Annotated in this window: 28 protein-coding genes; 15 read left to right on the top strand and 13 right to left on the bottom strand. The window is 55.7% G+C overall.

Annotated elements, in window-relative coordinates; genetic code table 11:
- Positions 1-424 precede the first annotated feature (424 nt).
- Positions 425-2854, bottom strand: coding sequence for a TonB-dependent receptor (locus QZ303_RS07050; RefSeq protein ID WP_295731089.1), 2430 nt, complete (start codon positions 2852-2854; stop codon positions 425-427).
- 185 nt (positions 2855-3039) lie between these two features.
- On the opposite strand from QZ303_RS07050, the gene QZ303_RS07045 reads away from it, so the two are divergent.
- Positions 3040-5259 (top strand): choice-of-anchor J domain-containing protein, encoded by a 2220-nt coding sequence (locus QZ303_RS07045; protein WP_295731086.1) that lies wholly within the window; start codon positions 3040-3042, stop codon positions 5257-5259.
- Positions 5260-5434: 175 nt separating this feature from the next.
- Entirely contained in the window at positions 5435-6187 is a 753-nt protein-coding gene (locus tag QZ303_RS07040; RefSeq protein ID WP_295731084.1) for a GDSL-type esterase/lipase family protein, read from the top strand.
- A gap of 38 nt (positions 6188-6225) precedes the next feature.
- On the opposite strand, the gene QZ303_RS07035 is transcribed toward QZ303_RS07040, so the two are convergent.
- Positions 6226-7374, bottom strand: coding sequence for an AI-2E family transporter (locus tag QZ303_RS07035; RefSeq protein WP_295731081.1), 1149 nt, complete (start codon positions 7372-7374; stop codon positions 6226-6228).
- Between the two features lie 39 nt (positions 7375-7413).
- Positions 7414-8445 carry a calcium/sodium antiporter gene (locus tag QZ303_RS07030; RefSeq protein WP_295731078.1) on the bottom strand — a complete coding sequence of 344 codons (1032 nt, stop codon included), beginning with the start codon at positions 8443-8445 and terminating at the stop codon, positions 7414-7416.
- 198 nt (positions 8446-8643) lie between these two features.
- On the opposite strand from QZ303_RS07030, the gene QZ303_RS07025 reads away from it, so the two are divergent.
- The 6 genes from QZ303_RS07025 (at position 8644) to QZ303_RS07000 (ending at position 20229) form a co-directional block, all read left to right on the top strand.
- Positions 8644-10662, top strand: coding sequence for an AAA family ATPase (locus QZ303_RS07025; protein WP_295731075.1), 2019 nt, complete (start codon positions 8644-8646; stop codon positions 10660-10662).
- A 105-nt stretch (positions 10663-10767) separates the two neighbouring features.
- Positions 10768-14502: a glycoside hydrolase N-terminal domain-containing protein gene (locus QZ303_RS07020; RefSeq protein WP_295731073.1), complete on the top strand. Its 3735-nt coding sequence runs from the start codon at positions 10768-10770 to the stop codon at positions 14500-14502.
- A gap of 223 nt (positions 14503-14725) precedes the next feature.
- On the top strand, positions 14726-15862 hold the full coding sequence (gene galK / locus QZ303_RS07015) for a galactokinase (RefSeq protein WP_295731070.1): 1137 nt from the start codon (positions 14726-14728) through the stop codon (positions 15860-15862).
- Between the two features lies 1 nt (position 15863).
- Positions 15864-16907, top strand: coding sequence for an aldose epimerase family protein (locus QZ303_RS07010; RefSeq protein WP_295731068.1), 1044 nt, complete (start codon positions 15864-15866; stop codon positions 16905-16907).
- 34 nt (positions 16908-16941) lie between these two features.
- Entirely contained in the window at positions 16942-17844 is a 903-nt protein-coding gene (locus tag QZ303_RS07005; protein WP_295731065.1) for a nucleotidyltransferase, read from the top strand.
- Positions 17845-18099: 255 nt separating this feature from the next.
- On the top strand, positions 18100-20229 hold the full coding sequence (locus QZ303_RS07000) for a family 43 glycosylhydrolase (RefSeq protein ID WP_295731062.1): 2130 nt from the start codon (positions 18100-18102) through the stop codon (positions 20227-20229).
- A gap of 197 nt (positions 20230-20426) precedes the next feature.
- Here QZ303_RS07000 and QZ303_RS06995 read toward each other — a convergent pair whose 3' ends face one another.
- Together QZ303_RS06995 and QZ303_RS06990 are read right to left on the bottom strand one after the other, a co-directional pair.
- Entirely contained in the window at positions 20427-22235 is a 1809-nt protein-coding gene (locus QZ303_RS06995) for an alpha-L-fucosidase (RefSeq protein ID WP_295731059.1), read from the bottom strand.
- A 132-nt stretch (positions 22236-22367) separates the two neighbouring features.
- Positions 22368-24587 (bottom strand): glycosyl hydrolase 115 family protein, encoded by a 2220-nt coding sequence (locus QZ303_RS06990; protein WP_295731092.1) that lies wholly within the window; start codon positions 24585-24587, stop codon positions 22368-22370.
- Between the two features lie 509 nt (positions 24588-25096).
- On the opposite strand from QZ303_RS06990, the gene QZ303_RS06985 reads away from it, so the two are divergent.
- The 6 genes from QZ303_RS06985 (at position 25097) to QZ303_RS06960 (ending at position 34567) form a co-directional block, all read left to right on the top strand.
- Entirely contained in the window at positions 25097-29179 is a 4083-nt protein-coding gene (locus QZ303_RS06985; protein WP_295731057.1) for a hybrid sensor histidine kinase/response regulator transcription factor, read from the top strand.
- A 173-nt stretch (positions 29180-29352) separates the two neighbouring features.
- The gene (locus tag QZ303_RS06980) at positions 29353-30174 is read left to right on the top strand and encodes a glycogen/starch synthase (RefSeq protein WP_295731054.1); all 822 of its coding nucleotides are present in this window, start codon (positions 29353-29355) and stop codon (positions 30172-30174) included.
- 32 nt (positions 30175-30206) lie between these two features.
- On the top strand, positions 30207-31628 hold the full coding sequence (locus tag QZ303_RS06975) for a DUF4270 family protein (RefSeq protein ID WP_295731051.1): 1422 nt from the start codon (positions 30207-30209) through the stop codon (positions 31626-31628).
- Positions 31629-32053: 425 nt separating this feature from the next.
- Complete coding sequence (locus tag QZ303_RS06970) at positions 32054-32455, top strand: thioesterase family protein (protein WP_295731048.1); 402 nt, start codon at positions 32054-32056, stop codon at positions 32453-32455.
- Positions 32456-32502: 47 nt separating this feature from the next.
- Positions 32503-33621, top strand: coding sequence for a DNA-processing protein DprA (gene dprA / locus QZ303_RS06965; protein WP_295731045.1), 1119 nt, complete (start codon positions 32503-32505; stop codon positions 33619-33621).
- A gap of 67 nt (positions 33622-33688) precedes the next feature.
- The gene (locus QZ303_RS06960; protein WP_295731043.1) at positions 33689-34567 is read left to right on the top strand and encodes a nucleoside phosphorylase; all 879 of its coding nucleotides are present in this window, start codon (positions 33689-33691) and stop codon (positions 34565-34567) included.
- 35 nt (positions 34568-34602) lie between these two features.
- Here QZ303_RS06960 and QZ303_RS06955 read toward each other — a convergent pair whose 3' ends face one another.
- From QZ303_RS06955 to polA, 3 genes are all read right to left on the bottom strand, one after another.
- The gene (locus tag QZ303_RS06955) at positions 34603-35685 is read right to left on the bottom strand and encodes an LptF/LptG family permease (RefSeq protein WP_295731040.1); all 1083 of its coding nucleotides are present in this window, start codon (positions 35683-35685) and stop codon (positions 34603-34605) included.
- A 28-nt stretch (positions 35686-35713) separates the two neighbouring features.
- Positions 35714-36844 carry a tRNA guanosine(34) transglycosylase Tgt gene (gene tgt, locus QZ303_RS06950; protein ID WP_295731036.1) on the bottom strand — a complete coding sequence of 377 codons (1131 nt, stop codon included), beginning with the start codon at positions 36842-36844 and terminating at the stop codon, positions 35714-35716.
- A gap of 130 nt (positions 36845-36974) precedes the next feature.
- Complete coding sequence (polA, locus tag QZ303_RS06945; protein ID WP_295731033.1) at positions 36975-39755, bottom strand: DNA polymerase I; 2781 nt, start codon at positions 39753-39755, stop codon at positions 36975-36977.
- Positions 39756-39849: 94 nt separating this feature from the next.
- Between polA and QZ303_RS06940 the strand changes: the two genes are divergently transcribed.
- The gene (locus QZ303_RS06940) at positions 39850-40827 is read left to right on the top strand and encodes a polyprenyl synthetase family protein (RefSeq protein WP_295731031.1); all 978 of its coding nucleotides are present in this window, start codon (positions 39850-39852) and stop codon (positions 40825-40827) included.
- Positions 40828-41025: 198 nt separating this feature from the next.
- Here QZ303_RS06940 and QZ303_RS06935 read toward each other — a convergent pair whose 3' ends face one another.
- From QZ303_RS06935 to QZ303_RS06915, 5 genes are read right to left on the bottom strand one after another with little or no spacing between them, the layout of a single operon-like run.
- Entirely contained in the window at positions 41026-41568 is a 543-nt protein-coding gene (locus QZ303_RS06935; protein WP_295731028.1) for a LuxR C-terminal-related transcriptional regulator, read from the bottom strand.
- Positions 41565-42266, bottom strand: coding sequence for a hypothetical protein (locus QZ303_RS06930; protein WP_295731025.1), 702 nt, complete (start codon positions 42264-42266; stop codon positions 41565-41567). The genes QZ303_RS06935 and QZ303_RS06930 overlap by 4 nt, the downstream gene beginning before the upstream one ends.
- Before the next feature lie 26 nt (positions 42267-42292).
- The gene (locus tag QZ303_RS06925; protein WP_295731022.1) at positions 42293-42844 is read right to left on the bottom strand and encodes a 5-formyltetrahydrofolate cyclo-ligase; all 552 of its coding nucleotides are present in this window, start codon (positions 42842-42844) and stop codon (positions 42293-42295) included.
- Positions 42845-42857: 13 nt separating this feature from the next.
- A complete protein-coding gene (locus tag QZ303_RS06920; RefSeq protein WP_295731019.1) occupies positions 42858-44522 on the bottom strand; it encodes a S41 family peptidase in 1665 nt (554 codons plus the stop codon).
- 52 nt (positions 44523-44574) lie between these two features.
- A complete protein-coding gene (locus tag QZ303_RS06915) occupies positions 44575-45012 on the bottom strand; it encodes a dCMP deaminase family protein (RefSeq protein ID WP_295731017.1) in 438 nt (145 codons plus the stop codon).
- Positions 45013-45530: the final 518 nt, after the last annotated feature.

The following is a 45530-nucleotide window of genomic DNA, read 5'->3' as shown; positions in this document are numbered from 1 at the left end:
GGGTACAACGGTTTTCGAGACCGTCCCGATCGACCGCTCCGGCATCTTTCCTTGGTCGAGAAACATGTTGCCTATCGACACCGCAATGATAATCACCGCCATCTGTCGAAAGCATACTTATCATGCGTGACATGCCGCTCCCAGCACATGTGTCTGTCAAAAGCGCAACAAAATTACAAAATTTTTCAGACCTATCCAAATGTTTCGTGCCTTTATTTCTCGCGACGCATTTATTTCAATGGTTGGCAAAGAGTTACGCTATTACAGCCACGAGATTCAATTACGTGACACCCGGAGATTTACAGGGTCGGCTAAAAACAAACTCCTGAATCATAAATGCCGTTTCGTGCAACCCTCAGACATCCCCATACATATGCAACACTTCTATAACTTTTAAGAGGTTGTTTAAAAACAACCTCTTAGGTTAGAAGTCAACGGTGAGACGCAGGTTGAGCTGACGGCGCGTGAGATAGTTGGGGACAGCATAATGAAGGTCGTTCACGTCCGTCACCCAATAATACGAGCTTACGTTTGATATGTCGAACAGGTTGAAACAGTCAAGACCGAGCCACACCGCCTTAAGATGGCGCCACATGCCGCCACGTGTCTCCCCCTCCTTCAGCGGCGGAAGCAACGCATACGACACACCGAGATCCACGCGCTTATAAGCGGGCGTACGAAAAGATCCCTTGTCGCGCGTAGAGCGCGGGGCAGTGGTTGGCAGACCGTCCATGAATATGCCCCTCAGGCTCAGTTTCAGTTTTGGTATTCTCGGAAAATAATCCGTGAAATAGAGCGCCACGCTGTAGCGCCGGTCGTTGGGACGCAGCACATCCACGCCGCGCAGTTTCTCCTGCGTTTTCATCAGCGAGAAGCTAAGCCAGGAGTCAGAGCCGGGCACGAACTGCCCGAAAAGCTTGAAATCCAATCCCATGGCATAACCGCTTGTTGAATTCACTCCGTCATATACCAGCTTGAGATTGTCTATCTCATACGGCACGAGGTTGCCCAATGCCTTATAGTAAGCTTCCGCCGACAGCTTGAAAGGGCGATTCATGGCCCGGAACGTATAGTCGCTCCCGAGGATGAAGTGCCACGACCGCTGCGACTTTATGTCGCGGTTGAGATTCACCACACTGTTACCGTTATCGTCAGTGACAACCATCCGATACTCTTTGTAGAACGGCGACTGGTAATAGAGTCCCGTAGCGAAACGGAGCGCCCACCTGTCGTTGGCCGACGGGACAAAACCCACATTGACACGCGGGCTGACCAGCAGCTCCTTGTTGAAATCCCAGTAGGACAGACGTAGTCCGCCGGTGACCGAGAGGAAGCCGGCGTCAAGCTGCATACGGTAGGTGTCCTGCACGTGCATGCCTATACGGTTGGACGAAAAATCCTGACGCGATGTCAGATTGTAGACCACGCGCAACAGTCCCGGATCGGTCGGCAACGAAAATCCGGCAGAGTCGCGGCGCTCCCATTCGCTCGCGCGTTCATATATATTCTCATGATTATACTGCACGCCGTAGCTGAGCTGATGGTTGCCGAATCCGGTCAGGCCACGCAGAGCCACGGTCATTACCGATGCCTTCAGACGGTCGCGGGCATGCTCGTGATACCGGCCCACACCAAGCTCGCCGCCTATGCCTTCCGAACCGGAAGTACCGGCCTGGTCGAGCCAGTACTCCCCGCTTATATCGTAGGCTACAAGCTCGTTGGTCAGAAACCCGGAGGCAAACAGCGTGTAGCTCGACCGCTTCGACGCAGCATACTGCAATGACAGCGCCCCGAAGTATGTCTCGAAACGGTCCTTCTCCTGACCGTCGAAGTACACTTTAAACTTCTTGGCGTCCATGGCTGTGCCAAACGACGTCTCCCGGTTGACAGGCGTGAACTTATAATTGTTTATCGCCACGTTGCCCAGAAAAGCCACACGCCACTTGCCTGAGAGGCGGAAATTGAGATTGGTCTGATAGTCAAAGAAGTTTGGGTCATACTCTCCCTTTGTCTCCATGCTCGACAGCACGGAATTGTTGCGCTTGTAGCGCACACCGTGGAGCTGCGAGAATCGTTTAGTGCTCGACCCTATCGACAGGTTGGCACCCATCAGGCTCACTCCCGCAGAACCCTCGAATGCCTCGGGCTGGCGGTAAGTGATGTCGAGCACCGACGACATCCTGTCGCCGTACTCCGCGCCGAATCCCCCAGTCGAAAAGTTGACCTTTCCAACCATGTCGGGGTTGATGATACTCAACCCTTCCTGCTGTCCCGACGTGACAAGCTGCGGGCGATACACCTCCACACCGTTGATATACACGAGATTCTCGTCATACGAACCGCCCCGCACAGAATATTGCGACGACATCTCGTTGGACCCGGTCACACCGGCCATAGTGCTTATCAGCGACTCCACAGAGCCGCCGCTCACGTCGGGCGACAGACGATAGCCCGACGCGTCGATCGACTGCATCGAGCCGATCTGCTTCTTCACCTCGTTGACCTCCACCTCGCGCAGTTCGCGCGCTGTGCGGAACATGCGCATGTTAAGCGTCACGTCGCCTTTCGCATCCACCAATTTGCGTTGCTGCTCCTTGTAGCCAATGCACGTGAATACCACGGTGATAGTGTCGGCCTCGGCTGCCGACAGGCTGTAGTCGCCGTCGAGTCCCGACATCGTGCCGACAGCCGTCCCGGCCACCCTCACCGTAACAAACTCCATCGCGCGGTTGTCGCCATCTGTAATACGGCCATGAATCCTCACCGACTCCGCCCGCGCCTCGATGCCTGCGGCGTTAAGAATGCACAGTAGCGGAAGTATTATATATCGTAGTAGCTCTACTTTCGTTTTCATTGCAAATAATTAACGCGTCGCGGGTGCAGAAAATTATAAATCACATCGTTTTGTTTAAAAACATCATCCATATGCATACAACCAAGAAACTAAAATCATATCTTTGCAAACAAAGACCGTTGGATATCAAAACAGTTTTTCACATAAACAATTTATAATCATTATCACCCATACATCTTTTGCGTATGAAAAGTATCTTTACCAAACCATTGGCCGCGGCTTGCCTTGTCGCAGCCACGACCGTCACCGTCCAGGCCGGGGAGACCGCCTACGGCTATCTCTTCGGGTCAAAATCTGGCAAGTACGGCTTCGTTTCATTTGACATCGACAAGCCGCAGACCCTCAACAACAAGAATACCAACTACGGCTATGTACACCCCTCGGCCGGGGAATATGTCGACGGCAAGGTCTACACCTACCAGGTAGAACTTGGTGACATAAGCGAAATCTATCCCGACAGCTGGGCCGTGTACGACGGGGAAACGTTCAAGCAGCTCCAGAAGAAGTCGAAAACAACGATGAACCGCGTGGTCGACATGACCTACGACTACACCACCAACACGATGTATGCTCTCATAGAGGACAAATACACTACCGGAGAGTTATCACCCACGAGCCTCTGCGCCGTCGATATGGCTACGGGCGACTACACACTGCTCGGATCGCCTGGAGAACTGACAGCCATCGACGGATATGGCCGCGAGGACACCGACGCACTGATCACCCTCGCATGCGATGCCGCCGGACAGCTCTACGCAATGTCGAGCTACCGCTACCTCTACAAGATCGACAAATTCACGGCCAAGGTCGAGCAGGCCGCTCCGCGACACAATCTCGGCACAGCATCCCAGTTCCAGTCGATGACATTCGCCGCCGACGGCAAGCTCTGGTGGGCGCAGCAGCATCCCAGCTACGGGCATTTCTGCGAAATCGACCTAACGACCGGAATACCCGGCGGATTTGTCGATTTCAAGACCGACTACGAGAAGCTTAACAAACTCGGCGACGACTCGCAGGTGACCGCACTCTTCCTCAAAGACAAGACCATCCGCAGCCAATCGTTAAAGACCGTCACCGACCTTAAAGCGGAGGTCAGCGATGTCGACGTAAACACCGTAAGGCTCACCTGGACGCTCCCCACGCAGGACTACTCCGGCGCGCAGGTCGTACCGACAGGAGTCACTATCTACCGCATCGGCACGTCTGAACCCATAGCCACTCTCGACGGCAACGCCGTGACATTCACCGACACATCAGCCCCCAACGGCGATGTCGTCTACGAAGTGCTCCCTTCCAATGAAGCCGGCTACGGATTCCCGGCATTCACCTCCGTATTCTCCGGCTACGACCGCCTCACAGCAGTAACCGACATTGCCGTGGAGGTAACCGACCGCACAGTCACCGCTACATGGAAAGCTCCCACGACAACCGTCAACGGCGGATATGCCGACTACAACGCCATCACCTACAACGTCTACCGTGGCATAGCGGACGCATTGACCGAAGTGGCAAAAGGCCTGACCACACCCGAGTTCTCAGAGACTATCACCGAAAACGGCGGTTTCTACTATGTGATAGAAGCAGTCAGCGGCGGAGTGGCCGGAGTGCGCGCCACGTCCGAGACATTCGTCCTCTCCTCCACCGCTACCATCCCCTACTTCACTGGCTTCGAGGATGACGGCGACGGCTCGCAATGGACTTTCATCAATAATCCCGCAAGTGCAGGATGGTCAATCGGCTACAGAAGCTATCTTTACGACGGTAAAAAGACCGCCATAGGCAGCACCAACGGAAAGCCTGCCGATGACTGGCTAATTTCCCCGGCAATAGAGTTTGAGGCAGGTAACCACGTGCTCGGTTATTACGCCAACGGAGCCTCATATGACACCCATTCATACGAGATATGCCTCGGCACTGACCCCAAGTCGGTCGAAAGCTTTACAAACAAGATATACTCCATAGCCAATGAAAAAGTCTATGATCCAAACGGAGCAAATCTCTCAGGAACGGAATCCAAAGGATGGGCGCATATCGAAATAAGTTTCAACGTGCCCGAAGCGGGAGTATACCATCTCGGCATACACAATGTCAACACCTGCACCTACGCCAACCTGCGCATTGACAACCTGTCAATCAACAAGGCCGGCTCCTCATCCATCGAGTCAGCAACCAACGACGGAAACGACATTTCACTGACAGTCCTTGACGGCACCGCTATCGTTAGCGCTACCACCGGCCTCTCGTCGGTAAGCATCGTCAATCTCCAGGGACAATCGGCGGCAAACATCGATGCACGTGACGCCACCACTGTCGAAATCAACACGGCGTCGCTCGCACGAGGTCTCTACATCATCTCGGCAACTACCTCCGAAGGCCGCACCGTCAGCTTCAAGACCCGGCTATAATAAATAATGGATTATAACCAATGGCAGGATGCACCTTAATGGCCCATCCGTACACAAAACAGCGATGTGCAATTTTTGTACACCGCTGTTTTTTAATGAATCCCTCTTGATTCCATAAATTTGAGTACATTTGCAAAAAACCGACCTACTCATACATAAACCAATCAAAGCAGCAATGAACAGAACCACATCAGTCCTCGCAAGTGCCCTACTTGGTGTCATGTCGCTCTTCGCCAAGGATGTAAACATAGTTTACGTAGGCAACAGCATAACCTACGGGGCATATATCGACGACAAAGCCAACGATGCCCCTCCCGCCCGCGCCTCACGCCATATAACGGAGAAACGACCGGACATAAACCTTAATTTCCGCAACTGCGGAGTCAGCGGAATGACTACCGTGAACTATCTTCCGGCCACTGATACCCAATTTCCAAAAATAGTAGAGGCCGCCCGCGAACTAAGCAACAATAACAATGGCGAACTTATATTCTCCATCTCGCTCGGCACCAACGACAGCGCAGAGTCGCGCCCGATGGGGGCACCCGTGCTTCCACAGCAATATTACACCAACATGCAGGCCATAATCAACGAACTGTTGCGTCTGTTCCCTCACTGCCGGGTGGTGGTGCAAGGGCCTATATGGTACAGCCCTAACACATACAACAAGGCCATGTACCTGAAGTCGGGACTTGAACGCCTGAACAGCTACAAGCCCATGCTCCCGAAGCTTGTAAAATACTACGACGAAGTAAAGCCATCCCACGTGGTTCTCGGCGACACGGCGGCCTATGAAGCATTCCGCGAACAGCCGAAATACTTTACCCCGGAAAACGGAAATGCAGGCGTATTCTATCTCCATCCCAACGCGGAGGGAGCCGACCTACTCGGACGCTACTGGGCGGAGGCCATACTTAAAATATTGTAACTTACGGAAACACGTTCATATCCCACCGTACAACCCTGTCATGACTTGAGCGGAGGCTTAGGGGCCTCCGTCACCTGACGGAAAGCATCCTGCGCCTGCTGCTTGTCGGAAGGCGATGAGTCGCCCCCGTCGATTATGTACTCCTTATAGTATGCAAGCAGTATCGTTGTCATAGGCAACGCTATTATCATGCCTATAAGCCCGAGCAGCGATCCCCACACCGAAAGGGCCAGCAATATGATCGCCGGGTTCAGCCCCATGGTCTTGCCCATGATCTTGGGAGTGAGGATATAGTCGCATATGCACTGGCTCACCACATAGACAAGCAGACACTGCCCCAGCTCCGACCAGAAATGCACGCTCCCGCTCATAGAATCGATAAGACAGACGAGTGTCACCGGAATGAGCGTCACATACTGGAAGTAAGGGATTATGTACAATATCCCCACCAACAGCCCGAGGACGATGGCCAAAGGAATGCCGACAATGGAAAATCCAATGCAATAAAACACGGCGGCACAGGCGGCTATAAGTATCTGCCCACGGAAATACAGGTTCATGCTGTTCTTCATGTCGTCCTCCACACGGTATACCACCCTGCGGTACTTTTTCGGCACCAGCATACGGAAGTTGGTCATGAGCGACGGATAGTCGATAAGGATGAAGATGACGTAGACAAACGTCAGCAGCCATTCAAGCGTATGGAGCAGGAATTCGACAGTCGCCGCCACGAAGCTCGTCCCCTGGTTCAGCAGCGACTGGAAATGGCTGTTGTCGAGCAGGTCGCCGAGGTCAATCGACGACGCCCATTTCCTGACAGGCTCTATTATGTTGTCGGGCACGAAAGGCACTGCCACGTCGCTGTCTGATGTGGTGTGCAGAATCTCCTCGATCTGATGGATCTCCTTGACCACCGACGGCACGAATATATGTCCGAGAAGCACCACTATGGCCGTGACACCGATCAGCGTAAGCAGAGTGGCGATGACACGCCCTTTAAGGTGGAGCAGCTTCTGCAGCAGTTCAACGACAGGCTCAAGCAGATAGGCGATGAGACACGCCACACAGAACGGCAACAGCACATTGCGGAGAGAATTGACCAGCCATATCGCACCGGCAAGAAGCGCCACGCCTGCAAGTATGCGCACCACACGGTCGAATGTATATGGTCGTGATGAGATAGCCATGTCACATCAATATTTTGGGAAGTGAACGATCAACCGGATTTATCTGGCGCTGAATATCAGATAAACCATATAGGCCACGTAGATTGCCACAAGAATCGCGCCCTGTCCCCGGGTGATGGTGCGCTTCACTATCACGTCGCCGAAGAGCAGCACCATAAGCGATCCCACCACAAGGATGCCGAAATCCACGGATGTCAGGTTGCCGGCACGCAGAGGGCTGATTGTGGAGCACAGGCCGATGATGAAAAACACGTTGAATATGCACGCGCCAACCACGTTGCCTATCGCTATCCCGGGCTGCTTCTTGAGAGCCGCGATGACAGAGGTGGAAAGGTCGGGGATCGAGCTGCCGATACCTACTATGGTAAGGCCTATCAACGCCTCCGACATGCCCAGACGTCTGGCCAGACCCGACGCTCCGTCCACGAGCCATTGGCCGCCGAACACCAGCGCGGCAAGGCCTCCGAGTATACACGCCGCGGCAAGCCATGGTTTCATCACGCGCGTGTTGTCGGCATCGGCGGCCTCAGCCTTTTCCACGCTCCTCTCCTTCGCCCTCGGCGCCGGGCGCGGAGCGGTCGAAAGAGGTTTGACCGCAGGCCTCTTGACCATAGCCATCGTGTAGCACATGAATATCACGAACAGCGACAGTAGCATAAGGCCGTCCGTGCGGTTCACTATGTTCAGCGGCGTGCCGTCCACTATCCTGTCGTCGGCACAGATAAACAGCGCCAACGATGACAAAGCCAGCATGGGGAGATCCTTGAATGCCATCTCCGAGCTTATCGTCACCGGGGCGATTAGGGCCACCACGCCAATCACGAGGGTTATGTCGAAGATGTTGGCCCCGAGTATGTCGCCCAGCGCCAGTTCCGACTTGCCGCTCAGGGTCGAGATGAAGCAGACCACGAAATCGGGAGTCGACGAGCCGAACGCCACTATCGTAAGACCGATCACAAGGCTCGATATGCCGAACCGCTTGGCCACAGACACGGCCCCGTCGGTAAGGTAATTTCCTCCGGCTATTATGAGCACCATGCCGAGAATCAGAAAAAGAATGTCGTGAAACATATCGTGTGAGATTATTTTCGTGCGAGACTTTATTAAAATAACATCACGACATACCCAAAAGATTAGTGGCGAGCTTGTGATTAAGAGGTTGTTTAAAAACAACCTCTTAATATCTGACAGTCTAATACGTTTTAACGCAATATCTACCATTGTCATTCAGGATTTGGCGGCACGGAAAATGATTGCTAACTTTGGGGTATGGAGCAGAAGATCGATCTTGACAATCCGGAGTTTCAGGATGTGTGGAAACTGCTGTGCTACACGAGGCAGTCAGTGTTCATGACCGGGAAGGCCGGCACCGGCAAATCCACATTCCTAAAATACGTGTGCGCGCACACGCGTAAGAAGCATGTCGTGCTTGCCCCCACCGGCATCGCCGCCGTGAATGTCGGAGGGCAGACCCTGCATTCATTCTTCAAGCTCCCGTTCAAGCCCGTCGTGCCCGACGACCCGGAGTTCATGCCACGACACCTCAAGGAGCGCATGAAGTATCCACGCGACAAGGTGAAACTGCTCCGCGAACTCGAACTGATCATAATCGACGAGATATCGATGGTGAGGGCCGACATGATCGACCTCATCGACAGGATTCTGCGCGTCTACACCGGCAACACCCGCGAACCGTTCGGCGGAAAGCAGCTCCTGCTCGTGGGCGACGTATTCCAGCTCGAACCGGTGGTCACCGCCGACATGCGCGACATCCTTGGGCGCTTCTACCGCCGGAACTATTTCTTCTGTGCCAACGCGTTCCGCGAGCTGAGCGTCGTGCCCGTGGAACTGAGGAAAGTCTACCGCCAGAACGACGAAGCATTCATATCCCTGCTCGACAGGGTGAGGACAGGACGTCCGGACAGGAACGACATCATGCGCCTGAACGAACGCGTCGCCCACGAAAGCAGCCCCACCCTCTCCACCGATGCCGGAGGGCGCCTCGTAATGACCCTCGCCACGCGCCGCGACATGGTCGAGTCGATCAACAGCCGCCACCTCGCGGCTATCGACGTGCCCGAGGTGACCTACACGGGAACCGTCTCGGGCGATTTCCCCGAAAGCTCGCTCCCGACGCCGCGCACGTTGACGCTGAAGGTCGGCGCACAAGTGGTGTTCATCAAGAACGATGCCGAGCGCCGTTGGGTCAACGGCACTCTCGGACGCGTCGACATGGCTTCGGACGACCGGCTCATAGTCATCACCGAGGATGGCGAGAAGCATCATGTCGAGCAGGCCGTATGGGAGAATGTCCGCTACTACTACGACGAAAAGGAGAAGAAAGTGAAAGAGGACGTGCTCGGCACGTTCACCCAATATCCGGTGCAGCTGGCATGGGCGCTCACCATCCACAAGAGCCAGGGCCTCACCTTCGCCAACGTGCGCATCGACCTCGGCGAAGGCGCATTCAGCAGCGGGCAGGCCTACGTGGCCCTGAGCCGTTGCCGTTCGTTGGAGGGGATGACGCTTGCCGGCACCATCAACGAACGCGACATATTCGTCAATCCCGCCATCGTGCGTTTCAGCCACACGTTCAATGACAACGCCCTCATCGCCTCGGCACTCGAACGCGCGAAGGCCGACGACGAGTACGCCCGGGCTCTCGCCTCCCTCCGCGAAGGCGATCTCGCCAGTGCGTTCGACCACTTCACCGAAGGACTAAGATGCCGCAGCGAGCTTGACAACCCTCTGCTGATGCGCTTCGCACGGATGCAGCTCAACCGCATCGCCGACCGGCGCGACGAGATCGCACTCCTTCGCAGCACCATCGAGGATGACCGCTCGCGCTTCATACGTCTCGCCGACGAATATGTTGCCATGGCCGATGAATGCCGCCTCGAAGGCATGGATCCCACCCCGGTCATAGCCAACTACGACAAAGCGCTCGACCTCGTGCCCGGGCACACACGTGCCTTGACCGGGAAAGGGCTTGCCTACTTCGACGCAGGCGCATACGACGAGGCTGCGGCATGCTTCGAGCAGGTGGCAGAAAAGTCGCCCGACAATTTCGAGGCGCTCTACATGGCCGGCGAGTCCTACCGGCGTCTCGACGCGTTTGCCGACGCCCTCGACCGCTACCTCAAGGCCGAGGCCATCGATGCCGACAGCGCCCCGCTACATGAAAGCATGTCGGCGCTCTACACCTCCGTGGGCGACGATGAAAGCAGCGCGCGCCATGCCACCATCGCCCGCAAGCTCCGCACTTCATCGCGCCGCAAGAAAAAATAAGAGGTTGTTTTTAAACAACCTCTAAGATGTGCTGCCACGGTTTGTAAAAACCGTCGGAAACACTTATCTTTGCGTGAACGATTATTTTACCATAAAAACATAGTTATGAAACGATTATTGAGGTTATGTGCCGCTACGGCCGCCATGGCTGCGACATGTCCGGCATACCATACCACAGCACAGACATTGCAGCCTCGCCTGACAGCCGTCTACGACAAGCCGGCCACAAACTGGGAAGAAGAGGCCCTGCCGCTCGGCAACGGCTACATGGGCGCCATGGTGTTTGGCGACGTGTTCAACGAAACAATCCAGACAAACGAAAAGACCTTATGGTCAGGCGGCCCAGGAGAGGACGCCGACTATGACGGAGGACACATGCACACGAAAGAATCGGCGCACAAGGCACTCAAGGATTTCCGCACCATGCTACAGGAGAGCATGACACAGTTTACCGCCGGACTCGTGCCGGGCGGACTGAAGGACTATCCCGGAAATGCCAATTATTACGACGAAAAAGGGAGTCACGGAGATTACGACGGCACCGGCAAGATGCTCAACGGACTCCTCGGCACAAAAGACCACTTCGGCTCATTCCAGACACTCGGCGACATCCACATCGACGATACCGGATTCCCGGCCATCATCACTGAATCGATTTGGACGAACTATGACAACAACCCAGGCTCCAATGAAGTGATCAAGAGCGCCTTTGACGGCAATGCATCCACCAAATGGTTCGCCGAGAACCATGACGGGCGCACATTCCCCGTCGACATAAAATGGGAATACACGAAAGCCCCAGACATCAAAGGTTACACGATAGGCTCAGGCAACGACATGCCGGCGCGCGACCCAAAGTCATGGACACTCTACGCATCACGCGACGGGGTCACATACGATGAGATTGACTCACAGGATGGGAAGTTCTGGAGCGACGACGAGCGCAAGACAAAGAAATACTTCAAATTTCCCGAAACACTTTCCGGCTACCGCTTTTTCCGTCTGTCCATCACGTCGCTACAGGGCGCAGGCCAGAAACCGCAGTTGAGCGTAATCGAGCTTGACGTCGCCACCCGCGACTACCGGGACTACCGACGCTCGCTCGACATAGACAATGCCGTACAATACGTGACCTACACCTCGGGAGAGTGCACATATACCCGTGAATATTTCATGAGCTACCCCGACAACATCCTTGTGATGCACCTGGCAGCCGACAAACCATTCTCACGACGCATAAGCGTCACCTCGCCCCACAGCGACCACGACATATCGGTCAACTCCGACGGACAGATCGTGCTCACCGGATGGCCCACACCCGTAAGCAACGTGCGCCGTCGCGAGAACGACAACTGGAAAGATTTCCTCCGTTTCGCCCAGGTGATCGGAGTACATTCGCACAATGGCGGCACGGTCAAGATTGCCGACGACGGCAGATCGCTTCTCGCTGATGACGTCACCGACCTTGTGCTCGTCATGTCGGCAGCCACCAACTACAAGCCATGCTATGACGCTACATTCGACTATATCGACCGTAGCGCAGATCCCATGGCCATAGCCAAGGAGCGTGTCGATGCCGCAGCCGGGAAAAGTCTCGGGTCGCTGCGTTCGGTGCATCTCGACGACTACCACACTCTCTACAATGCCAACAAGATACAGCTCGGCAAAAACATCACTGAGCCTGCCGCATGCACCGACCGCCTTCTCGAAGCGCTGCGTGACGGCAACCCTTCCGACAACGACCGCCACTACCTCGAGACACTATACTACCAGTACGGACGCTACCTGCTGATCGCCTCATCCCGTCCCGGATCGCTCCCCGCCAACCTCCAGGGTGTATGGTGTGAAAAGACCGCCGGAGCATGGAACTCCGACTACCACACCAACATCAACGTGCAGATGAACTACTGGCCTGCCGAACAGACCAACCTCTCGGAATGCCATCTCCCCATGATCGACTTCGTAAACCAGCTCGCGCCGCACGGAGTGGCCACCGCGCGCCACTACCATAGCCGCCCCGACGGAGGCGATGTGCGCGGCTGGACCACCTACCACGAGGTGAACGCCTGGGGCAATACCGCACCTGCCGCCGACGGCACACATTCCTATTTCCCGGAAGGGGGACTGTGGGCATGCCAGGACATCTGGGAACACTATCTGTTCACACAGGACATCGAATTCCTGCGCGGAAACTATCAGACGCTCCTCGACGCATGCCTCTTCTGGGTAGACAATCTATGGGAGGACGAACGCGACGGCACTCTCGTTGCCAACCCATCGCTCTCTCCCGAGCATGGCGAGTTCTCCCTTGGCTGCACCGCCACCCAGGGCATAATCTACGAGATGTTCACCGCAGCCCTTGAAGGCGCCGACATCCTCGGACGCTCCGGCGAAAAGGAAGTCGGAGAAATCGCGGCAGCACGCTCTCGCCTCTCGATGCCGCGCATCGGGCTCGGCGGACAGTTCATGGAATGGAAGGACGAGGTGCGCCGCGACCTTACCGGCGACGGCTCCTGGAACCGCGACGAGCAACGCTACACCGGCACACACCGCCACACCAACCACCTATTCTGGCTGCATCCCGGATCGCAGATAGTGCCTGGACGCTCACCCGAAGAGAGCGCATATGCCGACGCCATGAAAATCACGCTCGACACCAGAGGAGATGAAGGTACGGGATGGAGCCGCGCATGGAAACTCAACTTCTGGGCACGACTGCGCGACGGAAACCGCGCCCACTCCCTGCTCAAAGGATGCATGAACCTTACACAGAACGGCTCCAACATGCCCGGAGGCGTATTCAAAAACCTGTTTGACGCCCACCCGCCATTCCAGATTGACGGAAACTTCGGCGTTACCGCCGGAATGGCCGAGATGCTCCTGCAAAGCCAGGGCGACGCCATCGAGATTCTCCCCGCGCTCCCCGACGACTGGGCCGACGGAGCTTTCAGCGGCATGCGCGCCAGAGGCGGTTACATCGTGGACGCACAATGGGAAGGTGGATGCCTCACTACAGCCACCATCCTTAAAGACAAGGGCGAGTCGGGCGAATGTACCGTCAAATTCCCCGGTGCGGCCACTGCCGACGTGTCAGGTGCAACGGTCAAGGAACGCATCGGCGACAACGAGCTTGTGCTCGGTGTCACCGCAGGCACTCCCGTGACAATCACGCCCGCCACCTGTCCCGCTCCCGGACAGACCGACCCCGGAAAACCGGCTGTCACCTTCAACCATACCATTCCCGGCACTATCATCGCCGGACTGTTTGACACCGCCGAAGGGAGCTACCGCCACAAGCAGGCCACCACAGGCACCGTGTTCAGCACCTATCCGTTCAACCTCACCGCCACCGCAAGCATCAACAGCGAAGGCAAAATCGAGCACACGAGCGACGGCGACTACTTCGAATACACGTTCACATGTCCGGAAGATGGTGAATACCATATAATCTCAAAAGTAGGTGCCGACACTCCGGGACGCCGTCTACGCATCAGCATCGACGGCAAGACTGTACACACCTACGGTTTCGACGGACGGGGCTGGGATGACTCCAAGCACTTCGACGTGTCGACCGACACCCCGATATCAATTTCCGGAGGGAAGCATTTGATGCGCGCTTCGCTCGACACCGGAGGCACCAACCTCAAGAGCTTCACATTCGCTCAGGTATCATCGTCCGGCATCGACGATACCATAGCTGATGACGCCCACACCCGTGTCGACGTATATTCCGTCGACGGATGCCTGCTGCGCCGGGATGCCGAAAGCCACTCAGCCCTCGACGGACTCAACCCCGGACTCTACATCGTAGGTTCCCGGAAAGTAGCCAAAATACAATAAGGTGGGTATTCTCTAAGTCTGCTATATTCCTGCGGATGGAGCAGTGTCGCATACGGCGCTACTCCATCCTTTTTCTGCATCAATACCCTACGGAAAAATGATTATTGACCGTTTTGTCACGTAAATTGACCGAATAAATGACCCGGGTTACAAAAGGAATGATTAAATTTGCAATATTAACCAATCGATTTATTCTTAACCCAACAACACTAACATCATGGACATGAAAGAGAACATCCGCAAGCAGTTCATCGACCGCTTCGGCACTTCAGGCACCCTATACGCTTCGGCAGGACGCATCAACCTCATCGGCGAACACACCGACTACAACGGCGGATTCGTATTCCCCGGCGCCATCGACAAGGTAATCATGGCCGAACTCAAGGCAAACGGCACGGACAAGGTGCGCGTCTACTCGATCGACATCGACGAATACGCCGAATTCGGGCTGAACGAAGAGGACGCACCCAAACAGCAGTGGGCGCGCTACATATTCGGCGTATGCCGCGAGATAATCAAGCGCGGAGGCACCGTCAAGGGTTTTGACGCCGTATTCGCCGGCAACGTACCCCTAGGGGCAGGCCTGTCATCGTCCGCAGCACTCGAAAGCTGCTTCGCTTTCGCCCTCAACAACATGTTCAACGACGACAAGATCGACAAGTTCGAGCTGGCAAAGATCGGACAGTCGACCGAGCACAACTATTGCGGCGTGAACTGCGGCATCATGGACCAGTTCGCATCGGTATTCGGAAAGAAAGACCATCTCATCCGTCTCGACTGCCGTTCGCTCGAATATGAATACTTCCCCTTCAAGCTCGACGGCTACAGGCTCGTGCTCGTCGACTCCAAGGTGAAACACGAACTCGTAGACTCCCCCTACAACAAGCGCCGCGCATCATGTGAGAACGTGGCCCGCACCCTCGGCGTAGAGACATTGCGCGATGCCGAGATGGCGGATCTCGAGAAAATCAAGGATAAAATCTCCGAAGAAGATTACAAACGCGCCGTCTATGTCATCGGCGAGAAACAGCGTGTGCTCGACGTGTGCGATGCCCTCCAGAAAGGCGATTACGCCACCGTGGGCGACCGCATGTACAAGACCCACGAAGGCATGTCGAAACTCTATGAGGTAAGCTGCGAGGAACTTGACTACCTCAACGACATAGCCAAGGAGTGCGGCGTGGCAGGATCGCGCATCATGGGCGGCGGATTCGGCGGCTGCACCATCAACCTCGTCAAGGACGACCTCTACGACAACTTCATCAAGACCGCAAAGGAAAAGTTCAACGCCAAGTACGGCCACGAACCCGTTATCTACGATGTAATCGTCAGCGACGGCGCACGCAAAGTAGAAGATTGATATGAAAATCGACAAGAAATTCGAGCAGACACCCCGAGGGGAAGTCACTCTCATCACAATCACCAACGACAACGGTGCATCAGTCACCTTGTCTACCCTCGGAGCCGGCATAGTCAGCGTCGTCGTGCCCGACCGCGACGGCAAGCTTGCCGACGTAGCCCTGGGATATGCCAAGGCCGCCGACTACATCGCCGACGGCCCATGCATGGGCAAGACTCCCGGACGCTACGCCAACCGCATAGCCAAAGGGCGCTTCACCCTCGCCGGGAAGGAGTATGAACTTGCTGTCAACAACGGACCCAACGCGCTGCACGGCGGTCCCGAAGGATTCATGAACAAGATCTGGAAGGAAGAGTCGCGCGGATGCCAGGTGAAGATGGATTACACCTCGACCGACGGAGAAGAAGGCTACCCCGGCACTCTCACAGCCACCGTGCTCTACACCTGGACCAACGACAACGAGCTGATCATCGACTATCTTGCCGAATGCGACAAAAAAACGGTGGTCAACCTCACCAACCATGCCTACTTCAACCTCGACGGAGAGGACGCCGGTTCAGTGCTCGGCCACAAGCTCACCCTCGCGGCCTCACGCTACCTGCCCACCGACGATACACTTATCCCCACGGGTGAGTTCGCCCCGGTCGAGGGCACACCGATGGACTTCACCAAAGGGAAGGTAATCGGCGACGACATAAAGGCCGACTTCCCCGCACTCAACTACGGCAAGGGGTATGACAACTGCTGGGTGATTGACAACTGGCACAAGCACACTATGGCACCCGTGGCGCGCCTCGAAGCCGAGCGCAGCGGACGAGTACTCGAAGTGTCCACTTCCCAGCCCGCCGCGCAGGTGTACACCGGCAACTGGCTCTCCGGATGCCCGGCGAGCAAGAGCGGAAAGGAGTATGCCGACTACGACGGCGTGGCCATCGAGTGCCAGGGAATGCCCGACTCTCCCAACCACCGCAACTTCCCCTCGCAGATACTCGGCCCGGGCGAGGTATACGAGCAGCGCATAATCTACAAATTCGGAATCGCGTGACATTCAAGTCATTTTTGAACACACTTATACAACAATGAAACCAACATTATTTGTACTTGCAGCCGGAATGGGAAGCCGTTACGGCGGCCTCAAGCAGCTCGACGGTCTCGGACCTAACGGCGAGACCATCATGGACTATTCGATCTACGATGCCATCCATTCAGGATTCGGCAAAGTGGTATTCGTGATCCGCAAGGACTTCGAGCAGGATTTCCGCGACAAGATTCTTTCGAAATACGAGGGACATATCCCCGTGGAGGTAGTGTTCCAGTCGACCGACGCGCTCCCCGAGGGCTTTACCTGCCCCGCCGACCGCACGAAGCCCTGGGGCACAAACCACGCCGTGCTCATGGGCAAGGATGTGATCAAGGAGCCGTTTGCCGTGATCAACGCCGACGACTTCTATGGCCGCGACGCGTTCCGCGTGATTGCCGAGGAACTTCAGCGTCCGCGCGACAAGAAAGGCGACTACTGCATGGTAGGATTCCGCGTAGGCAACACCATGACCGAGAACGGCTCTGTGGCACGTGGCGTCTGTGAGAACAAGGACGGACTGCTCACCTCAGTTGTAGAGCGTACGGCCATCTCCTACGACAAGGACCACAACATCGTGTTCACCGACGAGAACGGCCAGGTGCAGACACTTCAGCCCAACACTCCCGTATCGATGAACCTCTGGGGCTTCACTCCCGACTACTTCGACTTCAGCGAACGCGAGTTCAAGAAATTCCTTGAGAAGGACATCGACACGCCCAAGGCTGAATTCTTCATCCCCCTCTGCATCGACACCCTCATCAACTCGGGCGAAGCTACCGTGAAGGTACTCGACACCGATTCCAAGTGGTTCGGCGTGACCTACGCTGCCGACCGTCCCGGAGTGGTGGCCAAGTTCGCCGAACTCCACCGCGACGGCACATATCCAGAGAAACTCTTCTGACAAACGGATACAAGCCGTTCCTTCAGTAGACATTCTACAAACATCCAGGACTTAAATCCCTATTAAGCGGGATTTAAGTCCTTTTTAATTGGAATATCGCCGGACTGTTAATCACCCCGGACTAATTTTGCGACAGAAATACCACGGGACAATGAGGGTGTGTCATAATGGCTCATCTGGGTCGTCGCTATCGACATTCGGCTTCGGTCACGTTTCGACGCATCGCCATCCCAAAGCAAAACACAGTTAAGCGATATGTTACCGACAATCTACAGGAGCGCGGCCTTCGGAGCTATGGCCGCATTCACACTCGGCGCTTCGGCGCAGGCAGCCGGCTACGCCGGCACGCCCCACAACGGTCCACATGAATTGACCACATCAGGAACCACGGTGGAGGCCGAGGACTTCGATACGGGAGGCTTCGACAAGACCTACCATTTCAAAGCCATAGAAGCACGCAGGAACAACGGGCAGAGCAATGCCTACCGCAAGGACACGCACGACGCCGACGCAAAGGCCGCTCCCGTCAACGATGCCGGCGACGGACGAGTCGTGCTCGGCAATATCGACGGAGAGGACTGGGCATGTTACACAATCGACGTGAAGGATGCCGGACTCTACGACATCATCGTCACAGGCAGCTGCGACGGCAACGCCAAATTCCACATCACCATCGACGGCAAGCCCGTGGGACGCGACAAGACACTCCCGCGCGGCGGATGGAACACCTACAACCGGGCGAAATTTCCATCGGTAGCCCTCTCGCCGGGCCGACACGTGCTGCGCTGGTCGCCGGTCGGCGGCCAGAATGTCGACAAGTTCGAGTTCGCATACGCCGGCGAATATAAGGACACACCTGTCGACGGAATATGGAGCGACACGAAATACACATATCCCCTCACCGACCGCTACGACACTATGCCTCTGTTCGTGAAATTCCCCTCACCGATGTTCGGACAGGAGTTCGAAGGCAACCTATGGACCGCCGATCCGTCGGCACACGTGTGGGAATCAGACCCCGGCACCCTTTATGTCTATGCCTCCCACGACATGGAGCCTAACCGTGGATGCGACCGCATGGACCGTTACCACATATTCTCCACACAGGACATGGTGAACTGGACCGACCATGGCGAATTCCTCAATGCCGACATGGTGAACGCCGACGTCAGCAGAGAGGTAGGCTTCACGGTGCATGGCGACGGCTTCATGTGGGCACCCGATGCCGCCTACAACAAGCGCGACGGGAAGTACTATTTCGTGTTCCCCCACCAGCAGTACACCATCGTGCGCGACCGCAAGAAGTTCCCCCACGACAACAGCGAATACTGGCTGCACGTGCTCTACACCTCCGACACTCCCGTCGGCCCATGGACCTACAAGGGCTTCATCACCGGCAAAGATGGCGAACTGCTCCCAAAGACCATCGACCCCTGTATCTTCGTCGATGACGACGGCGAGGCCTACCTCTACATCTCCGGCGACCGCAAGGGGTGCTGGGCCGGGCGTCTCAACCCCGACGACTGGACGAAACTCGCCGACGAGAACGCAGTGCCGCAGGTAGATCCCGAGGGCACGTTGCTCCCGACGTTCCATGAAGCCCCGTTCGTGTTCAAGCACGACGGCGTCTACTTCCTCACCTACTCCGACGGCAATCCCATGCACCTCGGCGGCAACAAACTCCTGTATGCCACCTCCGATTCGCCTCTCGGGCCATGGACTCCGCAAGGGCCTTACATGAATCCTCACGGCGAGGACACCACCCACGGCTCGATCGTATGGTTCAAGGGGAAGCCCTACCAGTTCTACCACACAGGCAACTATAGCGGCCATGGCGCCCTGCGCTCGGTATGCTTCACCGATGTCAACGTGCACGACGGCAAGATCGACATGATCAAAAACTTCGGGCGTCCCGGCAAGAAAGGCGTTTTCGTGATTTCACCGAAAAAGAGCACCGTGATCCCCGCCGAAGCCGTCAATGTCAACGCCAATGGCAAAACCGAATCGCATCTGAGCTATTTCAAACGCCCGGCAAACGAGGAATTCGTGGCCCTGAAAGACCAGACGCGCCCTCTCGAACTGCTACGCAAAGGCGGCATAGCCAACATGGGCGAGAAAGAATGGACCCGCTACACAATCGACATCCGTGAAGCCGGCAAATACAAGATAGTGCTCAAGGCCATGCGCAAGGCACCCGGCACACGTTTCTCGCTCGCCCTCGACGGCATATGGTTCCTGCATGACGTAGAACTCGACACCCCTCTCGACCAATGGGCGGACAAGACCGTCGAGGCCGACCTCCCGGCAGGCACCTACTGTCTGGAATTCCGCAGCATGAACGGCCTGATGGACCTGAAGAGCCTCACATTCGAGAAAGCCGACTGACACCACCTTTTTAAACACCTTCAACTTTAAACACCTTCAACCTTCCAGTTGTAAGAAAAAAAGCACAGAGCACACGGAGAGCACAGAGATTAGACAGGGTTACCCTTATTTCTCTGTGCTCTCCTCGTGCTCTGTGCGAGATTATTATTTGCTTATGCGAAATTATTGTGTGCTCTGTGCGAGATATCCGTCAACGGTCATTGCGGAGTAAGCACCGTTATGTCGGCCCAGGAGGGAGACGCGGTGGTCGAGCCTTTGGTGTCCTCAAGAAGCTTGAAGCGCAGATAGCGGGCATCGACAGGCTTGCTGAAAACCACCGTGCGCGGAGTGGCGTTGTGCATGATGTTGCCGAACTCGCCGCTAACACCTGCGGGAACAGTCCAGACACCCCAGTCGGGACTCGTCTCGCACTTATAACGGTAAAGCGTGCCGGGACGCGCGTCGGCATGGGGGGTGTAGATGAAGCCGCTAACGCGTGCCACCTCGGGCAAAGTCAGCTGTATCTCACCGTCGCGCACGCTCGCGGTCACACCATTGACGGCCTTATGGCCCGAAGGCACATTGCTCGCATCGGCCACCTCCTCGGCAGGAAGCTCTATGCGGAAAGCCTCGACAGGCTTCATACACGGTTCCCCTCGGCTCGATGTCACATTAAGGCGCACAGCCTCCACTGCCACAGGCTCGAATGTCAGGATGCGGCGGTGGCCTATTGTAGTGCCTTCGGCGAGCGTTGTCCAATTGCCGCCGCTGAGGCCCTCTATCACGAAACTCTCCACGCGCTGCCCCTTGGATATGTCCTCTCCGGCGGCCACGCAGTTGATTTCCGTAGCGGCAGGGAAATCGATGGTAAGACTGCCCTCACTCTTGCCGACAGGATTGGCGAAGCTTGTCTCCACCCATTTGCCGAACTCCATCAGGCGCAACGAGTCGGCCCTGGCTATCAGACCGCGACGGTCGGGAGGTATGTTGAGCAGGAGGGTGGAATTGCGCCCCACCGACTGGAGGTATATCTCTGCAAGCTCACGCAGGCTCTTGGGCTTCTCGTCGGGGTGGTAGAACCAGCCCGGGCGTATCGACACGTCGACCTCCGAAGGCCACCAGTGGAGGCTCTCCGCCTTCGCAAGCAGCTCTCGGCTGCCGAGGTCGGCCGACATCTCGTTGATGCCAAGCCTATCGTTGGCCTCCTTGCTGCCCGGAAATATCGCAGGCGTCAGAGGCGTCACGCTCCACTCTGTGGTACGTCCCAGACCGCCTTCGTTCCCCACCCAGCGCACGTCGTCGCCGGTGATAGCCAGCACGGCCTCGGGCTGCAGCTCCTCCATGACTTTGCGGAAACGCTCCCAATCATATTCCTGGCGCTTCCCGTTCGGTCCTTCGCCGCATGCTCCGTCAAACCACACCTCGTCGACCTTGCCATAATTGCCGAGAAGCTCGCGCAGCTGGGCCACAAACATGTCGTTGTACTTCTCCGAGTCGCCGTAGCATGTAGCGTTGCGGTCCCATGGCGAAAGGTAGAGGCCAAGTTTCATATCATACTTGTCACACGCCTCACGCAAGGCCTTCACCACGTCGCCATTCCCTTCGAGCCATCCGGAAGCGGCCACGGAATGTCCGGTGGTGGCAGTAGGCCACAGGCAGAATCCGTCGTGATGCTTCGCGGTGAGTATCACAAGCTTGAAACCTGCCTTCTTGAGGGTCGCCACCCACTGCTCCGCGTCAAGGGCCGTAGGGGCGAACACCGCCGGATCCTCCGTGCCGTCGCCCCACTCGCGGTCAGTGAACGTGTTGACTCCGAAATGCAGGAAAGCGGTCAGGCCCAGTTCCTGCCATGCAAGCTGCTGGGGAGTAGGCACTACCCTTGAAGCCATGTCCACACGCTCCTGCGGAGTGGCATCAGCGGGGATCTCAACGCTCTTTTCGTAATATTTGTCACTTCGCCCGCAAGCTCCGAGCATAATGGACCCGGCAAGGAGCATTGCCGCACCTGCCGGAAATATCATCTTCATGGTTGGAAAAAACATATATTATTATGGTACTGTGTTTGTTTCCTTCAAAGTTAATGATTTTTCCCCGAAGTAAACCAACACAGTACCATTTTCAAATTCAAATTACTCTAATATATAACGTATATGAACCGTTCAATCGGCATATACGCTCATGCGGTCGAGCACCACACCATCATCGAGGGCTTTGAGATGGAGACGGTGCTTCTTCTTTTTCTTGTCGACGGCCACTTTCGCCTTTCTCACCGCACGGTTATTGAGCACGTTCTCCTTCCACTCCTCGCTGCGGTCGTAGGTCTCATAGGCAAACTCGCCGCACTCCTTCCCGTCGACCGACAGGGCGAAACGGAGCTTTCCACCGTCGTCGACAGGGTGCGTAGGCACCATGCATACTTCAATCCCGACTGAATCCGTATCGACGCGGCCAAAGTCGTAGCCAACGGCCTCACCCTTGGCCAATCCGGCGGCCTTCCCCTCGTAGCCGAGCATCTCCCATGGCGAAACACTCCCTTCGGAGCATTCCACGGCGTTCCATGAAGCAACGGGAGATGGCGACGCCGCAAGCATCGGAGCATCAGCACTACTGCGGTCAACAGGCTCGTAGACCGGAAGCCTGCGCGGCTGGAAGTCCATGATACGATGCCATTTGCCACGGTTATGTATGCCGGTGTTGTATATTCTCGTCAAGGCCACGATGCTGTCGTAGGCGCAGTCGCTCGCATGCCAGTCCATCTTGCCGTGGCGCGCGAACTGGGCATAGATATGCTTCTTGTTCATCTCCGCCGCTCCTTGCACCGGGTATTTCACCAGCTGGAAATACGTGTCCTTGCGGTCATCGGGAATGCGCGCGTCAATCTCCTGCGCCCTGTCGGAAATCTTCTTATAGTCGTCGAGGCGATCGTTGAGATAACTCTCCGTCCAAGGCATATCTTTTACCGTGGAATATTCCTGCTCCCACTCCTCCACACGGGTGTTGCCCATGAACTCCGGACGCCGGATGTGGGCCAGACGGTAATGTTCGTCAAGCACCGGAAATATGTCGCGGCCAATCTCGTCGCCGAACTCACGGGAAAGGAAATTCGCCATGTGGCGCTTCACTCCGTCAGCGGCCACACAGTCCATGTCCCACGCCATGTCCATGAACAGCTCTATCTGATATTCCGAAGGCTTTATGTCCCCCACGTTGAGAACCCACATCTTGCGTATGCCCCTGTCGTAGGCGGTTTTCATCTGCTGGTAGACGAGTCCCGGGCTTATGGTGCCGAGCCACAGGTAGTCATGCGGACGTCCCCAGTACGACACATGATAATATATCCCGTTGCCACCCTTGCGCGCGCGCTCCGTGTCGGTCGGGAAGTGGCGTATGTAGCCGTAATTGTCGTCGGTCCACATAAGGGTTATGTCATCCGGCACCTCAAGACCGGCCTTGTAGACATTGAGCACCTCCTTGTAGGGGATGAACACCTGCGGCACTTTGGTGACATCCTCGTTGACATGCCTGGCGAGCAACCCGCGCTGATCCTTGAACACGCGCGCCAGCACCGCCTTCTGCTCGTCAATGGTCTTGGCGCCGTTCATGGCACCGTCGTGCACCCCGCGCATGCCCACCGTGTAGAGTATCTCCTGGCCGGCAACCTCCTTGAGCCTCTCCTCCCAGAAAGAGTAGACGTTGTCGCTGTTGTTCACGTAGTCATACTCCCCTTTGCCGCGACGCCCCCACTCCACCGCCGTGCTCGAAGCCATAGGCTCGCAGTGGGAACCACCTATATATATGCCGTATTTCTCGGCCATCTCGCGGTTGCCGGGAGTGAAGAAGAAAGGTTGCGTGCACTCATGCATCGCAGGCCAGTAATAATTGGCACGCAGACGCAGCATAAGCTCGAATATACGCGCGTTGGTCTGCGGCCCTATACGCCCGGGCATATACCAAGGCTCATAGTTAAGGCTGCTCCATTGCATCAGTCCCCAGTCCTCGTCGTTGATGAATATGCCTCGGTACTCCACTGAAGGATGATGCTCGCAGACATACCCTGCGGGCAGCTCCACCGTCGAGCGCCTGCGTGGAGAGGCGTCGGCCCACCATTCCCATGGCGACACACCCATTATGCGCGTAAGCTCGATGATACCGTAAGCGGCGCCATGGCTGTCGTGGCCTTTTATCGAAAGTGTGCCGTCGGGCATCACTTCCATCCGGAATCCCTGCGGATATCCGATCGCATCGGGATCGATACGGACACATATGTCGGCTCGGCTTCCCGAGCCGACCACGGCGACGGTGTCGCCGGTGTAGTTGCGTACATCGCGACCGAGAATCTCGATCGCGGTCGACAAAACAGGCCTGTATTCTTCAGGCATCGACACCGCCACATCATCTCCTCCTATTGTAAACGTTGCGCTCCAGGCTGCCGCCGGCAGACAAAGAAGGGCGAGGCTGAACTGTATTTTCTTTATCATAGAATTTAATCGATATTAAGCAGCCAATGAAAATTAATTTATTTCATCTACTCGTTTATGAACGGCATCTTTCACTCTCCTCATAAGTCACGTAGCCACGGCTACACTCCTTCTTCGTCGAGCAAAATCCGCTCGTTCCTAAACTTCGCATATAATATAAACCAATTTCACCAGGTTACTTATTTTTATAAGGTTATACTGTAAAAATATTTTTCTAACTATATTGACTTTCCAAAGTTACTTGTTTACCATCTTTCCAACGGTAGGCAATTCTTCCTAATTTACCCGAAAACCGACGCTATTTTTTCATTTATCGCCGCTATTATGTCTTTGCGAGCCATGAGAGCCCGGCAAACAAAGGTTTTGAGTAAATTTGCATACTTGAAAATCATGACAGAAACGCCAACCTTATGCGCCACCTTCTACTGACATTTTTATTAATCTTATCATGGAATCTGATTGCGGCACCGGCCATCGACGAACAGTATTCCATCACTAACCTCAACCTTAAAAACGGTCTGTCGAACGACTTCGTGACCGATATCGAGATTGACGGAAAAGGCTCGGTATGGATCGCCACCGAGTCGGGACTGAACCGCCTTTCCGCAGCCGGCAACACCATATACAATACCGGCAACTCCGATATCCCTTCCAATAAGATCAACGCGCTGTTCCACCACTCCTCGACCGGTCGCATCTTCATCGCCACCGGTAAAGGACTGGCCGTGTACGACGCCCGAAGCGCACGTTTCCACACACTCACCACTGCCGACGGACTCAGCGAGAATATAATCTCACACGTGACCGGAGCCGCCGACGGAGACATCTGGATCACCTACTTTTCCAAAGGAGTGGCCCATATCGATCCGGAGAGCCTGACCATCAAAAACTATTCACCGGCAAGCCTGCAAAAGGCGAGCCATGGCAGCATGGACGACGGGCTGGGTTCACTCTACATAGGCCACCGCTACGACGGCATGAGCATACTTGACATAAAATCCGGAAAGGTGCGCAACTTCACCCACAACCCCTCCGACCCTGGATCCCTGCCGAGCAACAACGTACGCGTCATTAAGCGCGACAACATGGACGACATCCTGGTAGGCACCAACAACGGCATGGCGATATTCGATCCCGACAACGGCACATTCTCACGCATGGACATCGCCGGCATCCATGGCACGGAAAGAAACATCTACGACATATGCACCGACATCGAAGGCAACATATGGGTCGCAGGCTACATGGATGGCATCATAGTGTTGGAAGCCAGCAAAATAGGGGAGGATAAACCTTCCCACGCCATCATGTCGCAGTTTGACATAAAGGACTCAGACGCCAACGTCGGCACGAAAACAATCACCACCGACGACTTCGGAAACATATGGATAGGCAGCTACGGACGCGGACTCGACATGCTCAGCCCCAGAGATTCGGAATTCACCACACTGCACCCCCGCTCAGATGACGGACATGGAAACCCCGTCTACAGTCTCGCCTACGACAACCAAGGCAACCTATGGGCAGGCGGCGACACGAAAATCTCCCTGATGAAAAACGACAAGCCACTGAAGGAATGGAGTCTTGCCCCGCTTCTCGGTTACTCGTCGGTGCTCGTCTACATTATCTATCCCGCAAGCGACGGCCGGATATGGCTCGGATGCGATGACGAAGGAGTGGTGCGCTTCAATCCCGCCACCGAACAGTTCAGCACAATCAATCTCGGACATAAGAAAATCGACATACATGCATTTCATGAGGATGCCGACAGCACCATACTCATAGGTTCGGAGTTGGGGTTATATTCCTACCGCAACGGGGTAGTACGGCAAGAAGAATCGATCAACCGCCAGCTGCACAGCAGCACCATCTACGGCATAATGCGCGACAGGCAGGGAAAACTGTGGGTGGGCACACACGGCGGAGGCGTAGACATATTCGACCGCAACGGACGAAGGACGGCACATCTCGGTGAATACGACAAGTCGCTACCATCCAACGACGTCAACCAGCTTTTCATGGACACACACGGCTCCATATGGATTCCCACGTCCGACGGTATAGTACGTGTCAAGGACACGAGACAGCCGTCAAAGACAGAGATATTCGGGTATGCCGACGGACTGACCGAATCTCACATACGCGCCGTGCAGGAGGATTTCTCAGGAAAAATCTGGATCAGCACCTATGCCGGCGTGGCGCTCCTCGATCCGGACACCGGCAAGATCCGCAATTTCGACTTCAACGACGGAGTCCCGGCAGGAGCGTTCATGGAAGGATCGGCAACCATAAGCCCCGACGGAAATGTCTATTTCGGCTCTCCCAAAGGTATATGCCGCATCAGCGCAGACAATGCCGATATCGACGAGGCCGAGAGCAAGGTCAATATACTCCAGTGCGACGGCATAGACCCCGACGAAAAAAGCGGCGCACGCACTTTGATATCAGCCGACAAGGACGGACACATCGTGCTACCGTCGTCACAGAACACAATCAAGATATACTACGGCATAGCCGACATGGCCAAGGGAGCAAACGCCCGCTACTCCTACATGCTTGAGGGACTTGATGACAAATGGCACGATGCCGGCAATGAGACCGACGTGACATTCCGCAACCTCGACCCGGGGCGCTACACCTTCAAGGTCAAGGCACGCCTCAAAAACGGAGAATGGAATCACGGCAATATGGCAAGCCTTAAAATCACAGTCGAGCCGCCACTGTATGCCACATGGTACATGAAAATCCTGTACCTCCTCATCGCCGCTGCGATCATCCTGTCGATAATTCGTTTTTACAAGCGCAAGCTGAAGATGGAGAGCACCATCAAGCTCCAGAAGGCCTCGCTCGAACTCGAAAAGGACGCGCGCCAGAAGGAACAGGATATAAACAACGAACGCCTGCAGTTCTACACCAATATCGCCCACGAGCTGCGCACCCCGCTCACCCTGATACTCGGCCCGCTGGAGGACCTCAAGAAGGACAAGCACCTGCCCGCCCCCTACTCACAGAAAATCGGCATCATACACAATTCCTCCATTCGCCTGCTCAACCTGATAAACAGCATAATGGAGTTCAGAAAGACCGAGACGCACAACAAGAAGCTGGCCGTTGCCCGAGGCGACCTCGGCAAGCTCGTGACCGAAATCGGGCTGCGCTACAAGGAACCGAACAGGAACGACAACGTGAAGATAACCGTAGACGTGTGCCCGTGCCGCGACAACGCATGCTTCGACCGCGAGGTGGTATCGACCATCCTCAACAATCTGCTCTCCAACGCCTTCAAATATACCCCTAAAGGCGAAATATCGCTGACCATGCGTCCCGTCTACTTGCCGGAAGGGGAGGCGTATTCAATCAAGGTCACCGACACCGGCTACGGAATCCCGAAGGACGCACTGCCGCGCATATTCGACCGCTACTACCAGGTAAAAGGGAAACACCAGGCATCGGGGACCGGAATAGGACTGGCGCTGGTGAAGTCGCTCGCCGAGCTGCACCACGGGAGCGTCACCGCTGAGAGCACGCCCGGCAAAGGCTCCACGTTCACCTTCACGCTGCCGGTGTCGTGTACCCTCTACGGCAAGCCTGATGACGAAGCCGTACAAGCCGGGGATGCGAAAACGACGGCAACCGTAACGGACGACAACACATTGTCCGAGGACATCAAGCCCATACTCCTCGTGGTCGAGGACAACGACGATATCCGTGACTACATCGCCTCGGAATTCTCGTCCGACTTCACGGTCATGCAGGCCACCAATGGCAAGGAGGGGCTCAAGGTCGCTCGCGACACCACACCCGATATAATCGTCAGCGACATCATGATGCCCGAGATGGATGGTATAGAGTTCTGCTCCATACTGAAGAACAATATCCTCACGAGCCACATCCCCGTCATCCTCCTCACGGCGAAAGATACCCTCGACGATAAGGAGGAGGGATACCGCACGGGGGCCGATTCATATATCACCAAGCCGTTCAGCGCCACGCTGCTGCGTACCCGCATCAACAACCTGCTTGAATCGCGCCGGCGTCTGGCCGCACTTCTCACATCGGGCCTCTCGGGGGCATCCTCCGCCCCGGCAGCAACAGCACCCGCAGCCGACGACGACACCGAAAAGGCTTCGGAGGCCGCACCTCTACAGCTGACCAAGCTCGACGAGCAATTCATCGACAGGCTCAACCGCCTCATAAACGACAATATCGACAAGGAGAAACTCGACAACGACTTCCTGACGTCCAACATGCACATGAGCTATTCGGCACTCTACCGTAAGGTGAAAGCCCTGTATGGCCTGACACCTAACGAATACGTGCGCAAGATCAAACTCAGGTATTGTGCCGGGCTGCTCAGGAAAGGTACACACAACGTGTCGGAGGCTGCGATGATGACGGGATTCAACAACATGGGACACTTCCGCGAGTGTTTCCGCGAGGAGTTCGGGATGTCGCCGTCGCAGTACATGAGGGAAAACAGTTCCGGCAAATAACCGCGTCCTATCAACGGCAGTAATCGCTTTTGCTGCGCCATGCGAAAGCACGCCGGTATGCATGGATAATCGGTTTTTCCGAATATGCAACGAATTGTCAGTACAAACCGGCAGGACATCACGATTATTTCAGAAAAAATCATTACCTTTGCATCCAAATTTACTATTTAAACATGGATTTAAAGAAGGTATTATACATCTCGCAGGAGATTTCACCCTACGTCCCTGCCTCCGACATCGCCGACAAGAGCCGCGACCTCGCCCAGGGCATTCAGGAAAAAGGATTCGAGGTGAGAACATTCATGCCTAAATACGGCCTTATCAAGGAACGCCGCAACCAGCTCCATGAAGTGATCCGCCTGTCCGGCCTGAATATCGAGATTGATAATTCCGACCATCCCCTGATCATAAAGGTGGCGACCCTGCTGCCCACACGCATGCAGGTCTACTTCATCGACAACGAGGACTATTTCCTGCGCACGCAGACCGCCCCCGACCTTGAGATACGCCTTACGCCCGACGACAACGACGAGCGCTCCATCTTCTTCGTGCGCGGAGTGGTGGAGACCGTCAAGAAACTCCGCTGGGACCCGGCCTACATCCACTGCATAGGATGGATCTCGGCTTTCGCCCCTATGTACCTGCGCCGCATCTTCGCCGACGACCCTACATTCGCAGGCTCCAAGATCATCTACTCGCTGTTCAGCGACAAATTCGAAGGCACGCTCGATCCTCGACTCCACGAAAAGCTCCTGCTTGAGGGATTTTCAGAGGAGGACATCAAGTCCATCAAGGACAAGCCGGTCGACTGGATAACCCTCAACAAGCTCGCCATCGACTATTCCGACGCCGTGGCCCAGTCGTCGCCCGACATCGACCCGGAAATCCTCGACTATATCGAGAAGTCCGGCAAGCCGTTCCTCCCGTTCTCCGAGACCGACACGCCCGACCGCACCGACCGTTTCGCCGCATTCTACGCTTCTCTCCAGCAGTAGGACATCTCCCCCTATCTACTTTTGAACCTATTATGAAATACTCCAGGCTTTTGCCAGTAGCCGCAATATTATCGGCACTCGCATTCATCGCATGCGAGGAAGGATCGTCGATCGGATCATCGATCGTGAGCGACCAGGTTGAAATCATCATCGACTCGGCATTCACAGTCACGGGCCGGTCGGTGTCCGTCACCAGCGTGACATCGCGCTCCGAATACCAGCTCCTCGGACGCATCGATGCCAAGGGCTACGGCTACCTCGCCACCGACTTCGCCAGCGGGTTCATGCCTTCCAACAAGCTCACCACGGGTCACGGCATGGGTCCGGAGAATGTCGACTCGATACGCCTCGCCATGGTGATGCGCAAAGGGCAGATGGTCGGCGACTCCGTGATGCCTCTCGGACTTGAGGTGTTCCGCCTAAACAAACCGCTGCCGACATCCGGACTCGCATCCGACAGCCCCGTCGATTCATATTACGACCCCTCTGCCCCGATAGCATCCACCATATACAATGCCACCGTCGTAGGACTCCCCGACAGCATCGCCGCCGACTACACCTACTCAAGCTCGTCGACCGACGAGGCCAGGGTGGTCTACGTGAAGCTCCCGCGCGAGATGGGGCAGGATTTCTACCGTAAATACCTCTCGACAGAAGGCCCGGCCCTGTTCAACGACCCCGAGGCATTCCAGAAATGGTTCCCCGGACTCTATGTCAAGAACTCCTACGGCTCCGGCCGCATAATGCGCTTCGAGAACTCCGCCGTCTACCTCTACCTCTCCTACCAGGACAAGACCTCGGCAGGCAAGGACACCACCATCCGCGTGATCGACACGTTCATGGCCATCACTCCGGAAGTGGTGCTCAACAACCGCATATCGCAGAAACTCAGCCCTGAGATCGAGGCCCTCGCCTCAGAGAAACCCGTAGTGGTAGGCCCTATCGGCTATGACACCGAGATACGGCTTCCTGTCAAGAAAATCGTGGAAAGCTACAAGAGCCAATCCGGCAACAACAACGTGGTCAACAACCTCACGTTCCACATCCCGGCATCGGCCATCGCCAACGACTACGACATCGACCCTCCCGCCAACATACTTCTCGTAAAGAAGGACAACAGGACCAAGTTCTTCGAAAACAACAGTCTCACAGACAACGCTACATCTTTCTACGCCACCTACAACTCGACAACGAAGATGTACAGTTTCACCAACATGCGCCAGTTTGCCATCGACGCCATCGAGAAGGACAAGGAGGGAACACTCACGGATGCCGACGGCGACTACGTGCTCACGCCTGTCAATCTCGTGACCGAGACCGTATCCAACGGCTACTACTCCACGTCGCAGATTGTGATAGCCATCACCCCCTACATCGACACACCCGCCATGGTGCAGTTCGACCTCACAAAGACGCACCTCTACCTCACTTTCTCGAAACAGACGATGCACTGACCCGGGCATACAAACGGATGGAGTGTGTCAAAATCGTCGGACGAGTCGGACCCGTCTGACGAGTCTGAACTGTCCGACCGGTCAGACTGAACCCGCTCTCCGGAAAGAATTATACGTACACAGAGAAAAAAGCCGGCACTCACCCGCTTATCGGGCTTGTGCCGGCTCATTACCATATTTCCAATGGCTCTGTGGCTGAAATTGCAGACCGTGGCGGAAAGGGTCAGAGCCGCCACGCTGTAGGCCGCAGAATCTTGCGCCATCTCCTGCATTCACAGTATCTAACAACTTCTACCAACATTAAAACGCCATGCCGGTGCAGGTGGTTGCCAACGTTCCGTTCAATAAAACTTATATATTGTGAAACAACCTTTTCACAATCTCGCGTATTTTCCTTAAATTTACAGCAACAACCATGTAACGTCATGCAAAAGAATTACATATTCCGGCTTCCGATGAAAGTACGCGACTATGAGGTCGACGCCGAAGGAATAGTCAACAACGCCATCTACCTCCATTATTTCGAGCATACGCGCCACGAATTCTGCGAACATGCGGGCCTGTCGTTCGCGCAGATGCACGCCCGGGGAATCGACCCCGTGCTCAACAGGGTAGAGATAGACTACCGTACACCCCTACGTCTGGGCGAACGGTTCACGAGCTGCCTCAACATAGCGCGCGAGGGCGCACGATTCATATTCCTGCAAGACATCTACAACGAGTCGGGACAGCTCGTGGTGGCAGGCAAAGTGAGCTGCGTGGTGACATGCGGAGGACGCCTCACGCGCGGCGACGAACTTGCCGCCTTCTTCGCGGAATATCTGTAGGCCATTCTTCCAACGCAACAGCGCACATGATAACAAACACCGGACCGATGGATAACAACACGGCATACAGGATAGCTTTCAGCCGCATAAAGGGTATCAACCCGTCTGTGGCCGCACGGATACTCGAACATATCGGTACGGAGAAGGAATTCTTCACCCTCCCGGCCCGAGAAATCGGCACCTGCCTGCCGCAGTTGCCCCCGGCGCTTATTGCCGACTCCTACCGTCGCGGCCTGCTCGACACGGCACGTGAAGAACAGGAGTTCATGGAGAAGTCGCACATCAGGGCGTTGTATTTCACCGACGACGGCTATCCCGCACGGCTTGCCGAATGCGAGGACGCGCCACTACTCCTCTACACTCTTGGCGACACCGGCCTCAATGCCGCGCGCATGGTGAGCATCGTGGGCACGCGCCGTTCCACGCCTTACGGCATGGCTTTCGTGGAAAATCTCGTGGCCGAACTGGCCGAGAAACTCGGCCCCGGCACCGTTATCGTCAGCGGACTTGCCTATGGCATCGACGTGACCGCCCATCGCGCGGCCCTGAAGGCAGGATTGCCTACTGTGGCCGTCCTTGCCCACGGACTCAACACGCTATATCCGGCAGCCCACCGGAGCGTGGCCGCCGACATGCTGCGCGCAGGCGGGATGCTCCTCACTGAATACGCGTCGAAAGACCCTCTCCACAAGGGCAACTTCATAGCCCGCAACCGCATAGTGGCCGGAGTGGCAGACTGCGTGGTAGTGGCCGAGTCGGCCCGGCGCGGCGGTGCGCTCGCCACAGCATCGCTCGCCATGTCATACTCACGCGACGTGATGGCTCTCCCGGGACGCATATCCGACACCTACAGCCAAGGTTGCAACGACCTGATAGCCCGTAACCAAGCCGCGCTGATCACCTGCGCCGACGAACTCATCGCCGCAATGGGGTGGCAACCGATAGCCGCGCGCGCCGATGCCGAAACGCAGCCTGCGCTATCGCTCCTCACCCCGGACGAGGAACGAATAGTAGATTACCTCCACGAGCAGGGCGAGGGAAGCCTCAACAAAATGTGTGTCGACCTGTCGATACCCGTGGCGCAACTTACCGGACTGCTGATGTCGCTCGAATTCGGAGGCCACATCATCACATATCCCGGTGCCAAATACCGTCCGGCTCGATGAGCAATCGGCAGCCGATGCGTGTTATACCAACAAATACGATTCTAACCGAAATTCAAATCCAGATCCTATGACAACAGGACGAAAAATAGGAGCCTCCGAGATGATAATCAACCCCGACGGCTCGATATTCCACCTCCACCTGCTTCCTGAGCAGCTTACCGACAGGATAATCCTCGTGGGCGACCCGGGACGCGTCGACATGGTGGCGTCGTTTTTCGACACAAAGACGTTTGAAGTCTCGTCACGCGAATTCCACACAATCGGAGGCACATACAAGGGTAAGCCGATAATGTGTCTGAGCCACGGTATAGGACCCGACAACATCGACATAGTGCTCAACGAGCTTGACGCGCTCGCCAACATCGATTTCGCCACACGCGAGGTGAAACCCCGCCACCGTACCCTGACGCTCGTGCGCATCGGCACCTCCGGTGCGCTCCAGCCCGAACTGATTGTGGGCACTCCGGTGATTGCCGCCCATTCGATAGGGTTTGACGGCGTGCTCAACTACTACGCCGGGCGCAACCGCGTGGCCGACCTCGACTACGAGCGCGCTTTCTGCGAGTTCACGGGATGGAACGCACTGTGGGCCGCGCCATATGTCGTGCCGGCCGACAAGGAACTTGTCGAGCAGATCGGACGCGATGACATGGTGCGCGGGCACACCATCTCAGCCGTCGGATTCTACGGTCCGCAGGGACGAGAACTGCGCCTTCCTCTGGCCAACCCTGACCTCAACAGCCGCATCGAAGCTTTCAGGTATAACGGCGAACCTGTCACAAACTACGAAATGGAGTCGGCACCGCTCCAGGGGCTCGCGCTGCTGCTCGGCCACCGCGCCATGACGGTATGCTCGATCATCGCCAACCGCGTGTCTACGCAAGCCACGCCCAACTACAAGACCGCCGTGCGCGACCTCGTGGCTACAGTGCTCGACCGCATATAAAATGGTCATTCATTCGCTGCAATGAATGATGACCGTCAGCCGGCGGATGCACGGCGGTAAAGCACGACGGCTATTACCATGTAGATGAGATTGGGAATCCACATCGCCACGAACGGCGACGTGTAGCCCGATATGGCAAACGTCGAGGTGACGGTCATGAACAGTATGTAGCTGAAACTGAGCACCAGGCCGATGCCTATGTTGATGCCCATGCCACCTTTGACCTTCTTGGACGATAAGGTCATACCTATCACGGTGAGGATGAACGCGGCGGCACACATGGCGTAGCGTCGCTCGTTCTCGATCTCGAACGCCTCGATGTTGGCCACGCCGCGCTCCTTCTGCCTGGCGATGTATTCCTGCAGCTGCGGCGACGTGAGCGTCTCCTGGTCGTTCTTTGATATTAGGAAATCACGCGGCTCGAAAGGTATCATAGTGTCGAGGCGGCTTCCGCGCCTGATATTCTCGCGTATGCCGTCGATGTCTCGTATCATGTAGTCGCGCACCTGCCAGCGGTAGAGCGAGTCCCATCGGATAGTGTTTGCCGTCAGGCGCGACACGAGGCGCTTGCCGTCGAACTTGTCGAGCGAGAAGCGGTAGCCGGTGCGTGTGGTGTTGTCATAGCGGCTCATATAGGCTATCTCGCCGGGAGCCACCATCATCTGTATGTTGCTGCCATAGTCCACACGCTTGTTTTTCACGTATGTGTTGGTGTACTCGATACGCTTCACATTGGCCGGAGGGATGATATAGGCGCCGAGCACCCATGTCAGTGCGGCAATCACAGCGGCGCTCACGATGTAGGGGCGCATGAGCCTGCGGAAGCTCACGCCCGACGAGAGCATGGCTATGATCTCGGAATTGTCGGCGAGCTTTGACGTAAAGAAGATGCACGCGATAAACGTGAACAGCGGACTGAACTGGTTGGCGAAATAGGGGAGGAAATTGAGGAAGTAGTCGAATATGGTGGCATGCAGCGGGGCTTTCAGAAACGAGTCAAGCTTCTCGTTGATGTCAAACATCACCGTGATGGCCAGAATCAGAAGTATCGCGAAAAAGTATGTGCCGAGAAACTTCTTGATGATATACAGGTCGAGTATCTTGAACGGTTTCTTCATCGTCGGGTGGATGGTTGGTTATGACTTGTTACAAGCGCCGTGTCACGCATTCGAGCATCTCCGTTTTCCATCTGCGGAAATCACCGGCAAGGATATGTGCGCGGGCCTCGCGTGTGAGCCAGAGATAGAATGCCAGATTGTGGATGGATGCTATCTGCATACCGAGAATCTCCTGCGAGGCGAAAAGGTGGCGCACATATGCCTTGGTGTAGGCGCGGTCGACGTAGCTCGGGCCATCCTCCTGGAGCGGAGAGAAGTCGTCGGCCCACTTCTTGTTGCGCATGTTCATCACGCCGTGGCGCGTAAACAGCATGCCGTTGCGTCCGTTGCGCGTAGGCATCACGCAGTCCATCATGTCGACTCCGCGCTCTATGGCCTCAAGGATGTTGGCAGGAGTACCTACCCCCATAAGATAGCGCGGCCGGTCGGCGGGAAGTATCTCGTTGACCACCTCAATCATGTCGTACATCACCTCCGCAGGCTCACCCACGGCCAGACCGCCTATGGCGTTGCCGTCAGCACCCAGCTCGGCTACCTCGGCAGCTGCCTGACGGCGCAGGTCGGGGTAGGTGCACCCCTGCACTATCGGGAAATATGCCTGACGGTAGCCATAAAGCCCCTCTGTCTCCTTATAGCGTTTCCAGCCGCGCTTCAGCCAGCGCATGGTCAGCCCGAGCGACTTGCGTGCATAGTCATACTCGGCGGTGCCGGGAGGGCATTCGTCAAGCGCCATCATTATGTCGGCGCCTATGGTGCGTTCTATGTCGACCACACCTTCGGGCGTGAAAAGATGCTTTGAACCGTCGATATGGCTTCTGAACCATGCTCCTTCCTCCTTGAGCTTGCGGTTGGCCGCCAAAGAGAACACCTGAAAGCCGCCGCTGTCGGTGAGTATCGGGCGCTCCCATCCTATGAACTTGTGGAGACCGCCGGCCTGACGGAGGATCTCCGTGCCGGGGCGCAGGTAGAGATGATACGTGTTGCCCAGTATAATCTGTGCGTTGACATCATCGCGCAGCTCATGCTGGTGCACGGCCTTGACACTCCCCAACGTGCCCACGGGCATGAACACGGGAGTCTCTATACGGCCATGATCGGTCGTGATAAGCCCTGCACGCGCATTGCTCAGGGCATCGGTGGCTTGTAGCTCGAATTCCATAACTTACTGCAAAGATACGAATAAGTCGAGTGCAAAAGCAAATTTATTTGGTTTTGCCGAACGAGAGTATCTTTGGGGTTATTAGTCTTATTAGCCTAATTGGTCTAATAAGGCTTATCACCTGTTTGGATCAATGAGCTTCGAGCCAGTTTTGTCCTACGCCGGAGCTGACGATGAAGGGCACTTTGCCCAGATATGCGCCGGTCATGTCGGCGGTGACTATCTCCTGCACTACAGGAAGCTCGTCAGGGACAACGTTGAATATCAGTTCGTCATGTACCTGCATTATCATCCTCGACCGCAGCCCGCGCTCCTTGAAATGGCGGTCGACACGCACCATCGCCACCTTGATTATATCGGCGGCAGAGCCCTGGATGGGGGCGTTGACGGCGTTGCGCTCGGCATATCCGCGCACCACGGCGTTGGCGGAATTTATGTCCGGCAGCATGCGCTTGCGACCCATTATCGTGGTCACATAGCCTTGCGACTTGGCCTTTTCTATGGCATCCGAGATGTATTCCTTGATGTGCGGGTAGGTGCGGAAATACCCGTCGATAAGCTCCTTTGCCTCATAGCGCGGTATGCGCAGGCGCTGTGCCAACCCGAAAGCCGATATTCCGTATATGATGCCGAAATTGGCAGTCTTGGCCTTGGCGCGCTGCTCCGGGGTGACGCTGTCGAGGCTTTCATGATAAATCCTGGCGGCAGTGGCCTGATGGATGTCGGTGTTGCTCACGAACGCCTCGATCATGTCCTTGTCGCCGGAAATGTCAGCGATGACACGCAACTCGATCTGCGAATAGTCGGCACTCATGAACACGCATCCCGGATCGGCGATGAACGCGCGACGTATCTCACGGCCATTGTCGGTGCGTATGGGTATGTTCTGTAGATTCGGGTTGGCTGAGGATATTCGTCCGGTGGCCGTGACAGTCTGGTTGTACGTCGTATGTATCTTTCCCGTTGCCGGATTGATCATAGCAGGAAGAGCCTCGATATAAGTGGTCAAGAGCTTACGCAGACCACGGATATCAAGTATGAGACCCACGAGCGGATGTGCGTCGCGGTACTTGTCGAGAATCTCCTCGGTGGTGGAGTATCCACCCTTCTTCGTGCGCTTGGCCTTGGGGTCGAGCTGAAGGCGTCCGAACAGCACCTCGCCCACCTGCGACGGCGATGCGATGTTGAACGTCGTGCCGGCCAACCTGTAGGCCTCTTCCTCCATCGAGCGCAACTGTGAGCTGAACCGCCGTTGAAGCTCGGCAAGCGCATGCACGTCTATGCGCACGCCTGTCCATTCCATGCCGGCAAGCACCATTATCAGCGGGAACTCTATGTCGTCGAGCAGAGGGCGCAACCCTTCGGCATCAATCTTGTCGAGAAGCGGCTTGTGGAGACGCAGGGTGACATCTGCCACCTCACACATGCGACGCGCCTCCTCGCCGGAGGGAATCGGCTCGCCTTTCTTCACCAGACGCGCTCCTTCGTCGTAATCAAGCGTATGGTAGGAGATGAACGCCGCTGCCACACGTGGCAGTGCATGATTCATCTCCGGCTCTATGAGATAGTGGGCCACTCCGGTGTCGAAATAAGGCGCGGAAAAGTCCACGCCCTCCCGGCGCAGGAGCATCATCTCACGCTTCACGTCGTGACTAACAACCATTGTTCCGGGATTGGAGAACAGAGGAGCGAGTGCCTTCACTATCTCCGCACGCCCGGCAGCCTCATTAGGCAGCCCAACATACGCAGCATCGCCCTCGCCAACAGAAACGGCGATTCCATGCCATCTCGAAGTCATGTCGCACTCCCCTACTGAATATGACGCCACACCTATCTCCGACACGCCGGCTACCGACGCGACAAACTCCCTGACCTCGTCGACAGAGACCAAGGTGCGGTAACGAGTGCTGCCCTCGTCGAAACGGGCCACATCAGACGCCAGGGACGAGACTTCCGGCTGCGGCAGGTCGAAAAGAGAACCCATGCCGTCGGCGGCGGCAGACGTCCTGACCGACGGGGCATCGCCATGCGGAGCCTCCTGAATGCCGAGCCGTTTGATAAATGTGCGGAATTCCAGCTCGCCATATATGGCTGCAAGCCCGGCGTTGTCAGGCTCACCCCGACGCAGGCCATCGATGTCGATACCCACCGGTACATCGGTTTTTATGGTAGCAAGCAGCTTGGAGAAACGTATCTGCCCGGCATTGTCGACGATACGCCTCTGCATGGCACCTTTAAGCTCATCTGTATGGTCGAGCAGGTTTTCCACGCTCCCCCACTCCGCGATAAGGCGGCTTGCAGTCTTTTCACCGATGCCGGGACAGCCCGGGATATTGTCGACAGCATCGCCCTCCAGTGCCAGCATATCAATCACCTGACGTGGAGAGCTTATGCCATACTTCTCGCATACCTCCTTAGGGCCGCGAATCTCAATCTCGGAACCTCGCACGGAGGGCTTGTACATAAACACCCGGTCGGTGACGAGCTGACCGTAGTCCTTGTCGGGTGTCATCATGAAAGTGGTGTATCCCTCCCGCTCGGCCAGACGCGACAACGTCCCTATCACATCGTCGGCCTCATAGCCCGGGACTTCTATCAACGGTATGCCATAGGCGCGGATTATTTCCTTGATATACGGCACGGCACGGCTGATGTCCTCCGGCTGTTTCTCGCGCTGCGCCTTATACTCCGGATACATCTCGTGGCGGAACGTAGGGCCGGAAGGATCGAAGCATACCGCCATATGGGTCGGCGCTTCCTTCTTAAGCACCTCCTCGAGAGTATTGACAAAGCCGAATATGGCCGAAGTGTTCATACCCTGGGATGTAAGGCGCGGAGCACGTATGAGAGCATAGTATGCACGGTATATCAGCGCATAAGCATCGAGGAGAAACAGTTTCTTGTCAGTCATAGACGGGAGTATTTACATTTATCGGTTCAATATTTGCCGATAAAAGTATAAAGAATTTGAGACTTTTACTAATTTTGCACCACAATTCGCCTGAATGACCGCATTTCAAGACATACTCCACACTATCGCTCCCGAGTTGGACGAACTGAACAAGCGCATGCGAGATGCGCTCCACACCTCCAACCCCCTCATGAACGAGATAGTTACGACTTATCTCGCCACAAAAGGGAAGCAGATACGCCCGGTGATGGTGCTGTTGAGCGCCAAAATGTTCGGCGGCATCAATTCCACCGCGATGCATGGAGCCGCAGCCATCGAAATGCTCCATAACGCATCGCTGATTCACGACGATGTGGTGGATGACACACACCTGCGGCGTGGAATGCCCACCATCAACACCGTGTGGGACAACCATATCGCCGTGCTCGTAGGCGACTTCTTCGTAAGCATGGCCCTCCATGAGGCGCTTCTCACGAAAAACCTCGACATAGCGGCCACAATAGGCGCACTGGGCAGGCAGCTGTCGCTCGGCGAAATCGACCAGATCGACAAGGCCCGCAACCACTATCTCGACGAGAGCGCCTACATGGATGTGATCGACAACAAGACGGCGTCGCTCTTTGTGGCATGCGTAAAGATGGGTGCGCTCGCAACGGACGCTCCTCAAGAGGATGCCGAACGGCTTGAGCAATTCGGGCGACTGATCGGACTGGCATTCCAGATACGCGACGACATCTTCGATTACTTCTCGGACGGGACCGGAATAGGGAAACCCACAGGCAACGACCTGCGTGAGGGAAAAGTGACACTTCCCCTGCTCTACGCATTGTCGCGAACGGACATGGAAGAATGCGATGCCATGAACGAAATCGTGCGTCGCGACGAACTGGATACCGAAGATATCGAACGACTCATCCGCTACGCCAAAGAAGCCGGAGGCATCGACTACGCCTACTCGCGCATGCGTGAACTTCGTGACCGTGCCGAAGAAATCATCTCGGCGTTTCCGGAATCAGAGACGCGCACGGCATTCATGGCAATCTTTGACTACATAATCCACCGCACATATTAGGAGTTAGAGGTTGTTTAAAAACAACTTCTTAGAGCCTGTTCAAAATTCATATTACTTTGCTTTTGAGGATATTATCGTTATATTTTTATTTGTTCTTCGGTCACGTAGCTACGGCTACGCTCCCTCATCTCAAACAAAAATCTATTCGACAATCTCTCTCAAAATACGTATCATATAAATTTGAACAGGCTCTTAAATTCAATGCAACTCTGACGGAGAGAGGTAGCCGTTCATCATGGCATATACACTCAATCCGGACGCCGAGCGGATGCCAAGCTTTGAGGTTATATTCTTGCGATGCGACAGCACCGTATTTATACTTATGCCCAATGCATCGGCAATCTCCTTGTTTATATGGCCGAGGGCGACATGACGCAGCACCTCGACCTCGCGTTGGGAAAGTCCGGGCATGCTCTGCTCGGATGTAATCGCGCTCATACTTTCGAGACGGCGCCTCATCTCCTCCACTATGTCACCTTCGCTACGCCCCATACGCAACATGCCCGGAAGAGCGCCCACGACTATAGTGCGCGAACGGCGCGGGATAAAGAAATCCGACATAGAACAGCACACCTCGGCATCGGCCATATATATCGTGGCGGGAGTCTCGGCCTCGTCAAGGTCTACAGTAGCCGACTCGCAGGGCGACACGATACAGGCATCCATGTCGAAGTATCTTTCGGCAATCCATCGCAGACCTATGGCACGCGCGGTATCGACGGTCACTATCACGAGTCTCATGGCATGTCCGTATAGCCAGCAGCCGCATCAGCATCGCCCCCGAGCAACGGCAACAAGATACGGCTACGCAGGCGGTTGTTATTATAAAGGTCGTTTTCAAGCGCTCCGACCGCGACAATCACGGCATAGAGCAGATTACGGTCCATAGTGCCGTTTACAAGATTGACGAGCATCCCGCGCAAGTCGGCGATCTCGCCCCAGCAGTCGCGCATTGCCTCCAAACCGGATGCCGCTATACGGCACGATTCGCGTGAAGCATCATCCCGCATCACCGCCGGGAGCACATCGGACAGGTCCCGGTCAATGGCTGCGTCGAGCGAAGCAAGCGCCTTCTGCGCCATGGCATGGATCATCGGCATGTTGCTGTCGTCCCCGACGGTAGCCATCAGACGCGCGAAATGCGCGCGGACGTTGGGTATGAGCGTGAGGCGACAGTCATTGTCGGCCTTGGCGAGATAGCCGGCCACCTCATGGCGTCCGCAGCTCTTAAGCAGGTTCTCGGGAAAATAGCCTTCGTTGACAAACGTGTTGAGAATTGCGAGCACGAAGTCGCAGTCAAGCGAATAGTGCACGCAAATCCGCTCTACTGTAGCATTGTTGACACCGAGCCGTATGCCGAAACGGTTTACGACAGGTATCACCGACGGTTCCTGGAGTATGACAGTCCCAAGCGACGTGTTTTTTCGTATAAGGGTCATTATATGGTAATAGAGTGATTGGCTGCTCAACGACGACGCACGCGGACCACCTCATGCTCGGTCACTACAAGATCCATCGTCACATCGTGGGGATCGGCGTCGATGTCGTCGACAAGCTGGAAGTCGTAGCCGACACCCACCTTGGTGGCTCGTGTCGAAGCGAGCATACGGTCGTAATACCCTTTGCCGCGCCCCACGCGATTGCCGCGACGGTCGTAAGCGACACCGGGCACCACGATAAGCTCTATCGAGGATATGTCGCGCACATCGTCACCCTCCGGCTCCTCGATCTGGAACGCTCCGAGCCTGAGCGAACTGCGGTCGTAGGGCAGCACTTCGAGATTGACCCCGTTGACGCGCGGCAGGAAGAAATTCTTGCGGGAATGCCACTTCTCGATGAATCCGCGCGTCGACAGTTCATCGGGGAGCGAATGGTAGAGGAGTATGTTTTCGGCCATCATGAAAGCCACGGAGTTTTCCAGCACAGAGAATACAGCCTCTGCCGCGCTACGACGCTCGGCATCGGTAAGAATGGCCTTACGGGCCTTTATGCGACTGCGTATTTCTTCCTTTCTCATCGTCAAACAGAGTTCATTTTACAGACGCCTGCTGCGCGCTATCCGCGTCGGAGGCCATACCCGTGGTGACAGGGGCCGAGGCGCGCCCCTCCCTCAGTTCGAGCAACGCACGCTGCACGGTCGTGTCGTCCTTGTTTGTCACCTGGTAATATGTCTCGCGGCCCAACGTGTCGCTCGCAATCAAGGCTTTCAGATAGTTAACAATCAAGCGCTGCGAAATGTTGATGTAATACCAGCGGGCCGGCACCTTATTGGCCGACGCAAACGTGACAAACTGCATCAGCAGCTCTTCATCGGATGGGAGCAACCGCAGAAGCCCGTCAAGGGTGTCAGCCTTCGACAGGGCCGCACGACGCCTGTCGGCATACTGGAACGCGAATTTTTGTAGCAGGCCGGCATTCAGAACATTTATGTAATAGCTCGAGATACCCACGGTGTCGTTGGGGACGAACACATCCGGCATTATGCCTCCGCCACCGTAGACCTTGCGGCCACCCAAAGTCAGATACTCGACATCGGTGTTGAGATGGATGCTGTCGGACGCGAAGAACTCGCCATGCTCGTAGCGGTTGGAGATATCCTGTTCGTAGGCACCACGTTCGCCGAGACGGTAGTCTTTCTGTATGCACCGTCCGGAAGGCGTGTAGTAGCGCTGCACGGTCAGCCGCACCGCACTGCTGTCGGGAAGTGTGACCTGACGCTGCACGAGACCCTTTCCGAAACTGCGGCGCCCTACGATCAGCGCGCGGTCATTGTCCTGCATGGCCCCGGCGAAAATCTCGCTGGCGGAGGCTGAGTATTCGTCAAGCAACACCACAAGGCCGGCATTCTGGAACGACCCGTTGCCGTCGCTTGCTATTGCGGTGTTCTCACCCCCGTGCCTTCCGCGCGTCTCCACTATCGGAGCACCGGCAGGGAGGAATTCGTTGGCCATCATTATGGCCATGTCGAGGAAGCCGCCGCCGTTGCCGCGCAGGTCGACCACAAAGTTGGTTGCTCCCCTGGCGGTGAGGCGCGCAAGCCCAGACAGGAATTCGTCGTATGTGGTGCGACCGAACTTGTTCACCTTTATATATCCGGTTATGGAGTCGATCATGTAGGCGGCATCCACAGAATTCAAGGGTATGTCGCCACGTGTCACCTCGAATGTGAGTGGCTTTTTGCTGGTGGAACGATGGACACCAAGCTTGACGGTGCTCCCCTTCATGCCGCGCAGACGCTTCACTATGTCGGTCTGCGGTATGCCCATGCCGGCCACCGTGGAATCGTTGATGCTGACGATACGGTCACCGGGCAGGATTCCGGCCTTCTCGGAAGGGCCGCCTGGAATCACCTCGTTGACGGTTATCGTATCGGTAAACATCGTGAACGATATGCCTATGCCGCTGAACGAGCCTTCAAGCTCGTCGTTCACGGCCTTCAAGTCCTTGGCAGGAATGTAGTTGGAATGCGGATCAAGGTTGGCTATCAGGTCGGGAAGGCTCTGTTCGATAAGGGAATCTATGTCTACCTCATCGACATAATCCTTTTGTATGAGCGAGAGTATCTCTCCGAGTTTCTCCTGTCCGGGAGTCAAGCGGAAATGGCTGTTGAGGAACACCCCCACGACAATCCCTACCGACAAGGCGAGAGCGATTATAAGCGGCATCCACGCCTCTGGCTTCTTTATGTGTTTCATTATTTCTATTAGCGAATCAAAGGGAATCCTTAAAAACGTTCAAAATCATTATCTATTGACTTATATCTGAGATATGTATGCATTCTATGCCTGCGTTTCTGAGCAGGTCGAGACCGTCGGAGAGACGATACAGTTCGTTGAAAACCACCCGTTTTATACCGGCCTGTATGATCAGCTTGCTGCATTCCAGACAAGGAGAAGCTGTAATGTAAAGCGTGGAACCCTCGCTGGAATTGCCGCTGCGGGCAACTTTGGTGATTGCATTAGCCTCCGCATGAAGCACATAGGGCTTTGTGGTGCCGTCCTCGTCCTCGCATATATTGGCAAAACCGGCCGGTGTGCCATTGTATCCGTCGGAGATTATCATCTGGTCTTTTACCAGAAGCGCGCCTACCTGCCGGCGGCGACAATATGAATTTTCCGCCCATATCCGGGCCATTCGCAGATAGCGTGTGTCAAGCAAGTGTTGCTTACCGTTCTGATCGGTCATATGTCGTCACATGTGCGGGGATACATCAATTATTTTCCGCACGCGTGCAAAGATACGAATTTCCTATTCTACCGCCAATAATATAACTTTAAATAATCAAGGACTAAGAGGGAATGAGGCGAATGAGGCAGCCGGCCGATGCAACCGGACTGAAGCAACCCGTGGCGTAACCTCGGCTAAGGCCGACCATACGTTCGAGAGAGCATCAAACAACAAAACCGGGCCGTTCTCACGAGCGGTCCGGCGTATGGTAATTAAATACCCCTGATCTTAAGAGGCTGCCCGATTGAAGCCGGCTTTATCCGACATTATCCGCGACAGTCTCGAAACCTAAAACATCAATCTTCTTTTACACATCAATGTGTGTCGACAAACTATCCTGATTCATTTCTAAAACTAAAAACTCATGTTGCGAAATCCTCGCTGCCAAGCCTGCGGAAACCGACATATCAATCGCAGTTTCTTTTTATTACTGTCCGCTAAACCATAAATCAGAGAGTCCAACATCTTGAAAGGCA

Source organism: uncultured Muribaculum sp. (assembly GCF_910583865.1).
Taxonomy (GTDB): domain Bacteria; phylum Bacteroidota; class Bacteroidia; order Bacteroidales; family Muribaculaceae; genus Muribaculum.
This window is presented reverse-complemented; position numbering and strand designations above follow the sequence as displayed.

What these genes read in the sequence shown, in the direction of transcription:
- QZ303_RS07050 (WP_295731089.1), bottom strand. Translation starts at nt 2,854, where the DNA reads ATGAAAACGAAAGTAGAGCTACTACGATATATAATACTTCCGCTACTG.
- QZ303_RS07045 (WP_295731086.1), top strand. Translation starts at nt 3,040, where the DNA reads ATGAAAAGTATCTTTACCAAACCATTGGCCGCGGCTTGCCTTGTCGCA.
- QZ303_RS07040 (WP_295731084.1), top strand. Translation starts at nt 5,435, where the DNA reads ATGAACAGAACCACATCAGTCCTCGCAAGTGCCCTACTTGGTGTCATG.
- QZ303_RS07035 (WP_295731081.1), bottom strand. Translation starts at nt 7,374, where the DNA reads ATGGCTATCTCATCACGACCATATACATTCGACCGTGTGGTGCGCATA.
- QZ303_RS07030 (WP_295731078.1), bottom strand. Translation starts at nt 8,445, where the DNA reads ATGTTTCACGACATTCTTTTTCTGATTCTCGGCATGGTGCTCATAATA.
- QZ303_RS07025 (WP_295731075.1), top strand. Translation starts at nt 8,644, where the DNA reads ATGGAGCAGAAGATCGATCTTGACAATCCGGAGTTTCAGGATGTGTGG.
- QZ303_RS07020 (WP_295731073.1), top strand. Translation starts at nt 10,768, where the DNA reads ATGAAACGATTATTGAGGTTATGTGCCGCTACGGCCGCCATGGCTGCG.
- galK (WP_295731070.1), top strand. Translation starts at nt 14,726, where the DNA reads ATGAAAGAGAACATCCGCAAGCAGTTCATCGACCGCTTCGGCACTTCA.
- QZ303_RS07010 (WP_295731068.1), top strand. Translation starts at nt 15,864, where the DNA reads ATGAAAATCGACAAGAAATTCGAGCAGACACCCCGAGGGGAAGTCACT.
- QZ303_RS07005 (WP_295731065.1), top strand. Translation starts at nt 16,942, where the DNA reads ATGAAACCAACATTATTTGTACTTGCAGCCGGAATGGGAAGCCGTTAC.
- QZ303_RS07000 (WP_295731062.1), top strand. Translation starts at nt 18,100, where the DNA reads ATGTTACCGACAATCTACAGGAGCGCGGCCTTCGGAGCTATGGCCGCA.
- QZ303_RS06995 (WP_295731059.1), bottom strand. Translation starts at nt 22,235, where the DNA reads ATGAAGATGATATTTCCGGCAGGTGCGGCAATGCTCCTTGCCGGGTCC.
- QZ303_RS06990 (WP_295731092.1), bottom strand. Translation starts at nt 24,587, where the DNA reads ATGCCTGAAGAATACAGGCCTGTTTTGTCGACCGCGATCGAGATTCTC.
- QZ303_RS06985 (WP_295731057.1), top strand. Translation starts at nt 25,097, where the DNA reads ATGCGCCACCTTCTACTGACATTTTTATTAATCTTATCATGGAATCTG.
- QZ303_RS06980 (WP_295731054.1), top strand. Translation starts at nt 29,353, where the DNA reads ATGGATTTAAAGAAGGTATTATACATCTCGCAGGAGATTTCACCCTAC.
- QZ303_RS06975 (WP_295731051.1), top strand. Translation starts at nt 30,207, where the DNA reads ATGAAATACTCCAGGCTTTTGCCAGTAGCCGCAATATTATCGGCACTC.
- QZ303_RS06970 (WP_295731048.1), top strand. Translation starts at nt 32,054, where the DNA reads ATGCAAAAGAATTACATATTCCGGCTTCCGATGAAAGTACGCGACTAT.
- dprA (WP_295731045.1), top strand. Translation starts at nt 32,503, where the DNA reads ATGGATAACAACACGGCATACAGGATAGCTTTCAGCCGCATAAAGGGT.
- QZ303_RS06960 (WP_295731043.1), top strand. Translation starts at nt 33,689, where the DNA reads ATGACAACAGGACGAAAAATAGGAGCCTCCGAGATGATAATCAACCCC.
- QZ303_RS06955 (WP_295731040.1), bottom strand. Translation starts at nt 35,685, where the DNA reads ATGAAGAAACCGTTCAAGATACTCGACCTGTATATCATCAAGAAGTTT.
- tgt (WP_295731036.1), bottom strand. Translation starts at nt 36,844, where the DNA reads ATGGAATTCGAGCTACAAGCCACCGATGCCCTGAGCAATGCGCGTGCA.
- polA (WP_295731033.1), bottom strand. Translation starts at nt 39,755, where the DNA reads ATGACTGACAAGAAACTGTTTCTCCTCGATGCTTATGCGCTGATATAC.
- QZ303_RS06940 (WP_295731031.1), top strand. Translation starts at nt 39,850, where the DNA reads ATGACCGCATTTCAAGACATACTCCACACTATCGCTCCCGAGTTGGAC.
- QZ303_RS06935 (WP_295731028.1), bottom strand. Translation starts at nt 41,568, where the DNA reads ATGAGACTCGTGATAGTGACCGTCGATACCGCGCGTGCCATAGGTCTG.
- QZ303_RS06930 (WP_295731025.1), bottom strand. Translation starts at nt 42,266, where the DNA reads ATGACCCTTATACGAAAAAACACGTCGCTTGGGACTGTCATACTCCAG.
- QZ303_RS06925 (WP_295731022.1), bottom strand. Translation starts at nt 42,844, where the DNA reads ATGAGAAAGGAAGAAATACGCAGTCGCATAAAGGCCCGTAAGGCCATT.
- QZ303_RS06920 (WP_295731019.1), bottom strand. Translation starts at nt 44,522, where the DNA reads ATGAAACACATAAAGAAGCCAGAGGCGTGGATGCCGCTTATAATCGCT.
- QZ303_RS06915 (WP_295731017.1), bottom strand. Translation starts at nt 45,012, where the DNA reads ATGACCGATCAGAACGGTAAGCAACACTTGCTTGACACACGCTATCTG.